Consider the following 56,428-nt stretch of genomic DNA (forward strand, 5'->3'; position numbering starts at 1 on the left):
CACGGCGGTCCCCCACCCGCCCGCGGCTGCAGCCGGACGGGGTCGGGCGGCCTCCCCGGGCCTGCTCGCCTGGGCGGTCACGGTGGCCTCTCACCCGCCCGCGGCTGCAGCCCGGCGGGGTCGGAGGACCTCCCCGGGCCCACTCCCCTGGGCGGTCACGGTGGCCTCCCACCCGCCCGCGGCTGCAGCCCGACGGGGTCGGGCGGCCTCCCCGGGCCCCCTCGCCCGGGCGGTCACGGTGGTCCCCCGCCCGCTTGCCCTGGCCGCTGCGGGGTTTCCCCACCCACCCGCCCCCCTTTGGGTCGCTGAGGTCCCCCCCACCCCCGCCCTGCCCCTGGCGTGAGGGGGGCAGCCCCGGCCCCTACCCCCGCTGGACGGCGCAGGGCAAACGGGTGGGTGGGTGGGGAACATCCGCCGCGGAGCGGCGGGACTGTTTGGGGCTGCGCGGGGCGGCGGGGAGAACCCACCCCCCCCGAAGCCCGGCGCACGCCGCAGCGTGCTGTGGGGCGGTGGGGGCCATACGCTCGACGCATGCCCCGCCGCCACTTCCGCGTGACCGCCGCAGCCGACGCTCCCCTGCGGGCCGCGCTGCGTGAGCTGCGTACGAGACTCGACGTACCGGAAGAGTTCGACGCCGACGTCCTCGCGGACGCGGACCGGGCCGCCGCGTCGCCCCGGCTTCCGGAGCGCGACGCCACGGACCTGCCCCTCTTCACCGTCGACCCGCCCACCTCCGTCGACCTGGACCAGGCCATGCACCTGGCGCGGCGCGACGGCGGCGGGTTCCGGGTGACGTATGCGATCGCCGATGTCGCCGCGTACGTCACGCCCGGCGGGAGGATCGACGGTGAGGCTCATCGCCGCGTCACCACCCTGTACTTCCCCGACGGGAAAGTTCCGCTGCATCCCACCTCGCTGAGCGAGGGCGCCGCCAGCCTGCTCCCCGGGCAGACCTGCCCGGCCGTGCTGTGGACCATCGACCTGGACGGGGAAGGCCGCACCGAGCGGACCGACGTGCGCCGCGCCCTCGTCCGGAGCCGCGCGAAGCTCGACTACGCGGGGGTGCAGGCGGCCATCGACGGGGGTACCGCGGAGGAGCCCGTCGCGCTGCTGCGGGACATCGGCCGGTTGCGCGAGCAACTGGAGGTCGAGCGCGGCGGCATCTCCCTCGACGTGCCCGAGCAGGAGATCGTCGAGCGCGATGGAGCGTACGAGCTCGGCTTCCGCGCCCCGCTTCCCGCCGATGGATGGAACGCGCAGATCTCGCTCCTTACCGGCATGGCCGCCGCCGATCTCATGATCGCCTCGGGGACGGGCGTCCTGCGGACGCTGCCCACCGCCCCCGACGGCGCCGTGAGCCGCCTGCGCCGCACCGCGGGGGCGCTGCACATCGACTGGCCGCACCACGTGTCGTACGCGCAGCTCGTACGCTCCCTCGACCCCCGTCGGCCGCACCACGCCGCCTTCCTCCAGGAGTGCACGACCCTGCTGCGCGGCGCGGGCTACACGACGTTCCGCGGCGGCGACGTCCCCGAGCTCACCACCCACGCCGCGGTCGCCGCCCCCTACACCCACTGCACCGCCCCCCTGCGCCGCCTCGTCGACCGCTACGCCGCCGAGCTCTGCCTCGCGGCCTGCGCCGACGAACCGCCCCCGGAGTGGGTGCTCGCCGCCCTGGACGAGCTGCCCAAGGAGATGGCGGACGGCACCCGGCGCGGCAACACGGTGGAGCGGGAGTGCGTGGACATCGTCGAGGCCGCACTGCTGGAGGGGCGGGTCGGCGAGATGTTCGACGCGGTGGTGGTGGACGTCAAGGAGAGCGAACCTGCCGTCGGGACCGTACAGCTGGCAGAGCCCGCCATCGTGGCCCGGATCGAGGGCGGCTCGGCGAAGCTGCCCCTGGGGGAGCAGCTGCGGGTCCGGCTCACCCAGGCCGACCCCGGCACGGCGAAGGTTCAGTTCGCCCCCGCGTGACGGTGGTCCTCGGGAGACGCCGGTCGGGCGGCGAGCTGCTCCTTGAGTGCGGTGAGGAGCTGTGTCGGCTCGTCCGCGTGCAGCCGGATCCTCTTCACCTCGCGCCGTTTCCCCAAGAAGCCGACGGCCGTCACGGGCTCGGTCAGCTCCAGGGTGAGTGACGTCGTCGAGGCGACCGGCAGGTCCAGCACGCCGTCGGCTGCCTCGTGCGTGAAGAGTCGCTCCGCGCGCACGGCGTCCACCAGCGCGAGCGGTATCCGCAGGTCCCGGTGTGCGCCCTGGCGCACCCGCAGCGCGTCCGGCGAGAGCACGTGCGGCCGGGTCACGGACGCGGCGTGGATGCCGATCATCAGGATCACGCTGTAGACGTCGATGATCAGCATCACGGCGTGGGCCGTGGGGTGGTTGCGCAGCAGTACGGCCATTCCGAATGCCTCTACGACACAGACGAACGTCAGGCCGTACATGATCGGCGCCTGGTCGCGGGCGTGCCCGAAGGCCCGCTCGCCCGCCGCCCCGCCCACCCCGTGCCGCCGCCTGGTCACCCACATCACGAGGCTGACCAGGATGCGCACTTCGTGGCCGATGAGCTTTCGGGCGGGGGTGGGCAGGGCCGTCTTGAGGCTTTCCAGGCAGGGGGTGTGTGCTTTGCGGTCCCTCACGGCGTGCGTCCCCTCTGCGGCGGGTTTTCCGGTGGAGCGGGCGTGCCTCGCTCCGCGAGCAGCCTCATCGCGCGGCGCACCGCCTCCGCCTGTGCGGGTGCGAAGTCGGCGAAGAAGGCGTCCAGGAAGCCGTCGTCACGGTGGCCGCGGCCGTCGGCCACCGCCAGCACGCCCTCCACCCCGAGCTCCGCGAGGAGCGAGTCCGGCAGCATGCCCGCGAGCGTCCGCGCGGCCTCGTCCACCGCGGCGTCCGTGTGCGGGTCCGCGGGGTCGGCGTCGGCGAGGGCGTCGAGCCGCGCGTACACCTCGTGGGCCCGCTCCGCCGCGCCCGGCGCGCCGAACGCCGGGCGGAGCGCGGTGAGGAAGGCGTCCCGGTCCTCCGGTGACGCCGTGGTGTCGAGCAGGACGAGGAACGCGCGGTCCTTCGCCGCCATCACGGACTCCGGGGCGGGGCGCCCCTGCGACGAGCGGGCCATCTCGCCGAAGAAGTCGGCCAGTTCGGGGGAGACGGGGCCCTCCGGCGTGAGGCGGCCGCGCTCCGCGTCGTCGAGCAGGGACCGCAGTCGTGCTCTGCGCTCGCGGATCGCGGCCTCCTGCCGGGCCAGGTCCGCGTCCAGTTCGCCGAGGACCTCGGCGAGCTCGCGGCCTGCGTCGTCCGCCAGTACGTCCCGCACCTCGGCGAGGCCCAGGCCGAGCTCCGTCAGCCGCCGGACGCGGGCCAGGACGACGGCGTGCCGCAGCCCGTACTCGCGGTAGCCGTTGGGGCGCCGCTCGGGCTCCGGCAGCAGGCCCTGGTGGTGGTAGTGCCTGATGGCGCGCGTGGTGACGCCGACCAGGGCGGCAAGTTCTCCGATCCGCATGAGCCCAGTAGAAACGTTGACGCTGCGGCAAGGTCAAGCGTGCGGCGGTCCGGTGGGCGTGTCAGCGGCGGTCCGGTGGGCGTGTCAGGGGATTCGAGGAATCTCGCGGCCCCCCTTGACGGCTAACTGCGTTAGCCGTAGGTTCTGGCTAACGACGTTAGCCCGCGAGGTTCCGTACTTCGGAGGAGGACTCCATGAGCACCCTGACCCCGACCGCCACCCCGGCCCCGGCCACCGCCGTCCCCACGACCACCGTGAAGCGCGCCCTCGCCGTGACCCGGCGTACCGCCTGGTTCGCCAACGCGCTCTTCTGGACCGCCTTCGCCGTGCTCGAAGGCGTCAACCACGGCTGGCTCGCGGGCCTGCTCGCCGGGTTCTTCTTCATCGCCCCGGACCTGACGTTCCTGGTGGGCCTGCGGGACGCGCCCCACATGGCGAAGGGGCAGCTGCCGCCCCGCGCCGTCCCGTACTACAACACCGCGCACCGCGCGCTGCTCCCCGTCGCGCTCATCGCGCTCTACACCTTCGCGCCCGTCGTCTGGGCCCCCGCCTTCGCCGCCCTGTGCGGCTGGCTCGCCCACATCTCGTACGATCGCGCCTTCGGCTATGGACTGCGGACGAAGGACGGCTTCCAGCGTGGCTGACCAGCACGAGAACGAGCAGCACGAGAACGAGCAGCACGAGAACGAGCAGCACGGGTACGAGCAGAAGGCAGGCGGTCTTCCTGCGTGGGGCGCGCACCTCACCCCCCGCGCCAGGGAGATCGTCGCTGCCGCCCGCGGGCTTCTTGAGGAGTCCGGTGCCGAGAAGCTCACGATGCGCTCGCTCGCCGACCGGCTCGGCATCAAGGCGCCCTCCCTCTACAAGCACTTCCCCGACAAGTCCGCGGTGGAGGTGGAGCTGATCGCGCAGATGCTCGACGAGTCCGCGGTGGCCTGCGAGGCGGCCGAGACCGCCGCCCCCGGCTCCCTCGACGCCCTGACCGAGGCCTACCGCGCCTACGCCCTGCGCCACCCGCACCTCTATCGGCTGGCCACCGAACGCCCCCTCCCGCGCCACGCCCTGCCGCAGGGCCTGGAGGAGCGGGCCGCCGCACCCCTGATGCGGGCCTGCGGCGGGGACACCGATCTGGCCCGCGCCGCCTGGGCGTTCGCGCACGGCATGGTCATCCTGGAGATCCACGGACGGTTTCCCGACGGTGCGGACCTCGGGGCGGCATGGAAGAGGGGCTCGCGGGCGTTGCACCGGTGAGACGGCAGGGCGGTGCATCACCGGGGGAGCGGGCAGCGCATGAACGGTGGGGGTAGGGGGGCCGGTCGGACCCGTGAGCAGGCGGTGTGGGCCCGTGCCCCGCTCGGGCCGTGCGGCCCGCCCCTCGACCTGCTCACCGCCCGCTTCGACCGGCACCGCTACGCGCCGCACTTCCACGAGGAGTTCACCGTCGGCGTCTGCGTCGGCGGCTCCGAGGTCATCGACTACCGCGGCGGGCGGCTCGACATCGGGCCCGGCTCCATCGTCGTCCTCGCCCCCGGAGAGGTGCACACGGGCGGCCCCGGCGCGACGGGCGGCTACGCCTACCGGGCCATGTATCCGGCGCTGCCCCTCCTCGCCGAGGGCACCGCGGCTCTGCCGCACTTCCGCGACCCGGTGGTGGACGACCCCGAACTGGCCACCGCCCTGCGCGCCGCCCACACCGAACTGAGCGCGCACGCCGACCCGCTGGAGGCCGAGTCCCGGATCCCGTGGCTGCTCACCGCACTCGCCCGCAGACACGGCACCGCCCGCCCTCTCGACGGCCGCGACGACCGCGTTCCCGGCGCCGACCACATCGCCCGCACCGTGCGCGGCCGCCTCGCCGAAGAGCTCCTGGCCCCGCCCACCCTCACCGAACTCGCCGCCCCGCTCGGCCTCTCCCGCTACCAACTCCTGCGCGCCTTCCGTACGTCGACGGGGCTGCCGCCCTACGCCTGGCTCGCCCAGCACCGTGTCACCCGGGCCCGCGCCCACCTGGAGGCGGGCCTGCGCCCCTCCGAGGTGGCCCCGCTGGTGGGCTTCGCCGACCAGGCGCACCTGACGCGCTGGTTCCGCCGGGTGCTCGGGGTGACCCCGGCCGCGTACCGCAACAGCGTTCAAGACACCGGGCGGTGAGGCGGCCGAAACTGCCCGCATGACGGCACGCGCCTGGTTCCTCTTCTCGCTCATGGGTGTCCTGTGGGGCATCCCCTATCTCATGATCAAAGTGGCGGTCGACAGCGATCTGTCGCCGTCGGTGGTGGTCTTCACGCGCTGTGCCCTCGGCGCGGCACTCCTGCTGCCGTTCGCCCTGCGGCAGGGCGGGCTCCCCGGCGTGCTCAAGAGGCACTGGCGCCCCATGCTGGCCTTCGCCTGCGTGGAGATCCTCGGCCCGTGGTGGACCCTGACCGACGCCGAACGCCGTATCTCCAGCTCCACCGCCGGGCTCCTCATCGCCGCAGTACCGATCATCGGCGCCCTCCTCGCCCGCTTCTTCGGCGACACGGAACGCCTCGGCGCGCGCCGCCTCACCGGCCTCGGCCTCGGTCTCGCGGGTGTCGCCGTCCTCACGGTGCCCCATCTGACCGGCGGCGACGCCTGGTCCCTCACGGAGGTGATGCTGACCGCCCTCGGGTACGCCATCGCCCCGCTGATCGTCGCCCGGCACCTGCGCGGCGTCCCCACCCTGCAGCTGATCGCGCCCTGCCTCGCCCTGGCCGCTCTCGTCTATGCCCCCGCCGCGGTGGCCTCCCGGCCCAGCGCCGTGCCCGACACCGCGACCCTGGCATCGCTCGCGGGCCTCGGCGTCATCTGCACGGCCCTGGCCTTCGTCGTCTTCCTCGAACTGATCAGGGAGGCGGGGCCGACGCGCGCGGTCGTCTTCACGTACGTCAACCCGGCCGTGGCGGTGGCGGCGGGCGTCACCTTCCTCTCCGAGCCGCTGACGGGGGACGTCGTGGCGGCCTTCGCGCTGATCCTCGCCGGATCGTTCCTGGCGACGGCGGCCGCGGCACCGGGCCGGGGGGACCGGCGGGTACCATGGTCGGCACGGCAGACGAGCCGGGCGGGCGGCCGCGTGAAGACCCCTTCGGGGGCCCTTCCCGAGGAACGTCCGGGCTCCACAGGGCAAGGTGGTGGCTAACGGCCACCCGGGGTGACCCGCGGGACAGTGCCACAGAGAACAGACCGCCGGGGACCGCAAGGCCCTCGGTAAGGGTGAAACGGTGGTGTAAGAGACCACCAGCGCCTGAGGTGACTCAGGCGGCTAGGTAAACCCCACCTGGAGCAAGGTCAAGAGGAAGCGCCTCTTCTCAGGAAAAGGCGCTTCTGCGCGGACGATCGAGGGCTGCCCGCCCGAGTCCGCGGGTAGACCGCACGAGGCCGGCAGCAATGCCGGTCCTAGATGGATGGCCGTCACCGCGACGTCCGCGAGGACCCGCGGTACAGAACCCGGCGTACAGCCCGGCTCGTCTGCCCCACCCGCTCCGGCCCGGCCGGAGCGGCGCTCCACTCCGGCCCGCGCCCGCTGGGCCGAAGCCTGCCGGGCCTTCCTCGGTACGCGTACGCTCCCGATGCGGAAGGCTGCTCGCCATGAACCCCCAGGACCGCCCCGGCACCCCGGCCGCCGGGGACTCTCCCGATTCCGGTACTCCTGATTCCGCTGGTTCCGCTTCCGTTTCCGCTTTCGCGGACCTGGGGCTGCCCGCCGCGCTGCTGCGGAAGCTCGACGAACTCGGCGTCACCGAGCCCTTCCCGATCCAGGCCGCCACCCTGCCCAGCGCCCTCGCGGGCCGGGACATCCTGGGGCGCGGGCGCACCGGCTCGGGCAAGACGCTCGCCTTCGGTCTGCCGCTGCTCGCACGGATCGCCGGGCGGCGCGCCGAGTCCAAGCAGCCCCTTGCCCTGGTCCTGGTGCCCACCCGTGAGCTCGCCCAGCAGGTCACCGAGGCGCTCACGCCGTACGCGGAGGCGCTGCGGCTGCGGCTGGCCACGGTCGTCGGCGGCATGTCGATCGGCCGGCAGGCCGCCGCGCTGCGGGACGGGGCCGAGGTCGTCGTGGCCACCCCCGGACGTCTGCACGACCTCATCGACCGCAAGGGCTGCCGACTGGGGCAGGTCCGGATCACCGTCCTCGACGAGGCCGACCAGATGTGCGACATGGGCTTCCTGCCGCAGGTCACGGAGGCCCTCGACCAGGTGCGCCCGGGCGGGCAGCGGATGCTGTTCTCGGCCACCCTGGACCGTGACGTCGACCAGCTGGTCAGCGGCTACCTCAACGACCCCGTCGTCCACTCCGTCGACCCGTCCGCGGGCGCGGTCACGACGATGGACCACCACGTCCTGGTCGTCCACGGCCCCGACCGGTACGCCGTCGTCACGGAGATCGCCGCCCGCGACGGCCGCGTCCTCCTCTTCCTGGACACCAAGCACGCCGTCGACCGGCTCACCCGGCACCTGCGGGACAGCGGCGTCCACGCGGCGGCCCTGCACAGCGGCAAGTCCCAGCCGCAGCGCTCCCGGACCCTCGCGCAGTTCAAGGGCGGCCAGGTCACCGTGCTGGTGGCGACCAACGTCGCGGCCCGCGGCCTGCACGTCGACGACCTCGACCTCGTCGTCAACGTCGACCCGCCCACCGACCCCAAGGACTATCTGCACCGCGCCGGCCGCACCGCCAGGGCCGGTGAGTCCGGCCGCGTCGTCACCCTCGTGCTGTCCGCCCAGCGGCGCGAGATGAGCCGCGTGGCCGCCGAGGCCGGCATCGAGCCGACGGTCACCAAGGTGCGCTCGGGAGAGGCGCAGCTGACCCGGATCACCGGGGCGAAGGCGCCCTCGGGCACCCCGCTCGACGGCGGCCCCGGCGCGGGCCGCAAGAACACCAACGCCCCCTTCCGCGGCCTCGGCACCACCAAGGACTCCTCCGGCGGCACGGGCGGCAAGCCGTCCCGCAAGTCCGGTGAGGCCCGCAAGCTCGCGGAGGCCCGCAGGGCGGCACGGGTGCGGCGCGGCGGCTGAATCGCACCGACCGGAGCCGCCGCCGCGGTACTTCCTGCTCTCCCCCGACGGGCAGGAAGCTCCCCCCGAGCGGCGGCAGCTCCGGTCGTGCCTCATTGATTCCATCGGTCGGCGCGTTGTCTCACAGCCCCTGTTCGTGCCCGTGGACAAAAAACAGGGCCGTCAGCAGTCCTCCGTGCGGCTGAGGTGGATCAGATGGGCCACCGTGGGCGCGGTGCGCTTGCTGCGGATGCGGCGCAGGTACGTGCTCACGGTGTGCACGCTGATGCCCAGGCGCCTGGCGATCTGCTTGTGGGAGAGGCCTGCCGCGATATGGGCCAGCACCTGACGCTCCCTGTGGGACAACGCCGGTGGGTTCGGGGGGCGGCTGCTTACTGGCATCTTCCCTCCGGGAGGGACTGTCAACAGGTACGACGGCTGTGGCCGCAACGTGATCTAACCATGGTCGTGAAGAAACAGAAAGGAAACCCCGCGTACTCAGGGGAGACGTGGCGCTACTGAGCGCGACGGATGGTGTCAAGTCCCCAATTCGAGGGACTGTGTGCGCGCTTCGGGGCGGGTGAGTGTGAAGACGGCCTCGGCTGAGCGCAGCCGTGCACGTTCTCAATGGCAGCCCGGCGCGTGGACCAGGGGGGAAGCTTGCGGCACTTTCGCCTGCTCGTCGTGGGCAACGGCATTTCGGCGTACGGCAGTTACCTGAACATGGTCGCCCTCAACGTCTTCATCTATGAGGTGACCGACAGCGCCCTGGCCGCGGGGATCTTCATGGCCGTACGCCTGTTGACCAGTGTCGTCTCCGGCTTTGTGAGCGGACGGCTGGTCTCGGCGTACGACCGGAAGAGGTTGATGGTCGGCGCCGATCTCACGCAGTGCGCCGCCATGATAGCGCTGCTGCTCGCTCCCGACGGGGGACGTGCGGGGCTGCTGTACGTGCTGGCCGTCGTGACCGGCTTCTGCTCGACGCTCTCCGGCGTCGCGCTGCGCAGCAGCATCCCCGAGATCGTCGGCGGCGAGCTGCGGCTCCGGGCCAACTCGCTCCTCGCGACCGGGCGTTCGCTCGCCATGATCGCCGGTTTCGCCTCCGCGGGTGTCGTGGTCGCGCAACTGGGCTACGTCGCCGCCATCTCCCTGGACGCCGCCACCTTCGCGGTCTCCGCTTGCGTGCTGCTCTCCCTTCCGATCCGTACGAGGGCGGAGCGGGAGAAGGAGGCCGGGGGAGGTGCCGGGGGAGGTGGGGAGGTCGCCCAGGAGAAGGCAGTGACGGGCGCCCTCGGAGGGGGCGGCGGCGCGCTGCTCCTGCTGCGTGCCGCTCCCGTTCTCGCCCTCATGATCGCGCTCAGGGCCGCCGACGGCCTCGGCTCCTCGTCCCACAACGTGGCCCTGCCGGTCTACTCCAGCGACCTCGACCCGTCCCATCCGGCCACGTTCGTCAGCCAGTTCTGGGCCACGTGGGCCATCGGCAACATCGTCATGCAGCAGCTGTGCGGGCGGTGGGCGGGGCGCGGCGGGCGGCAGGGGCCGGGGGAGCGGGCGTTCGCGGTCGGGGCCTGTGTGATGTCGGCGGCGTTCATCGTGGTCTTCGCCGGGCTGCCCACGTACGTGGCGGTCGCGGCCGCCCTGGTCGCGGGCATGGCCGACGGGCTCACCGAGATCGCGTACGTCACCCGTCTCCAGGCGGCCCCCGACGAGCAGCGCGGTCGGCTGTTCGGGCTCTCCGCGTCGGTCGAGAACACCGGATTCGGCCTCGGCATGCTGGTCAGCGGGGCGCTCCTGGACCGCTTCTCGCCGTTCCAAGTGGTGGGCCTGCTGCATGGGTTGGCGATCGTGCTGTGCGTCGGGATGTTCGTCGCCCTGGTGCGCCAAGGGCGAAGGACGGAGCCCCCACCCGTGGTGCAGGATCCGCCGGATCGGACGAGCAACGACCCCGTGGAGCGCGAGAGCGAGAGCGAGAGTGTGCGCGAGAGTGAGAGCGAGGCCAGATGACCACCGCCACCAGCGCCGCCCGTGATGCCGTGGCCGTCGTCGGCATGTCCTTCCGGCTGCCCGGCGCCGACACCCCGGAGGAGTTCTGGCGCACGATCCGCGACGGCGCCGACCGCATCCGCCGCTTCACCGACGCCGAACTCGCGGCCGCCGGGGTGCCCGAGGAGGAGTACCGGGCCGAGGAGTTCGTCGGGGCGAGCGGAGTGCTCGACGGCATCGCGGGGTTCGACGCGGGGTTCTTCGGGATGAGCGCGCACGAGGCGCGGATCACCGACCCGCAGCAACGGCTGTTCCTGGAGTGCGTCCACCATGCGCTGGAGAACGCGGGGTATGCGGGGGACCCGGGGGACTCGGGGGGCACGAAGGGCTCGGGCGGCGGTCGCCATGACGTCGGGGTGTACGCCAGTACCGGCTACCACCTCTACTCCCTCCAGACCTACCTCCAGAACAACGTCCTCCAGGACGGCATCGCGGACTGGGTCGCCGGACTGCAGGTCACCATCGGCAACTTCACCGACTTCACCGCCAACCGCGCCGCCTACCGCCTCGGTTTGACGGGCCCCGCCGTCAACATCCAGACGGCGTGCTCCAGTTCGCTCACCGCCGCCTATCTCGCCGCGCAGTCCGTGGTCGCGGGGGAGTGCGACATCGCTGTCGCCGGTGCCACCGCCCTCCATGTGCCGCAGGTGCTCGGCTACCAGTACGTCAAGGGTTCCATCCTCTCCAAGAGCGGCTTCCTGCGGCCCTTCGACGCCGACGCGGACGGGACCGTCGGCGGCACGGGCGTCGTGGCGGTGGTGCTCAAGCGCCTCGACCGGGCCGTCGCGGACGGCGACCACATCCACGGCGTCATCCGGGGCTGGGGGGTCAACAACGACGGCGCGGACAAGAGGGCGTTCAGCGCACCCAGTGCGGACGGCCAGCGGGGAGCGATCCGCCGCGCCCTGCGGCGGGCGGGCGTCGATGCGGCCACCGTCGGCTATCTGGAGACGCACGGCACCGGCACGTTCAAGGGCGACCCCATCGAGTTCGAGGGCGCCACGGCCGCGTTCCGCGCCGACACCGACCGCACGGGGTACTGCGCGCTCGGCTCGGTCAAGGCCAACATCGGGCACCTCGACGTGTGTTCGGGCCTGGCGAGCCTGGTCAAGGCGCTCCTTGTGCTGCGGCACCGCGTCATCCCGCCGATGGCCAACTTCCGCCGCCCCAACCCCGCCCTGGACCTCGCGGCGAGCCCGTTCTACATCCCGGACTCCGCCCGCCCGTGGCCCGCGGGCGACGGGCCGCGCAGGGCCTGCGTCAGCTCGTTCGGGGTCGGCGGCACCAACGTCCACGTAGTCCTGGAAGAGGCCCCCGAGCCCGCGCCCCGCCCGGCCGCCAACGAGCCGGAATTACGGCCTCCGGGCGTCCTGGTGGTCGCGGGACACACGGAGAAGGCGCTCACCGACAACGCCGAGGCCCTGCGCGACCACCTGCGCGCGCACCCCGCGACGCACCACGCCGACCTCGTGACCACGCTGGCCATCGGCCGCTCCCACCGCAGACACCGGCTCGCGCTGCGGGGCGACACGGTGGCCGCGCTGACCGGTGCGCTGGACGACTGGCTCGCGCAGCGGCAGTCGAAGCAGCCCTCAGTGCCGGTCGTGGGTGGTGCCGAGGCCGGGTTCCTCTTCACGGGGCAGGGCAGCCTCCACCGGGGCACGGCCCGCGACCTCTACGAGCGCTTTCCCGTCGTACGCGAGGTCCTGGACGCCTGCGAGCGGCAGTTCGCCGGGCTCACCGGCGGGGACAGCCTCCTCGTCCCGCTGCTGGGCGCCGCGGGCGAGGGCCCGGGGGAGCCGGTCCTGGCGACCGAAGTGGCGCAGCCCGCCCTCTTCGCGCTGCAGTGCGCCCTGGTCCGGCTGTGGCGGGAGGCCGGGATCGAGCCGGGGGTGGTGGCCGGGCACAGCGTGGGGGAGTACGGCGCGCTGTACGCGGCGGGCGTGCTCAGCATGGCGGACGGGCTGCGGCTGACCGCCGGGCGGGGCAGGCTCATGCGGGAGCAGTGCGCGCCGGGTGCGATGGTCGCGGTCCCGACGGACCTGCGGACGGCGGAGAAGCTGGCCGCCGAGGTGCCCGGTGTGGAGCTCGCCGTCACGAACGGCGAGCACAGCCAGGTGCTCGCGGGCCCGGCGGCCGCCATGGCACGCCTGACGGAACTCCTCGCCGGGCGCGGCATCCACGCACGCGAACTCCCCGTGCGGCACGCCTTCCACACCGCCCTCATGGACCCGGTCCTCGACGGGCTGCGGGAGCTGGCGGGCGGGGTGCGGCCGAGGCCGGGACGCGTGCCGTTCGTGAGCGGCCTCGACGGGCGCACCCGGCCTGCCGGGTGGGTTCCGGACGCCGACTATTTCGTACGTCAGGCGCGTGAACCGGTCCGGTTCCTCGACGTACTGAGGGAGCTGGACGCCTCGTACGACGGCGTGGGGGCGCTGGTGGAGATCGGCCCGCACACGACACTCAGCGGCCTGGCCCGTCGGGAGCTCCGGGAGCTGCCCGGCCGGACGGCACATCCGTCGCTGCGGCGCGGCGCGGGGCTCGAACCGCTGTGGGACGCGGCCGCCGGGCTGTACAGGGCCGGGGCGCCGGTCGACTGGCGGACCTTCATGGGCGGGGCGGGGCGCAGGATTCCGCTGCCGGGATACCGGTTCCAGCACAAGGACTACTGGACGGGGCCGGAGAACCACCTTCCCCGGCCTGTACAACCCGTACGACCCGAACGAGAACGTGTACGAGCGACAAGGGATGGGGCGGAAGTGGCACAGGACGAGGCAGCCGTCGAGCGGGTGCTCCAGCACATCATCAAGGTCACCGCGAAGCACCTCAGCTACGACACCAGCGAGATAGCCGAGGACGCGTCCTTCTTCGACCTCGGCGCGGACTCGCTGCAGATGATCGGGGTGCTCCGGGAACTGGAGGAGGAGCACCGGGTCAAGGTGTCGATGCGGGAGCTCTTCGAGGAGGCGGGGACGGCGAAGGGGCTCGCGGTGATCATCGCGGGGAAGTCCGCGGGGGCGGACGGTCCGTCGCTTGCGGCGGCTCCCTCGGTTTTGCTGGCCCCTTCGGCCCCTTCGGCCCCTTCGGCCCCTTCGGCCCCTTCGGCCCCTTCGGCCCCTTCGGCCCCTTCGGCTCCCTCGATTCCCTCGATTCCCTCGATTCCTTCGCCCGTGACGCCTGCTTCGGCTCCGCCGGCTCCGGCGGCTGAAACCGTTGTGTCGCCGCCGCCCTCCGCCGAGTACGCCACCCGGCGCGAAGTGGACGACCTCGTCCGGCAGGTCCACCAGCTGTCGCAGATGCAGCTCCAACTGATGGGGCAGCTCTCGCAGTTGCTGGCCGCGCAGACGTCGGGCGTCGCCGCCGACGGGAAGGCGGGACGGTGACCGGGACCGAGTACGCCGACCGTTCGGCCGCCGCTGCCGCGGTCGACCAGGATCTCGCCGCGATGGCCGAGCTCTCGCAGCGCATCGCCCGGCAGATGGGCGCCCAAGAGGAGCCCGAGCCGGATGCAGGGCCGGATGCAGGGTCGGATGATGCGGGGCCGGAGGCGGCGGAGTCCCCGGCGTCCAGACCGGCCCAGCACGGGCCGCGTCCGGAGGTCGCCCGCGGCTCGGGGATGATCCGCGGCAACGCCTCCGACAGCCAGCGGGCCCACCTCGACGACCTGGTGCGCCGCTACACCGCGAAGACGCCCACGTCGAAGAGCGTCGCCCAGCGCTACCGCCGCGTGCTCGCCGACAGCAGGGCGGCGGTCGGCTTCCGCAGCAGTACGAAGGAGATGCTGTACCCCATCGCGGGGCGGCGGGCGCGGGGGTCGTGGCTGGAGGACATCGACGGCAACCGGTACGTCGACATCACCATGGGGTTCGGCGTCCTGCTCTTCGGCCACGAGCCCGCCTTCGTCACCGACGCGGTCCGCGAGCACCTCTCGCGCGGCATCCAGCTCGGCCCGCGCAACGTGGAGACCGGCGAGGCCGCCGAGCTGCTCGCCGAGCTGACCGGCATGGAGCGCGTCGCCTTCGCCAACTCCGGTACGGAGGCGAACTCCGCGGCCATCAGGCTCGCCCGCGCCGCCACCGGACGCTCCCGCATCATCACCTTCGAGGGCGCGTACCACGGCCACAACGACAATGTGCTCGGCCGCTCCCCGCGCACCGGCGGCGAAGGCCTCACGACCGTCCCGATGTCCGCGGGCGTCCCGCACAACGCCGTCGCCGACCTGCTCGTCCTGCCGTACGGCAGCGAGGAGAGCCTCGCCGTCATCGAGCAGCAGGCCGCCGACATCGCCGCGGTCGTCGTGGAGCCCGTGCAGAGCCGCCACCCGTCGCTGCGGCCCGCCGACTTCGTGCGGCGGCTGCGCGAGTTGACCCGGCTCCACGGCATCGTGCTGCTCTTCGACGAGATGCTGACCGGCTTCCGCCCCGCGCCGCGCGGCGCCCAGGAGCTCTACGGGGTCACGCCCGACCTGGCCACGTACGGAAAACTGCTCGGCGGCGGCTTCCCCATCGGGGCCATCGCGGGCCGTGCCGACATCATGGACGGCATCGACGGCGGCCACTGGAGCTACGGGGACGCCAGCTACCCGGCCGCCGACACCACCTTCTTCGGCGGCACCTACATCCAGCACCCGGTGTCGATGGTCGCCACCCGTGCCGTGCTCGCCCACCTCAAGGAGCACAGCCCGCGGCTCCAGGAGCGGCTGAACGCCCGCACGGACGAACTGGCCGCCACCCTCAACGCCTTCTTCGAGGCCGAGGGGTTCGCCCTGAGCATGAGCCACTTCGGCTCGATGTTCCGCTTCGAGCACCGCGCGGACATGGAACTGCTCTACCACCACCTCATGCTGCGCGGCGTGCACGTGTGGGAGTGGCGCAACTTCTTCCTGTCCACCGAACACTCGGACGGCGACGTCGAGTTCATCGTGGATGCGGTGCAGGACTCGCTGCGGGAGCTGCGCGGTGCGGGGTTCTCCCTCGGCAGCCCGGGTGGCGCCCGTGCGGGGGCCGCGCGGCGGTCTGCCGTGCCTGTCCCCGAACCTGTCCCTGTCCCTGTCCCCGTACCTGCTCCGGCTCCCGCATCCGCATCCGCTCCTGTGGCCAAGCCGCAGGCCATGGCCTGGAACAGTGCGGCGGCGACCGTGCAGCCGAAGCGGCAGCAGCAGCCCGCCCGCCCGCTCGACTTCGGCGTCTACTTCTTCGGGGACTACCCGCAGGACGATGCGGGCCCCCGGCACGGCAAGTACGACCACCTCCTGGAGACCGCCCGGTTCGCCGACCGGCACGGCTTCCACTCCCTGTGGATCCCCGAGCGGCACTTCCACTCCTTCGGCGGGCTCTTCCCGAACCCCGTCGTGCTCGCCGCCGCGCTCGCCCGCGAGACCGGGCGCATCCGCATCAACGCGGGATCCGTCGTGCTGCCGCTGCACGACCCGATCCGCGTCGCCGAGGAGTGGTCGATGGTCGACAACCTCTCCGGCGGCCGGATCGGCATCGGCTGCGCCAGCGGCTGGCACGCCAACGACTTCGTCTTCTTCCCGGAGCGCTTCGGCTCCCACAAGGAGAAGATGTACGAACAGGTCGCGGAGGTACGGCAGTTGTGGCGCGGCGAGCCCGTGCGCCGCACCACAGGGAACGGCGAGAGCGATCTGCGCCTGTTCCCCCGTCCGGTCCAGGACGCCCCGCCGATGTACACGGCGGTCGTCGGCAACCCGGCCTCGTACGAGCTGGCGGCGCGCAACGACGTCGGCATCGTCACCAACCTCATGACGCAGAGCGTCGAGCAGCTCCGCGACAACGTCGCGCTCTACCGCCGCACGCGCGCCGAGTGCGGCCTGGACCCGGACGCCGGGCACGTGGCCGTACTGCTGCACACCTACCTCGCCGAGGACCACGCGACGGCCCGCGCCGTGGCGCGCGATCCGCTGTCGCGGTACATGCGCTCGTCCCTGTCCCTGTTCGGCAGCATCGCCAACAGCCTGGACCAGCGGATCGACATGTCGGCGATGACCGAGGACGACCTGGACGTGGTCTTCCGCCGCGCCTACGACCGCTACTGCGACCAGCGCGCCCTCATCGGCAGCCCCGAGAGCGTGCGGCCCGTCGTGGACGCGGTGCGCGCTGCGGGCGCCGACGAGGTCGTCGGCCTCGTGGACTTCGGCGTCGAGCCGGGCGCGCTGCGGGACGGCCTGACGCACTTCGATGGACTGCGTCGCGCGTACGTGACACCTGCGGAGGCCGCACCGAAGCCGGAGCCGGTGGCGGAGCCGGTGCCGACTTCGGTGCCGGTTCAGGTGGGTGATCAAGGGGCCGCCCTTTCCCCCGGTCAGCAGCGCGTCTGGTTCCTGGAGCGGATGCTCCCCGGCCGCACCGCGTACAACGAGACCAAGGCCATCGAGCTCGAAGGCCCGCTGGACGTCCCCGCGCTGCGGGCCGCGCTGGGCGAGCTGGCCGCGCGACACGGCCAGCTCCGCACGGTCTTCCGTGAAGTGGCGGGCGAGCCGCGCCAGTTCACGCGTCCGCCGGGCGAGGTGGACTTCGAGGTCGTCGACGGTACGGGAGGCGGTGACCCCGTCGCCGACGTGCTGAAGGCGGAGAGCGGGCGCCGCTTCGATCTGGCGGAAGGGCCGCTGTTCGTCACGCGCCTCGTCCGGCTCGGCGAGCGGCGGCACGTCCTCGTCCTGTCCCTGCACCACATCGTGATGGACGCGGCCTCGGCCGCCGTCCTCGCCCGCGACGTGTCCGCCCTCTACCGCGCACAGCTGCCGGGTGCCCCGGCCGCGGACCTCCCCGCCCTCACCCGCACCTACGCGGATCACGCCCGCGGCCAGCTCGACGCGCTCGGCGGCCCGAAGGCGGCCGAGGACCTGGCGTACTGGAAGAAGGCACTCGACGGCGACCTGCCCGTCCTCGCCCTGCCGACCGACCGGCCGAGGCCCGGCGTGATGACGTCCAACGGCCGCGCCCTGTTCCGCACACTGGACCCGGAACTGTCGGACAAGGTAAGGGAGTTCGGACGTACGCGCCGCAGCACCCTCTTCATGACCCTGCTCGCGGGCTACGCGGCCGCGCTGCACCGCGTCACCGGCCAGGACGACCTCGTCATCGGCACCCCGATGTCCGACCGCACGCCCGAGTACGCGGACGTGGTCGGCTTCTTCGTCAACACCCTGGCGCTCCGCCTCGACCTCTCCGGAGCCCCGGACTTCGGCACGCTCCTCGACCGGGTGCGCGGGGTGGCCCTGGACGCGTACGACCACGCCGACGTGCCCTTCGAGGCGGTCGTACGGGAGCTGGCGCCGCCGCGCGCCCTCGACCGGACGCCCGTGTTCCAGACGCTCGCCGAGTTCGAGACCGGCGACCCCTTCCGCTTCGACCTGCCGGGGGTGCGGGCGACGCCGCTCGACTCGGGCCCTGACAAGGCGCTGACCGACCTCAGCGTCTACTTCACCGACCTGCCCGACGGTATCCGCTGCCACCTGGAGTACCACACCGACCTCTTCGACGAGGCGACGGTCGACGCGCTCTTCACGACGTTCCGGGACGTCCTCGCCGAAGCGGTGGGGGCGGGGGGCGTCACGGATGTGGTGCCGAGGGAGTGGCGGCACGGGCCCGTCCGGCAGCGGACGAGCAGCACGGTCGACTCGCTGACGTCGCGGTGGGCCCAGGTGGCCCCCGGCCGCACCGCGGTGATCAGTGGCGAAGACACCCTGACGTACGGGGAGTTGGAGGAGCGTGCCGAGCGGCTCGCGGCGGTGCTGCGGACCGTGGCGGGAGGCGACGCGCCGGTCGCCCTGTGGCTGCCGCGCGGCGCCGATCTGATCGTCGCGATGCTCGCGGCCCTCAAGTCGGGGCGCGGCTATGTGCCGCTCGACCCCGGTCAGGGCCGCGCGCGGGCCGAGGCGATCCTCGCGGAGAGCGGTGCGCGGATCCTGGTGACGCACGGGAGCACGGACGCGGACACGGGCGCGGAGGCGCGGCGGCCGGAGGTGCCGGACGGGACGGCGGTGCTCGACGTCGCCGCGACCGGCACCCTCTCCGCTGCCCCTGCGGCGACGGCACCGCCCACCTCCGAGTCCCTCTGCTTCGCCATCTACACCTCCGGCAGCACCGGCACCCCCAAGGGTGTCGCCATCCCGCACCGGGCCGTCGTCGACCTCTGCCAGTGGCACCACGAGCGCTTCGGGTTCACCGCGGACGACCGCAGCGCCGCGGTCTGCAGCCAGGGCTTCGACGCCGCGGCGCTGGAGATCTGGCCCGCGCTGACCGCGGGCGCCACGGTCGTCGTGGCCGACGAGGCGGTCCGCAAGGACCCGGCCGCGCTGGCCCGCTGGTATGCGGACCGGCGCGTCACCTTCTCGATCCTGCCGACGGCCCTCGGTGAGGCGGTCCTCGCACTCCCCGAGTCCCAACAGCCGCCGCTGCGGCACCTGTTGCTCGGCGGCGACGTGATGCGCACCCGCCCGCGCCCCGGCGCTCCTTACGAGACGGTGAACGTGTACGGACCCACCGAGGTGACGGTGCTGTGCACGGCCGCGACGGTCGAGCCGCGCCAGGCGGAGCCGCGCACCCCGGAGGGCCCCGGCCGGCCGATCCCGATCGGTCGGCCCGTGCACAACGTCACGCTCCGGGTGCTCGACGCGGACGGCCGGGAGGTGCCCGCCGGAGAGGTGGGGGAGCTGTACGTCGGCGGTCCCGGCGTGGCCGCCGGATACCTGGGCCGTCCCGGCCTGACGGCGGAGCGCTTCGTCCTTGATCCGCGGGGCGCCGAGGGGCGGCTGTACCGCACCGGGGACCTGGTGTGCTGGAGCGGCGGGGGCGCGCTGGAGTTCCGTGGCCGGACAGACGATCAGGTGAAGATACGCGGCTACCGCGTCGAGCCCGAAGAGGTCTCCCGCGCGCTCAACGCCCTGGCCGGAGTCCGCGAGGCGGTCGTCCTGGCCCGACGCGACCGGCACGGCGATGCGCACCTCGGGGCATACGTCGTACCCGAAGGTCACCATGTACCCGAAGGCCACCATGAGCGGGCATCGGCGCAGGGGCTCAGCGACCGGCTGACGACGGAACTCGCCGAGCTGCTGCCCGACCACCTGGTACCCCGCGCCTGGGCCGTCCTGCCCGAGCTGCCCCTTTCCGGCAACGGCAAGCTGGACCGGGCCGCGCTGCCCGAGCCCGGCATCGTGACGAATCCGACCCCGACCCCGAGTGCGCCCCCGACCCCGACCCCGAGCGCAACCCCGGTGCCCGTCGAGGCACGGCTGAAGCGGCTCTGGGCCCGGGAGTTCGACCTCGACGCGTCGGCGATCGCGCCGGACGCCTCCTTCTTCGAGCTGGGCGGCCACTCCATCACGGCGATCCGGCTGGCCAACGGCGTGCGGGAGGAGTTCGGCATCGAGTACCCCGTCGCGCGCTTCTACGAGGAGCCCACGCTCCGGGCGATGGCGGCGTACCTGGTGGGATCCGTCGATGAAACTGATGAAACCGGAGACGGCGCCGCGGCGCGAGACGGCGACGCGGCGGGAGAAAGCGACATCCCGGCCCGCGCCCCCGTCACCGCCCAGCAGGCCGCCTTCATCACCCGCCACAGCACGCACCCCCGCCCGCAGATCTACAACGTGGCGATGCGACTCACCCTGACGGGAGCGCTGGACGTACCGGCCCTGCGCACCGCCCTCACCGAACTCGTGGCCCGGCACGAGGCGTTGCGGACACGCTTCGTGGAAGACGGCGGCGAGTGGTGGCAGGAAGCCGTGCGGCCGCGGCCGGTGGAGTTGCCGGAGGAGGACCTGTTCGCGCGGCACGGCTCGGCGGCCGCCGCGGCCGAGGAGGCGGAGCGCCTGGCGGGAGACACGGCAGCCGTCCCCTTCGACATCCGGGCCGAACTCGCTCCCGTCCTGCGCCTGTTGCGCGTGGACCGCGACCGGTGGGTGCTGCTCTTCGTCCTGCACCACGCGGCCTGCGACGGCTGGTCGGTCAGTCTGCTGCTGCGCGAGCTGGCGGCTCTCTACCGCACGGAGGTCACCGGGACGCCGCACGGCCTCGCGGATTCCGGCAGCATCCCGCAGCCGGGTGCGTACGCGCGCTGGCAGCGTGAGCAGAGCCGTACGCAGGACAAGGGCCGCCTGGTCGACTACTGGGCGCGGCAGTTGGACGGCGCCCCCTTCGGGATGCCGCTGCCGCTGGACCGGCCCCGCCCCGCGGAGCTGAGCGGGGCCGGTGACGTGGTCCTGTTCACGGTGGACCGGGCCGCGCGGGCCGATGTGGAGGCGCTGGCCCGACGGCACCGGACGACCCCCTTCGTGGTGACGGCGGCCGCGATGGCCCGCCTGGTCGAGGAGGTGGGGGAGGGGCCGGACGTCGTGCTCGGCATCTCCTACGCCAACCGTGAGCGGCGGGAGTTCGAGGCGCTCGCGGCCTGCACGGTGTCGTCCTTCACGCTGCGGGTCCGAGGCGGCGCGGCCGCGTCGTTCGGGGCGCTGGTGGACCAGGTGGCGCGCAGCGCGGTCGGCGCCATCGACCATGCCGCGCCGATCCGTGCGGTGGCGGCGGACGTGAGCGCCGTGCTTGGCACCGAGGTGCCGGACCGGCTGCCGGTCGGCTTCCAGTACCAGAGCTCTCTGGAGACGGAGGTCGAGCTGCCCGGCCTGACGACGGCGGTCGAGGACCTCGCGGTCCCGGGCGCGCGCTCGGAGTTCAACTTCGGACTGATCCCGACGGGCGACGTGCTCTCCGGATACCTGGAGTACTCGACCGACCTGTGGGACCGGGCCACGGTCGAGGCCTGGACCGGGCGGTACGTCGGGCTCCTGGCGAGGGAGGCGGGGGAGGCGCTGCGGGGAGAGGGGTGAGCCGGAGGGGGGTGCTGGACCGGCGTGTGCCGGAGCAGGCTGTGCCGTGCGGCTGAAATTGGTCGTGACATGTCAAGAATCATGAGACTCGGCCTTGTTACTCCTGGCCCCCTGTGCCTCAATGGGCAGCGATCCGGGCTGCTGACTACCCGTCAGAAGCGTTTCGGAGTAAGCAGTCCCGGCGCTGCGCAGGCGCATCCCCCCACGCTCCCCCCACCCCATGAAGGCAGGCCCCCATGCGGAACGGCAGACTCGGCAGACTCGGCGGAGGAATCGGAACGGCACTCGGCGTCGGCGCTCTCGCCGTCGGTGCGCTGGCGATGGCGCCCGCGGCAGGCGCCGTGGAACCGCAGAGCGCCACGCTCTCGTTCGACTGCGGAACGTACGGTTCCGGGACGGCGACGCTCACCGCCGCCCAGGACGGCACCAGCGCGACCATAGAGGTGTCGACCTCGGCGATCACGGCCCCGATCGACATCGGCGCGGGCGCCGTCAACTCGACGCTCACCCTCACGAAGAACGGCTCGGGGACGACCGACTTCACCGGCAACTCCAACCCGGCCATCCCGGCGGGCGGCGCGGTCTCCACCGGACCGCTCACCGGGACCGTCGCCGCGGGCGACAGCCTGGAGGGCAAGTCCCTGAAGATCGTGGTCCTCGGCCTCACCGTGACCTGCAACGCGACGTCGGCGCAGTCGCCAGGGCCGTTCGTGTTCTGATCCGGCCCCCACGCGTCGTCCCTGACGCGGGAAGGGAGGCGGTGCCCCGCTCCTGCGGTGGCGCCGCCTTTCTCAGCTCCCGGCCAACGGCCGCCAGTACTGCTCCGTCCCTTCGTCGCGTACGACGTAACCGAGCCCCCGCACCGTCTCGACCAGGTCACCGGCGTCCCGCGGGGCCTTCCGTCCCAGCGCGGCCCTGCGTGCCGCGAGGAGCGCGTGGACCTCGGCGGGCAGGTCCGGGGTGCCGGGGATCCAGCGGTGGAACAGCGAGGCGTGCGGGTCGGCGTCCCGGAACGGGTAACCGTGTGCGCGGAACGCCTCGGCCAGCGCCGCGGCGCGCGGTGCGGGCACGCCGCGCACGAGCTCGCCGGAGTCCGTGCCGAGCAGCACGAGCTGCCTGCCGTCGAGGAACACCGCCGAGACGTCGGCGCGTTCGAAGGTCCGCGACCGGCCGTCCTGACCGACGTGCACCTGCTCGTCGGTCAGCTTCAGCCGCATGTCCTCCGAGACCGCCATCAGGACGAGGAGCACACCGGCCACGAACCCGGCCGCCACGAAGAGCCCGACCTGCCAGGGCGCGTCGAGCCTGCCGAGGAACTGGATGCCGTCCCGCCACGGCAGCACCGGCGACCCGGACGCCCAGCGGGCGAGCCGCGGCACCGCCAGCCCGAGCAGCAGCCCGACGAGCGGCGTGCCGACGAGCAGCAGAAGCAGATCGCTCCGCGGGTGACCGAGCTCAGTGGTCCGGCCCGTCATCTCGCCGTGCTGGCCGTGCTGGCCGTGGTGCTCGTCCCGTACCTCGCTGTGCTCTTTGCCCGGCATCTCGTGGACTCCGTTCCGCCCCGTGACGGGTGGCCGGTCCGGCTGCCCGTCGATCGTCTTCCCGTCAGACGCTAGGAGGGGAGAGGGGCGCCGCACAGCCGCCGAAAGTCGATCGGCGCCCTACTTCAGTAGCCATCGGTGGGCATCGGTAGGCATCGGTAGGCATCGGCAGTCGTCGGCACCCATTCGTGCGGGACGCCGCCCCCGAAAGCCGGTGGCGGCGGCGTCCCGCCCGCTCTACCGTGCCGATCATGCTGCCCGAAGTGAACACGGACGAAGAGTGGGACCGCGTCGTCCCCGACGACGCGATCGTGCGGCCCGGTGCCGAGGATCTGTGCGCACGCCTCGGGTTCGCAGGAGCGCGCCTCACTCGCTACCCGGCAGGCTCCCAGCCGGTCTACGCGGTCGGTGACGCACACGTGCTGAAGCTGTTCCCCGGGATGGACGCGCGGGACGCCGTCACGGAGGCCCGCGTCCTGAGCCATGTGGCGGGCCGCCTCCCCGTCCCCACGCCCCGCGTGCACGACTCGGGAACGTACGAGAACGGCTGGCGCTACGTCCTGATGTCCCGCCTGCCCGGCGAGGACCTCGCCGTCGCCTGGCCGCGCATCCCGCGCGCCGACCGCGAGCGCATCGTCACCGACGCCGCGGAAGCGCTCGCCGCGCTCCACGCGCTCGACCACGCACCGCTCGCCGATGTCCTCGGACCCGGCGACTGGGGCGCTTTCCTCGCCGGGCAGCGGGCCGGGGCGGTCGAGCGGCAGCGCAGGTGCGGGCTGCCGGAGAGCTGGCTGCGGCAGCTCCCCGGGTTCCTGGACTCGGTGCCGATGCCGGACGCGCGGAGCGTGCAACCGGCGCTGCTGCACACCGAGTTCATGCGCCAGCACCTGACCGTCGACCCGGACGACGGCTGGCGGCTCACCGGGCTCCTCGACTTCGAGCCCGCCATGATCGGCGATCCCGCGTACGACTTCGTGGGCGTCGGCCTCTTCGTCACACGCGCCGAGCCGGGGCTGCTCACCCGCTTCACGAAGGCGTACGGCCGGACGTTCGATCCGCGCCAACTCCTCGCGTACACACTGCTCCACGTGTACAGCAACCTGCCCTGGTACCTGCGGGAACTGCCCGCACCGGCCGAGCCGACGCCGGACGCGCTGGCGGAGGCGTGGTTCGGGCAGTAGCCATGGGCAGCCATGGGTGCGGCGCCGTGCCGTCGCCGTCAGCCGACCGGCACCAAGGTCAGATAGGCGATGCCGAGCACCCCGCGGTAGCCGCGCAGCCAGGACGAACGCTGGGCGTCGACGCGGGCGCGGGTCTCCGCCGCCTCGGGGTGGTCCGGGTGCGTGGCCAGCCACTCCTCGACGTCGGAGCGGTAGCCCGACTCGAACTCCTCCCATTCCTCCGCGCTCGCCGTCTCCACCCACAGCGGGCGGAACCCCGCATCGACCGCCGCGTCCACCAGGTCGCCCAGATACAGGTGCTCCCCGGCATCGGCGTCCGGCCACATACCGGCCAGTTCCGCCGCGGTGGGCTCGCGCTGCCAGAAGCCTTCGCCGAGCACGACGCGGCCGCCCGGATTGACCAGGCGGCGCAGCGCGTGCAGCGCCTCGACCGTCGCCTGTGCGGGCGCGGCGGAGCTGAGGGCCTGGCTCGCGCCGAGGCACAGCACGACGTCGGCGGGGCCGCGGGCGGTGTCCTTCGCCGTCTCCTCGGCGAACAGAACCCGTCCGCCGAGCCCGCGCTCCTTCGCGGCGGCGCGGCCGCGGTCCAGGTCCTCGCCCTTGATGTCGACGCCGATGCCGGTGGCCTCGGGGGCGGCTTCGAGGACGCGGAGCAGCAACTCGCCCCATCCGCAGCCCAGATCGAGCACGGTGCGCGGGCCGGACGCCGCGAGGCGTTCGACGAGCCGCCCGGCGCGGGCCTCGGAGAGCGGGCCGTGGAAGGTGAGGCGGGTGAGGCGCGGGGGGTGGGTGATGTCAGGAGTCTCGGTGGTCATGGGCGGGGACGCTAGCCTGCCGACGGGCCGACGGGACATTGGTTTTGGTGGCGCCGACCTTCGCGGAACGCTCGCCCACGCGGCGGAGATGGGCGGCCAGGACCGTCCCCGCGTCCGGGGTCAGCGTGCGCAGGGCGACCATCGCGGTGACGATGACGTCGCAGAGTTCGCCCTGAACGTCGTCCCAGCTGTGGGTGGTGCCCTTGCGCGGGTTCTGCCCGGTGGCGCCGATGACCGCCTGCGCGACCTCGCCGACCTCCTCCGACAGCTTCAGCATCCGTAGCAGCAGGGCCTCCTGGGGCGGCTGCCGGTTGTGGGAATCGAGCCATTCGTAGAGGCGGTCGACGGTCTCCCACGGGTCGTCGTGGTCCTCGGGTGCGCCCTGCTGATCGTCGTCCATGGCCCGCAGCCTGCCATGGTGATTACGCGTCGGGGGAGGCGCTCGCGTCATCGTCCGAGCCCTCCGCCGCCGCCCGGACGTTCTTGTTCCGTGCGCCGAGCGTCGCGAGCACCCCGACCGCCGTGCCCGCGAGCGCGGCGGGCACCATCCAGCCGCGGTTGAGGGAGTGGCCGAGCGCGTGGTCGGCGGAGTAGCGGCCGGGGCCGGTGACGGCGAGGGCCGCGGAGACCATGCCGAGGAACGCCGGGTACTCGTAGCCGCCGCCCTGGCTGAAGAAGCCGTTCGGCGCGTGCAGGGCGACGGCGCCCGCCATCGCGCCCGCCGCGGCCGAGCCCGCCGCGGGGGTTCCGAGGCCGAGGGCGAGGAGCGCGCCGCCGCCCGCCTCGCAGAGGCCCGCGACGACGGCGTTCAGCTTGCCCGGCGCGTAGCCCACGGACTCCATGAAGGCGCCGGTGCCCTCGACGCCGCCCCCGCCGAACCAGCCGAACAGCTTCTGGGCGCCGTGTGCGGCGAGCACCCCTCCGGTGCCCGCGCGGAGCAGCAGCAGCCCGAGGTCACGGCGGTCCAGGCAGGTGCAGGTGGTCATGGGAACTCCCGGTTCGGCCCCTCGGCGGGGTGGCGGATGCGTCCGCCTCCACCGTCCACCGGACCCGGCCGGGCCACCCGGCCCACGGGGCCGTACGGGTGACGCCCGTCCGGCGGGGCAGGGGTGGCGCCCGGCTCGGACCGGTGTGACCGTGGGCCCATGAGCATCCAGGTAAACCGGCTCACCGACCCCACGGTGAGCGCCTTCGTCGCCGCGGTGAACGCCCACGACAAGGCCGCCTTCGACAGCCTGCTGACGCCCGGCGCGACCATGGCGGACGACGGCAGCGACCGGGACATCGCCGACTGGACGGACCGCGAGATCTTCTCGTCCAACGGCCACATGGACGTCGAGTCGGAGTCGGACGGCGGCCGCGGGCTGACGGTCTCGTACCGCAACGACACCTGGGGCGAGATGCGCACGAAGTGGCATTTCACCGTCGAGGGCGACAAGATCTCCCGCTTCGAGACGGGCCAGGCCTGACCGCTCGGCAGGTCCTCACCGGGCGTGCTTCGCAGGGCGACCGTTCCGCGGCGCGGCTCGTTCCCGCGGCCCCAACCGCGGGCCCCCGCCGCGGAGCGGTCGCCCTCCCCCTACCCCCTGATGTTGGTCAGTGGCAGCTGGTGGAGCCGGAACCGGTCCGCGCCCACGAGCAGGAGTCGAGCTGCGAGCCGCTCGGCTTGATCAGGCGGGCCTTGTCGCCGGTGTTGTTCCAGACGTAGTTGGTGCGGCCCCAGTAGCGCACGCCCGAGGCGTTGGAGCCCTTGCCGGTGCGGACCTTGACGGTCTTGCCGGCGCCGATCTTGTAGCTGCCGAAGGTGTACGTGTAGCCGGTGTTGTCCTTCAGCTTGTAGCCCTTGAGCTGGACCGCCGAGCGGCTGTTGTTGTGGATGTTCACCCACTCCGCGTTCAGCGAGGAGTTCGAGCGGGTGTCCCGGCCCGGGCTGTCGTACTGGATGGTGCCGAGGTGCAGCCCGCCCTGGTGGCGCGCCGTCGCCGCCGACGCGGGGGACGCGGCAAGCACAGACACCGACAGGGCGGTGGCGGCGAGGACGGCGGGGGCCGCGGTACGTATGCGCAAGGAGTGCTCCAAGTGTGAAGTTCTCGTGGAGAGAGACTGAGCATAAGGGGAGCACTGACCCGGATTGATGCGGTACTTCCTATTCCACTTGTGGAGATCTCAAAGCCGCTTCCGTGTCATCCCCGCCCGACGTAGGGCATGTTCGTCGCGAGGACCGTCGCGAACTGGACATTCGCCTCAAGCGGCAGCTCCGCCATGTGTCGCACCGTGCGGGCCACGTCCGTCACGTCCATCACCGGCTCGGCCGCCAACTGGCCGTTCGCCTGAAGGATTCCGGACTGCATGCGCTCGGTCATGTCGGTCGCCGCGTTGCCGATGTCGATCTGGCCGACCGCGATCCGGTACGGCCTGCCATCCAGTGAGAGCGACTTCGTCAGGCCCGTCAGGGCGTGCTTCGTCGCCGTGTACGCCACCGAGTTGGGGCGCGGGGCGTGTGCCGAGATGGACCCGTTGTTGATGATCCGGCCGCCCTGCGGGTCCTGCTCCTTCATCTGGCGGAAGGCCGCCTGCGCGCACAGGAACGCGCCGTTCAGGTTGGTGTCGACGACGTGGCGCCACGCGTCGTAGGGGAGCTCCTCGACCGGGACGCCGCCGGGGCCGAACGTACCCGCGTTGTTGAAGAGGAGGTCCAGGCGGCCGAAGTGTTCGCCGACGCGGGAGAAGAGGCCCGCCACGTCCTCGGGGCGCGAGACGTCCGTACGGACGCAGAGGGTGGTGTTGTCCGGTGAGGCGGACGCCAGTGCCGCCGTCTCCTCCAGGGTCTCCGTGCGGCGGCCCGCGAGCGCCACCGACCAGCCCGCGGCGAGCAGTTCGAGGGCGACGGAGCGGCCGATTCCGGAGCCCGCTCCGGTCACCACGGCGATCTTGGGCGAGGCGCCGGAACGGGGGGTCTCCGGGGCGTTCGATGCGGCAGTTCGCTCAGCGTTCATGGCCCCGCAGCGTACGGGAGGGCAGTCCACGCGGACATCATCCGCCCGCCATGCGGCTGTTGTGTACGCGACAGGCGTGCGTCGTCCCCCGCTACTTCCATGCCCCTGACACCAATCGTCAGGGGAGGGCCACATGACACCCGCAGGCCAGCAGCACGCACCCGAGATCCGGGCCGCAGCCCGTCACTTGGGCCGCCGTCGTTTCCTCACCGTCACGGGCGCCGCCGCCGCGCTCGCCTTCGCGACCAACCTGCCCACCGCAGGCGTCGCGGGCGCCGCCGAGCTCGATGCCCGCCGCATCGCCGAAGACCCCTTCACCCTCGGCGTCGCGTCGGGAGACCCGCAGCCCACCTCGGTCCTGCTCTGGACCCGCCTCGCCCCCGCCCCCTACGAGCCCGGCGGCGGCCTCCCCCAGGAGCGCGTCACCGTCCAGTGGGAGATCGCCCACGACTCCCGCTTCCGGCGCGTCGCCAGACGGGGCACGGTCACCGCGCACCCCGAGTTCAGCCACACCGTGCACGTCGAGGTCGACGGCCTGCTCGCGGGCCGCACCTACTACTTCCGCTTCAGGACGGGACGCTGGGTGAGCGAGACGGGCCGCACCCGCACCGCGCCCCCCGCAGGCACCCGCCCCGGCGCCCTCACCCTCGCCGCCGTCTCCTGCCAGGCGTACCACGACGGCTACTTCACCGCGTACAAGCACCTGGCGCAGGACGACGTCGACGTCGTCTTCCACCTCGGCGACTACCTCTACGAGTACGCGGTCAACTCGGTCGGCGGCGCCCGCAACTACACCGACCGCACGCTGCCCGCCCACTTCAACAAGGAGACCCAGACCCTGGAGGACTACCGCCTGCGGTACGCCCTCTACAAGCACGACCCCGACCTGCGCGCCGCACACGCCGCGCACCCCTTCGTCGTCACCTGGGACGACCACGAGGCCGAGAACAACTACGCCGACGACATCTCCGAGAACGACGACCCGCCCGCCGAGTTCCTGCTCCGCCGCGCCGCCGCCTACCGCGCGTACTGGGAGAACCAGCCGCTGCGCCGCCCGCAGCTGCCGAGCGGCCCCGACGCGCAGCTCTACCGGCGGCTGACCTGGGGGCGGCTCGCCCAGTTCGACATCCTCGACACCCGCCAGTACCGCTCCGACCAGGCCTACGGCGACACCGCCCACGTCCCGGGGGCCGAGTCGGACGACCCGGCGCGCACCATCACAGGGGCCAGCCAGGAGCGCTGGCTCATCGACGGCTGGCGCCGCTCGCGCGCCCTGTGGAACGTCGTTCCGCAGCAGGTCACCTTCTCCGAGCGCAGGCTCGACCTCAACGCGCAGGCGAAGCTTTCCATGGACGCCTGGGACGGCTACCGCGCCTCCCGCAAGCGGGTCCTGGCGGGCGCCAAGGCCACGGGCCTGGACAACCTCATGGTCCTCACCGGTGACGTGCACGTCGGCTACGCCTTCGACATCAAGGCCGACTTCGACGACCCGTCCTCGAAGATCGTCGGCACGGAGATCGTCGCCACGTCCATCGCGAGCGGCAAGGACGGCGCGGACAAGCCTGCCAACTGGGACACGTACATGAAGGCCAACCCGCACCTGAAGTTCTACAACGGCCGCCGCGGCTACGTGACGGTCGCCCTCGGCCAGGAGTCCGCGCGGGCCGACTTCAAGACGGTCCCGATGATCTCGAAGCCGGGCGCCCCCATCAGCACGGCGGCGTCGTTCGTGACGGAGGCGGGAAACCCGGGCCTGCGCCCGGCGTAACGGAAACCGGTCCGTACCACCCGCCCGCAGCTGCGACGATAGACGACGGTAAAGGGGATACGCAGCGACTGGGAGGGGCACGATGCCTGAGCTCGGGCAGGCCACCGAAGACCATCCGATAACGAAGGCGGCGGAGCCGACGACCGGCCCCGCCGCCCTCCGTCGTACCGGAGCCCTGGTCACCCTCGTGCTCGGCGGCCTCACCGCCGTCCCCGCGCTCTCCATGGACATGTACCTCCCGGCCCTGCCGGAGGTCACCGACGCCCTGAGCTCCCCGGCGGCGACCGTCCAGCTGACCCTGACCGCCTGCCTCATGGGCATGGCACTCGGCCAGCTCGTCGTCGGCCCGATGAGCGACAAGTGGGGCCGCCGCCGCCCGCTCCTCATCGGCCTGCTCGTCTATGTGGTCGCCACCGCGACCTGCGCCTTCGCCCCCACCGCCGAGCTCCTCATCGGCTTCCGCCTCCTCCAGGGCCTGGCGGGCGCCGCGGGCATCGTCATCGCCCGCGCGATCGTCCGCGACCTGTACGACGGCGTGGCGATGGCCCGCTTCTTCTCCACCCTGATGCTGATCTCCGGCGTCGCCCCCGTCGCCGCGCCCCTCATCGGCGGCCAGGTGCTGCGCTTCACCGACTGGCGCGGCATCTTCGTCGTCCTCACGGTCGTCGGCACCGCCCTGACCCTGCTGGTCTGGCGCCGCCTCCCCGAGACCCTCGCCCCCGAGAAGCGGCACAGCGGCGGCACCGTCGAGGCGCTGCGCACCATGAAGTCGCTCCTCGCCGACCGCGTCTTCGCCGGGTACATGATCGCGGGCGGCTTCGCGTTCGCCGCGCTCTTCGCGTACATCTCCGCCTCGCCCTTCGTCATCCAGGAGATCTACGGCGCGTCCCCGCAGACCTTCAGCCTCCTCTTCGGCGTCAACTCCGTCGGGCTGATCGCCGCGGGCCAGATCAACGGCAAGATCCTCGTCGGCAGGACCAGCCTGAACAAGGTCCTCGGCGTCGGTTTCGCCATGATCACCACCGCCGCGGCGGCGCTGCTGCTCATGACGACCGGTGTCTTCGGCGACGTCGGCCTGTTCCCCGTCGCGGCCGGGCTCTTCGTCCTCATGTCGTCGATGGGCCTCACCCTGCCCAACACCCAGTCCCTGGCCCTGATCCGCACCCCGCACGCGGCGGGCTCCGCCTCCGCCCTGCTCGGCACCACCTCCTTCCTCGTCGGAGCCGTCGCCTCGCCGCTCGTCGGCATCGCGGGTGAGGACACGGCCGTCCCGATGGCCGTCGTCCAACTGGCCTGCGCCCTGGCAGCCATCGCATGCTTCGTAGGACTGTGCCGCCCCTGGCAGCACGGCACCACGACGCCCGCGACGGAGGCGGACCACTGAGCACACCCAGACTCCTGCGCCCCGGCACCCCGGACCGCGCGGGCCTCGACCCCGACGAGATCGGCCACCTCGTCGCCGAGGTGGCCGACCTGACGCGCGGGCCGCGGCCGTGGTGTGCGGGCGCCGTCGTCCTCGTGGGCCGCGGCCCCGTGATCGCGGCCGAGGCGGCGGCGGGCTGGGCGGTGCGCTACGCCTCGTACGACCCGGTCACCGACTCGGGCGTCGAGCTGCCCCGCGGATGGCGGGTGCCGATGCGCACCACCACCCCCTTCGACCTGGCCTCGCTCACCAAGCTCTTCACCACGGTGGCCGCCGTGCAGCAGCTGGAGCGCGGCACGCTCGGCATCGACGCGCTCGTCGGGGCGTACGTCCCCGAGTTCACGGCCGCCGCCCGGCACCGCATCACCGTCCGCCAGCTGCTCACCCACACCTCGGGACTGCGGCCCGAGCTGCCGCTGTACGACTGCCCGGACGCCGACGCACGCCTCGCGGCCCTGCGCGCGGAGGCCCCGGTCACCGAGCCGGGCGACTACGTCTACTCGGACCTGAACATGCTGCTGCTCCAGCAGGTCCTGGAGCGCCTCACCGGCCGCCCCCTCGACGTCCTCGTCTGCGAGGGCATCACCCGGCCGCTCGGCATGACCGCCACCGGCTTCGGGCCGCACCCCGACGCCGCCGCGACGGAGGACCAGCGCAGGCCCTGGGCGAAGGCCGACCGCGGGATGCTGCGCGGCACCGTCCACGACGAGAACGCCTGGGCGCTCGGCGGCGTCGCCGGGCACGCCGGGCTCTTCTCCACCGCCCGGGACCTCGCGGTGCTCTGCCGCACGCTGCTGTGCGGCGGCTCGTACGGCAGGGCCCGCATCCTCGGCCCCGACTTCGTCGAGCTGATGCTGGCGGGGTCCGGGCTCGGCTTCGGCATCGACCAGCCGTGGTTCATGGGGGAGCTCGCGGGGCGCGGGGCTGCGGGGCACACGGGGTTCACCGGGACGTCGCTGGTCCTCGATCCGGCGACGGACACGTTTCTGGTGCTGCTGGCCAACACCGTGCATCCGCGGCGGCGGGACGCGGGCAGCGGTCCGCGTGCGGCTGCGGCGACGCGTCTCGCCCGTGCCGCGCGGGGGCGTTAGCCGTCAGCCGTCAGCCGTTAGCGCGGCTGCGTCTGCCTTCGGCGGTGCTTGGGCGGCTGCGGGCCCGTTCTGGCTGGTCGCGCAGTTCCCCGCGCCCCCAAGCGGCGCGCCCCCAAGCGGCGCGGCCCTTCGGGCGCGCCCCTTGGGGTGCGGCTCCTAGAGGTCGCGGTGGAAGCAGACCCTGTGCTGGCCCGGGCCGTCGTAGTCGGTGTGCACGGGCAGTCCGTCGACCTCGTGGTCGCCCGGTTCGAGGCCGAAGCCCATGGCCCGGTGGAAGGCGATGGAGCGGGTGTTGCGGGGCGAGGTGATCGAGCGGACGTCCTTGCAACCGGCCGCCGCGGCCCGCCGGAAGAACTCCTCGTAGAGCGTGCGGCCCACGCCCTGCCCGCGCAGTGCCGGGGCGACCCCGACGAAGTGGATGTACGCGCCGCGGCCTTCGGCGGCGGTCTCGGGGGAGTGCAGCCCGATGAGGAACGCGTCGATGTCCCCGTCCCGCTCCAGGACCAGGCTGGTCCCCGAGAAGAACTGCAGGAACAGCTTCGGCAGCAGCATCGACAGCTCGCGGGACTGCTCGGGGGAGTGCGTGTCGCCCCACCAGGTCTGCACCCGGTCGATGATCGCGGGGTGGTCGGACACCCGGGCCTGTCGTGTCGCTGTGGTCATTGCGTTCCCTCCGTCGGCTCTTGCGTCCCTCCTACCCCCGTAGAATCACGGGGTGAACGTCCCGATCCCCCCGGCCACGGCAGGTTCCCCGGCCGAGACCCTCCGCACCGCCCTCGCGGGCCTCCTGGACGGCCTCCCGCCCAAGCAGGCGACCCAGGCCGTCGACCGGCTGATCGCGAACTACCGGGGCCGCACCCCGACGGACGCCCCGATCCTGCGCGACCGCGCGGACGTCGTGGCGTACGCCGCGTACCGCATGCCCGCGACCTTCGAGGCGGTCCGCGGCGCGCTGGCGGCCCTCGCGGACGCGGCGCCCGAGGGCTGGGCGCCCGGCAGCCATGTGGACGTGGGCGGCGGGACCGGCGCGGCGACCTGGGCGGTCGCGGCGACCTGGGCGGGGAAGCGGCCCGTGACGGTCCTCGACTGGGCCGAGCCCGCGCTGGCGCTGGGCCGGGAACTGGCGGGCGCGGCGCCGCAGTTGAGCGCCGTCCAGTGGCAGCGCTCTCGTATCGGAGCATCGCTCGCCATCGAGAGCACTGATCTCGTCACGGTGTCGTACGTCCTGGGGGAGCTGACGGAGGCCGACCGTAGCTCGGTCGTCGACGCCGCGGCCGACGCGGCGGAGCAGGCCGTCGTCATCATCGAGCCGGGCACCCCCGACGGCTACGCGCGCATCATGGCGGCCCGCGACCGGCTCATCGCGGCGGGCTACCGGATCGCCGCGCCCTGCCCGCACAGCTCGGCGTGCCCCATCGAGCCCGGCACGGACTGGTGCCACTTCTCCGCGCGGGTCAGCAGGTCGTCCCTGCACCGCCAGGTCAAGGGCGGCTCCCTGGCGTACGAGGACGAGAAGTTCAGCTACGTCGCGGCGGTCCGCTTCGACCCCGGGCCCGCGCCCTCACGCGTGGTGCGCCGCCCGCAGATCCGCAAGGGGCAGGTACTCCTCGACCTGTGCGGGGCCGAGGAGTCCCTGCGCAGGGAGACCGTGACCAAGCGCCACGGCCCCCTCTACCGCGCGGCGCGCGACGCGGACTGGGGCGACGCATGGCCGCCCCCGTCCGCGGACTGAACTACCTGGGGCCCCAGGTCCCCTGGTTGACCGCGCAGTTCCAGCCGGAACCGCGCAGGGTGAACTTCACACCGAACGAGCGGGTGTTGAGCAGGCGCGTCTGCACCTTGAAGCCGAGCTTCGCCTTGCCCTTGAAGGTCGTGTCGTAGACCGAGACGGTCTTCGTCGTGCGGCGGGTGATCTTGCCGCCCGTCGGCGTCGCCTTCTTGAAGCGGACGTTCTTGGTGTTGGTCACCGTGAAGGTGACCTTCTTGATGCTCTTCGTGGTCTTGCTCTTGATGCCGAAGTACAGGCCGCCGTTGGTCACGTTGCCGTTCGCGTCGTAAGAGAAACGCTTCGGGTAGACGATGTCGATCGGGCAGCCGCTGACGGCCCGCGGCGCGGACTTCGTCGCGGTCGGGCCGGACGCCGCGGAGGCGGACCCGGCAAGGCCGAGCTGAGCGGCGGTGAGTGCCCCGGCGGTGGCCAGGACGGCGGCGGACGTGCGCATGCGGTTCACTGCGCTGATACCTCTTCTTCCCCCTGGGCCCCTGTGGACCCAACTGTTTGGTTGTGGTGTTGCGTTCACACAGGACGGTCTGTGCACCTGTGTACCTGTGCGCACGTATTGTTAGCACGTTGTCGGCCAGATGGCTGAACCGCCCCTCTTCTTAAAAGGTTCTTAGAGGCGGCGACTATTCAGATCCCCATGCCGAACAAGAGCAGTTCTCCCGGCCACGCCCGCAGGCGGTCGGAGACCCGATTCCTTGCCCTGTCCCTCGCGCTGGCGGTCACCGCCGTCGGAGCGACCACCTACGCCTTCACCGCCGGGGCCGAGCAGCCGCACGGCCGTGACGTCGAACTCGCCGTCGACGGCGGCACCGCGGTCGTCGACACCGCCACGCTCGCCGTCCGCGCCCGCACCGGCGCGGGCCACGACCTCACCCTCTCCGACGCCGCGGCCACCGACCTCGGCAAGCCGGGCCCGGTGACCCGCACCGGGACGTCCCGGGCCCGCTGGAGCTACCCCGAGCGCGGCATCGACGTCACCGCGCGCACCGACCACGGCCGCCTCTCCCTCAGCATGAAGGCGCACCGCGACACCTCCCTCAGCTGGCCCGTCACCGGCACCGACGCCACCGCGAGCGCCCTCCAGCTCCCGCGGGGCGAAGGCCTGGACATCCCCGTCAAGGACGCCTTCTGGACCAAGGGCAAGGGACAGCTCGCGGGCAGCACCGTCGACATGAGCGAGGGCCTGACGCTGCCGCTGTGGGGCTACTCCCTCGGCAAGCGGACCGGCGTCAGCTACCTCACCCCCACCGACATCGGCACGAGCCTCGGCTTCACCGCGGCAAAGGGGCGGCTGCGCACCACCGCCGAGCACGCCTTCGACCGCGGCGAGGGCACCCGGGACTACACCGTCACCTTCGCGCTGACCGACGGCAACGCGGTCGCGCCCGCCGCCGACTACCGCTCCTACCTCGCCGAGCGCGGCCGCCTCGGCAGCCTGAAGCGGAAGATCGCGAAGAACCCCGCCACGGAGAAGCTCCTCGGCGCCTTCCACGCCTACACCTGGGGCACGGCCCGCAAGGCGGCGGGCGTCGAACAGCTCCGCAAGCTCGGCGTCGACCGGATGTGGCTCGGCTACGACGCGGGCCCCGGCCCCATGGACAAGGCCGCGGTGAGCGCCGCCAAGAAGGCGGGCTACCTCGTCGGCCCCTACGACTCCTTCGCCAACGGCCAGGACCCGAAGAGCGCCGACAGCCCCACCTCCGCCTGGCCGGGCACCGTCTACCCCGACTTCTGCGTGCGCGACGCGAAGGGCAAGCCCGAGACCGGCTTCGGCGGCCGCGGCTGCTACCTCAGCTCCCGGGCCTTCGAGCAGGCGGAGCCGCGCAAGCACTACCTCGCGAAGCGCACCCGCTCCATGGTCGCGAACGGCGCCGACAGCTACTTCCTCGACGTGGACGCCACCGGCGAACTCTTCCGCGACCACGGCAAGGGCCACCGCATGACCAAGGCGGGGGACCGCGCGAACCGCCTGGCGCGGATGAAGCGCATCGAGGAGCACGGGAAGAACGGCCTCGTCCTGGGCTCGGAGTCCGCCGGGGCCTGGGCGAACAAGGCGCTCTCCTTCGACCACGGCGCGGGCACCCCGGTCGCGGACGGCCTGTGGGCGCTCCAGAAGGACCGCGAGAAGTGGGGCGGCTACTACCCGGAGAACGCGCCCGCCATCTTCTTCAAGCCGGTAGACCTGCCCGCCGACCTCGCCAAGGCGATGTACGACCCCCGCTACCGCGTGCCGCTCTACGAGACCGCGCTGCACGGCTCGCTCGTCAACGCCGAGCGCTGGGAGCTCAGTTACGAGAAGCTGCCGCGCCAGAAGAAGGACCGCGCGCTGCTCGCGATGCTCTACAACACGCCCCTCAACTACGTCCTCGACGGCGCGTCGCTGAAGCAGCACGGCAAGGAACTGGCCGCGCTCCAGAAGTACTTCGCGCCGCTGCACAAGGCCGCGGGCACCGAGCCCCTCACCTCCTACCGGCGGCTGACCGCCGATACCGCCGGCAACACGGTCCAGCGCACGGTGTTCGGCAGGGGCACGCTGACCGTCACGGCCAACTTCGGCACCAAGGCGTACGACGGGCTGCCCGGCGGTTGCGTCGACGCCCGCCTCAAGGGCGACGACGCACCGCGCAGGCTCTGCCCCGCGGAACTCGGCTAGCTCCGCAGCTCCTGCGTGCAGCACTTCACGCTGCCGCCGCCCTTGAGCAGTTCGCTCAGGTCCATCCCGACGGGTTCGAAGCCGCGTTCGCGCAGCGGCTCGAAGAGCCCCAGTGCGGCCTGTGGCAGCAGCACGTGGAGTCCGTCGGACACGGCGTTGAGCCCGAGCGCCACGGCGTCGGGCTCCTCGGCGATCACCGCGTCGGGGAAGAGCCGCCGCAGGACCGCGCGGCTGCCGGGCGAGAAGGCGGGCGGGTAGTACATGACCTCGTCCGCCGCGTCGTCCAGGACGGCGAGCGCGGTGTCCAGGTGGTAGTAGCGGGGGTCGATCAGGTCGAGCCCGATCACCGGGCGGCCGAAGCACTCCTGTGCCTCGCCGTGGGAGAGCGGGCTGGCGCGGAAGCCGCGTCCCGCCAGGACGTAGGAGGCGGTGACGGCGAAGTCGCCCTCGCCCTCGTTGATGTGGGTGGGTTCGTGGATCTCGGTGAAGCCGTGGGTGCGGAACCACTCCAGGTGGGCCTCGGCCTCCGGTTCGCGCTCCCGGTAGGCGAAGCGGGCGCCGAGCACCCGGCCCCCGACGACGGTCGCGCCGTTCGCCGCGAAGACCATGTCCGGCAGTCCGGGCCGGGGGGCGAGCTCCTCGACGGTGTGGCCGAGCGAGCGGTAGCGGTCGCGCAGGTCCTCCCACTGGGCGATGGCGAGGGGGACGTCGACCGGTTTGGCGGGGTCCATCCATGGGTTGATGGAGTAGGTGACCTTGAAGTGTGCCGGTGAGCACATCAGGTAGCGCCGGGGTGTGGCGCACCGAGGAGAGCGAGGATTACGGGACAAAGAAGGCTCCTCACGTACCGCAGGGTCATGTTCTGCCCATGGTGGGGCAGTTGATGCCCATAGTGCGGTGTGAGGAGCCTTCGCGCTGTGATCCGAACGGGTGGTTACCGAGATGATCCCTGTGCCGCCCGCTCCCGCGGGTCACGGCCTGCCGTGCGTTTCGCGGCCTTCCTGCAGCTTGCGCAGCAGTTCGCGCTTCTGCTGCTGGGGGCTGAGCGCGCCGCCGACGCGGCCGCTGCGGCCCGCGCCGCGCAGGGCGCCGCGGGAGAGATTGCTGCGGGTGCCGCCGACGCCCAGCATGTTTCCGGATCCGCCTCGGGTCATGTCGTGCCTCCAGCTCGATAGCTCGATCGATGAAGCGAGACGGCGCGTCTCGCGACATCGACCACTATCAACGAGACGATGCGTCTTGTCAAGACGGAACGTCTCGGTTCGGTCGCTGCTACATTCGACGGCATGGCCCAGAAGACCGTCCCTGACTCCACGCGCCGCAGCGAACGCTCGCGCCGCGCGATCTACGACGCAGCCCTCGCCCTCGTCAGCGAGCTCGGCTACGGAAAGCTCACGATCGAGGCCATCGCCGCCCGCGCAGGCGTCGGCAAGCAGACGATCTACCGCTGGTGGTCGTCGAAGGGTGCCGTGCTGCTCGACGCCTTCCTCGACCTCGGCGAGCAGGCGTCCCGGGCTGCCAGCGAGAGCGCGGGCCAGCAGGAGATCCAGACCGAGATCCCGAACTCGGGCGACCTGGAGGCCGACCTCAAGTACGTGATGCGGGCCACCGTCGACGAGTTCAACGACCCCAAGTACGACGCCCCCTACCGCGCGCTCGCCGCCGAGGGGCTGCTCAACCCCGAGCTGGGCGCCGAATTCGTCGAGAAGCTCCTGGAGCCGCAGCTCCAGCTCTTCGTGAAGCGGGTGGAGCAGGCCCGCGACGCGGGCCAGGTTGTGCCCGGCGTCGACCCCCGCATCGCCCTCGAACTCTGGTCGAGCCCGCTCGCCCAGCGCTGGATGATGCGCTCGGGCCCGCTGACCCACGCCTACGCCGACACGCTCGTCGAGTACGCCCTGTACGGCATCGCCTCGCGCCCCCGGACGTCCTGACCGGCTTCACCGCCGGAGGGGCCCGCCCGCCTTCACCGGCCGGTACTTCTTGATCGGCGTGCGCGAGAGCAGGCCCGGGGCGTCCGTGATCACGCCGTTGCAGCCCAGCCACAGCACCCGGTCGCGCTGCTTCGGGGTGGTCACCGTGTGTGCCCACACCCGGGGGACGCCCGAGTTCACCGCGCGCAGCAGATCGCCGTCGCGCGCCTTGTAGTCCACGTCCAGGACGTCCACGAACGGCGCCCAGCCCGCCGGGCGGTCCGTGAGCATCTGCGCCCTGGAGCGCCACAGCTGGGCCAGCAGCCCCATGTGGTGGGCGCGCCTGGCGACCGCCGGGTCGTTGGTGTTCACGAACACCGAGCGGGTCAGGCCGCGCGAGCGGATCAGCCCGCCGAGAGACTTGAGGCTTTTGGGGTCCTTGGCCTCCAGCATCAGCATGATCTTGCCGCCGAACCGGTCGAGGACCTCCGCGACCGTCGGCGGCCGCTCCGGGCGCCAGTGGTCGGGCAGCCTGGTCCCGGGGCGCAGCCGCACGCCGAGCCAGTCCCACCGGTCCATGTTGCGGACCGGGCCCGACGCGTACGTGGTGCGGTCCAGGGTGTCGTCGTGCATGACGACCAGCGTGCCGTCGCGCAGTATCCGCGTATCGAAGTCGATGACCTGGGCGGTGCCGCGCTCGAAGGCCGCCAGCAGGCCCGACATGCTGTTCTCCGGTACCTCCAGGGCTCCGCCGCGGTGCGCCGTGTAGACGACGCGGGGGAGCGCCTCCACGGTCAGGGGCCCGCCGCCCCACTCGATCGGGGCGAGGAAGCCGTTCGGTGCCGTGAGGGTCAGCGCCGTGAGGCCCGTCAGCACAGTCCTAGTGACCATGGCGCCCACGGTAGGCAGGTAAATCCCCACATGGCGCGGAATGACGCGCTATGTCACCCACCGACTGGCATCACCCCCGACCACCCCGGATGTGGGCTCCGGCCCCCCGAGGCGCAGGATGGTGGGACCATGGGTCATGCTTTCGGCACAACGGCGAGGTGAGGGGCTAGATGGGCGCGGAGTTCGGCAGCCGGTCCGGCGGGCAGGGCAGGATTTCCCAGTGGCTGCGTCGGCGCCCCAAGGACACGTCGGCGGATGACCGGGCCCGCGAGGAGCTGCTCCTCGCCGCGGCAGCGGCCGGGCTGCCGCTCGCGCCCGCCGCGTATCCGTCGGGGTATCGATGTTCGTGCGACCGCATCGGCTGTCCCACCCCGGCCCGGCACCCCGTCTCCTTCGCCTGGCAGACGCAGTCCACGACCGACCGCGGCCAGATCGAGCGCTGGGCCCGCAACCAGCCCCAGGCCAACTTCATCACCGCGACCGGCATGGTCCACGACGTCCTCGACGTGCCGCTCGACGCGGGCCTGGAGGCCCTTGAGCGGCTCCTCGCGGCCGGGATCGACGTAGGCCCCGTCGCCGAGTCGGGCGGCAGCAACGGAAGCGGCAGGCTGCTCTTCTTCACCGCGACCCGCGGCACCCCCGAGGACGAGGACGAGTGGTGGCCCTGCGAGCTCGACTGCCACCCCGAGACGATGGACGAGCACCCGGGCCTGCGCTGGCACTGCCGCGGTTCCTACGCCCTGGTGCCGCCCGCCCGGCTCCCCGGTGACCTGGAGGTGCGCTGGCTGCGCGGCCCCGAGCATCCGCTGCCTGACCCGCTGACGCTCCTGGAAACGCTCACCGACGAGTGCGCCCGGGTCGCGGGCGAGCCCCAGCAGGACATCGCCGCCTGGCCGATGCGCGGCTGAGCGGCCCCCGGCGGCTACTCGCCCTTCGCGCCCGTCAGGCCCTGGATGCGGCCCAGGAACGCCACCTTGCCGCCGTCCGCCTTCTTCGGGTCGACGACCACCTGGTTGGAGACCCTGTCCAGCATGAGGGACTGCCGCACCTCGCCCTTGAGCAGGGCTTTCGCGTCCGCGTCGACCTTGGGGCTGAGGCCCTTGAACGCGGTCTGCTTCTCGTAGTGGTGCGTGGAGAAGAACACCAGCGCGCCGCCGTCCGCGGTGCGCAGGCCCAGCGGCGCGAAGGCGCCGCCGTTCTGCGGCTCGTCGATGTACTGCACGGCGAGGCCCGCCCGCTGGCCGTTCCGGTCGCGGTAGGCCTTCCAGCGCGTCGTGTGATCGCCCGGCTCGAATCCGTCGCCGCCCGACTTCAGGTACGACGTGTACTCCTCGCCGAGGTCGGAGGGGCGCATCGCGAGGCTCTTCGTGCCCTGCGCCACCGGCACGGCCGAGCCGTCCGCGTCCTTCTTCAGCTCCGGCATCTTCTGCGGCGACACCAGGTTCAGATAGGTGGCCCGCCACAGCTGGTCGGGGCCGCTCTTCGTGAACACCCACAGCCAGCGCAGGTCCGAGCGGCGGTTGGCCTTCGTGTCGGCCATGAACCAGCGGGGCCAGCCGGCCTTCTTCGGGATCGAGTACGTCACGTCCGTGAGCTCTAGCGGCACGTGGCCCGTGTTGCCGTCGGGGTGCTGCACGCGCCGCGACTTCAGGCCGCCCTGGTTGATGGCGCCCAGCGGGCCCGTGATGCGGGCGGCGTCCAGGGCGGGGTCGTAGGCCTTGTCCGCCGCGTTGTACGCCTTGAGGAAGTCCTCGAGCGCGCGCTTCGCCTCGGGCTTGGTGGCCGAGGGAACGATTTCCCGCTCGCCGTGCACGGTCACGCATCCGCTTGCCGTGAGCGCGAGTGCCGTCACCGCCGCCGACGCCATGACGGGCCTGCCGAGACGGCGGAACCTGCGAACGTTGCTCATCGGATTTCCTTCACCTACCCCTTCCCGGGCCCGAACCTTATCGGGCCCGGGAGGAGGCGTGTGGTGCGGGTCAGATCTCCTGGAGGAGCTGCGCGTTGACCCAGCCGCGCTTGCTGGTGCCCGGCAGGTCGCCGTAGTACCACTGGGTGCCGCGCTTCACCGTGTAGCAGCGGACGTAGACCTGGTCGAACCACTCCAGGCGCTTGCGCTTGCTGTAGCTGTTGCCGGGGCCGGAGCGGGCGGTGGCGCCGACGTTGATGACCATCATCTTGTGGTTCTTGACGTTCTTGGTGCAGGCACTGCCGCCGACCGCGGAAGCCGTGGGGGCGGTCATGAGCGAGGCGCCGAGTGCCACGGCGGTGGCCGCCGTCAGCGTGGCGATGCTCTTCCCGAAGCGGGAGTTGCGCATGGGGGGATCCTCATATGTCGAACAACTGGTGAACGGCGATCATAGGCACGGGAGTTCGGGCCGTGACCTGTGGGGTCAGCCCTGTTCCGGAACTGTTGCTTTCGCCGGTGCCGGGGCCTTGTCGCGGGCCGTACGCCGCGTCGGTGCGAAGAAGAACACCAGCGTCGGCACCAGATACAGCAGCCACACCACGACCTGCAGCACCGTCGGGTCGGGCTGGAAGTTGAAGACGCCCTTCAGGAGCGTGCCGTACCAGCTGTCCGGCGGGATCGTCGCACTGATGTCGAACGCCTTGTCCCGCAGGCCGCCGACGAACTGCGCCTCCTGAAGGTCGTGCACGCCGTACGCGAGGACGCCCGCGGCCACCACGACCAGCATCGCGCCGGTCCAGGTGAAGAACTTCGCGAGGTTGATGCGGACCGTGCCCTTGTAGAACAGCCAGCCCAGCGCGACTGCGGTGAGCAGCCCGAGGATCACGCCGATCAGCGGCGCGTGCGAGCCGTCGCTGGACGCCCGTACCGACGCCCACACGAACAGCGCCGTCTCCAGGCCCTCCCGGCCCACCGCGAGGAACGCGGTCGCCACCAGCGCGGCCGTGCCCATCTGCAGGGCCGCGTCCAGCTTGCCGTGCAGCTCGGCCTTCAAGTGCCGTGCCGTGCGCCGCATCCAGAAGACCATCCACGTCACCAGGCCCACCGCGACGATCGACAGGGAGCCGCCGAGCGCCTCCTGCGCCTCGAACGTCAGCTCCGAGGAGCCGAAGGTGAGCGCGCAGCCGAAGCCGAGCGCCAGCGCCACCGCGACGCCGATGCCGATCCAGATGGGGGCCAGCGCGTCGCGCCGCCCGGTCTTCACCAGGTACGCGATGAGGATGCAGACGACCAGGCTGGCCTCGAGCCCCTCGCGCAGCCCGATCAGATAGTTGCCGAACATCGGCTCACGCCTCCCCGGTGAACAGGCCCTTGCCCCACCAGTCGTCCTTGCCGCGGACGCCCGGCGGGACCGCGAAGACCGCGGAGCCCACGTGCTGGATGTACTCGTTGAGCGCGTCGGAACGCGACAGACTGCGCTGCACCGGGATGAAGCCCTTGCGGACGTCCCGCTGGTACGCGAGGAAGAACAGGCCCGCGTCCAGGCGGCCGAGGCCGTCGGTGCCGTCCGTGAAGGAGTAGCCGCGGCGCAGGATCGTGGCCCCGTCATTGGTGTCGGGGTGGGCGAGCCGGACGTGCGCGTCCGGCTTCATCGCCTTCAGGAACGGCTCGTCGCGCTCCTTGGCCTTGCCGACCGGGGCGCCCCGGCCCTTGTCGCGGCCGAAGACGTCCTCCTGCTCCTGCAGCGAGGTCCGGTCCCACGTCTCGATGTTCATCCGGATCCGGCGGGCCACCAGATAGGAGCCGCCCGCCAGCCAGCCGGGCCCGTCCTTCTCGCCGACCCACACGTGCTTGGCGAGCGCGTCGGCGTCGGTGCCGGAGACGTTCCTCGTGCCGTCCTTGAAGCCCATCATGTTGCGCGGCGTCTGGGCCTCGGGCGTCGTCGACGACGTCTTGCCGAAGCCCAGCTGGGACCAGCGCACGGCGACCTTGCCGAAGCCGATGCGGGCGAGGTTGCGGATGGCGTGCACCGCGACCTGCGGGTCGTCCGCGCAGGCCTGCACGCACAGGTCGCCGCCGCTGCGGGCCCTGTCCAGGTTGTCGCCGGGGAACTTGGGCAGGTCGACCAGGGCCTCGGGCCGCTTGCCGTCGAGCCCGAACTTCCCGAACAGGGAGGGCCCGAAGCCGATCGTGAGCGTCAGCCGGGACGGCCTGAGGCCGAGCGCCTCGCCTGTGTCGTCCGGCGGTGCTTCGGCGAGTCCGCCGTACGCGCCCTCGCCGACCGCGTGCCCCGCGGTCATCCGCCCCGCGGCCTCGGTCCAGTCCTTGAGGAGCTGCACGAACTCCTCCCGGTCGGCCGTCTTCACGTCGAACGCCGCGAAGTGCAGCCGGTCCTGGACGGCGGTCGCGATACCGGCCTGGTGCGCGCCGTGGAAGGCGACGGCCGCCCCCGACTCGGCGGCGGGCGCCACCTCGTCGCCGGAGCGGGTCATCGCCACCGCGCCACCGGCCGCGACCGCGCCGAGCGCGAGCCCGGCACCGCCCCAGCCGAGCACGGAACGCCGCGACGCCGTACGGGAGGCGCCCTCGTCGAGGGTCGCCTCGGGCGCGGTGTCCGCGTCGCCCGTGGTGGTGGTCTCAGCCATCGTTCCCCCTTGCCGCTGCTTGCCGCTGCATGCCGCTACTTCTTGGACCCGGCGACGGCCGCGGCGAGCTTCGACAGCGGCTCGGCCAGTGCGTTGACGCCGTCGTGCAGCTCCTTGCGGTCCGCCTTGCCGACCTTTTCGTACGACGTGAACGCGTACGAGTCGGCGCCGCCCTCGCGGTGCTTCTCCAGGAGCTTGTTCAGGGCCGCGAACTGCTTGTCGAGCTCCTTGGCGAGCTTCGGGTCCTTCTCGGCGGCGACCGGCTTGAGCAGCTCGTACGACTTCTCGGCGCCCTCGACGTTGGCCTTGAAGTCGACCAGGTCGGTGTGCGAGTAGCGCTCCTCCTCGCCGGTGACCTTGCCGGTGGCGACCTCGTCCAGGAGCTCCTTGGCGCCGTTGGCCATCGAGGTCGGCGTGATCACGGCCTTGCCGACGCGCTTCTGCCAGTCCAGGAGGTCCTTGTCGAGCTGCGTGGCGAGCGTCTTCTCCCGCGCGCCGATCTTCTTGTCCTTCCACAGCGCGCGCTCCAGACGGTGCCAGCCCGTCCAGTCCTTCGCCAGGTCCTGGCCCTCTTCGAGGCCGTCCTCGCGGACGTCGACCTTCGGGTCGATGTCGCCGAAGGACTCCGCGACCGGCTCGGTGCGCTCCCAGCCGATGCGGGAGGTGGCGTACGCCTTCTTCGCCGCATCGAGGTCGCCCTTGCGCACGGCGTCGGTGAAGGTCTTCGTCTTCGGCAGCGTCTCGTCGGCCTGCGCCTGCGCGTAGGCGCGGTAGTCGGCGACGGCCTTGTCCAGGCGCGGGTCGCGCTTCGCGGTCTTACCGCCGCCCGTGACGGTGACCTTCTGCCGGATGCCGTCGCCCTTCATGCCGGGCTTGCAGGCGATTTCGTACGAACCGGCCTTCACCTCGGCGGTGAGCTTCTGCTTGGTGCCGGGGCCGATGTTCTCGCGCTCACTGACGATGCGGTCGTCGGGGAAGAGGAGGTAGACCTCGGTGACCTTGGAGCCCTTGTTCTCGATGGCCAGCTCGACGTGTCCGGCGGTGAGCTCCTTCTTGGAGACCTCGCACTTCTTGTCGGTGGCGGTCACGCTGACGTTGTTCGCCCCGCCGTTCTTGGCGTCGCTCTTCTCCGTGCAGCCGGTGACGGCGGTCAGGGCGGCCACGGCGGCGACGGCGGTGACGACGGGGACACGGGCGGGTCGCACGGGTCGCATAGAGGGCTCCAAGGCGGTTCACGGGCAGGTGCCGTCCCCACCGCAGGCCGGTGAGGCGGACCTAACTTAACTGAGCCTTACCTCGGTGATACCCGCTCGTTCCGTGATTCACCTCTCACGCTTCACCCACCCTCACAAACCGATCACAGCGGCCTGATGGATGGCCCATGACCAGGCAAAGCAGCGGTCAAGAGGGGGTGTCCGCGCCCCGCAGCGGAGCGACCACGGGGGCGCCGGTGCGCGGGTGCGGGAAGACCTCGACCGGCTGCCGGTACACCTCCGAGAGCAGCTTCTCCTCGAACACGTCGGCGGGCGCACCCTCCGCGGCGACGCTCCCGCCGCGCAGCACCGCGACCCGGTCCGCGTACGCCGCCGCGAGCCCCAGGTCGTGCAGCACCACCACGACCGCGTCGCCCGCGGCCGCCCGGTCCCGGCAGATCCGCAGGACCAGTTCCTGGTGGCGCAGGTCGAGCGCGGCGGTCGGCTCGTCGAGCAGCAGCAGCGGGGCGCGCTGGGCGAGGACGCGGGCGAGCGCGACCCGGGCCCGCTCGCCGCCGCTGAGCGCGGCGAAGGGCCGCGCGGCGAACCCGGCCACCTCGGTGGCCGCCATGGACGCGCGCACGATCCGGTCGTCGTCGTCCGCCGGGCGGGTCCCGGCCCAGGGCGCACGGCCCATGCGCACGACGTCCTCGACGGGGAAGGGGAAGGAGAGCGCGGCGGACTGCGGCAGCACGGCGCGGCGCAGGGCCAGTTCGGGCGCGGGCCAGTCGGCCGCGGGGCGGCCGCAGACGCGTACGACACCCTCGTCGGCCGGGAGGTCGGCTGCCAGCGCCGCCAACAGGGTCGACTTTCCCGCCCCGTTGGGGCCGACCAGGGCCAGCACCCCGCCCGCGCGGGCGGCCAGCGAGACCCCGCCGAGCACCTCGCGCCCGCCGAGCCGCACCCGCAGCCCCACGGCCTCGGCGAGCACGTCGCCCGGGGCGGTCGGCGCGGGCAGCGCCCGGTCACGGCCCGCGAAGAGCCTCCTGCTCAGCCGCCCGATCATGCCCAACCACCTTGCTTGCGACGGGTCCTGCGCAGCAGCCAGAAGAAGAACGGGCTGCCGAAGAGCGCGGTCAGCACACCGAGCGGCAGCTCGGCGGGCGCGGCCACCGTGCGCGCGGCCAGATCGGCCGCGACGAGGACCAGCGCTCCGCCGAGCGCGCTCCCGGGCACGAGGAAGCGGTGCCCGGGGCCTGCGGCCATCCTCAGCAGATGGGGGACGAGGAGGCCTACGAAGGTGATGATCCCGGCGACGGCCACGGCGGCCGCGGTCAGCAGGGCCACCACGAGGACGAGCACGAGCCGCAGCCGCTCCACGTCCACGCCCAGGTGCCTGGCGGGCCGTTCGCCGAGCGCGAGCAGGTCCAGCTTCCGTGCGGAGAAAGGTGCGACGGCGAGTCCGACGAGCGCGCACGGCAGCACCGCGAGCACCTTGGGCCAGGTCGCCTGGGCGAGCGAGCCGAGCTGCCAGAACGTGATCTGGCTGATCTGTGCGTTGTCCGCGAAGAAGATGCACAGGCCGATGAGCGCGCCCGCGAAGGCGTTCACGGCGATGCCGGTGAGGATCAGCGTGACGACTTCGGTGCGGCCGCCTTCGCGCGACATGGCGTACACGAGCAGCACGGTCGCGAGCCCGGCGACGAACGCGCAGACGGTGACGGTCCAGTTGCCGAAGAAGCCGAGGCCGAGCGCGATGGAGGCGACCGCGCCGACCGCCGCGCCCGAGGAGATCCCGATGACGCCGGGCTCGGCCAGCGGATTGCCGAACACGCCTTGCATCAGCGCGCCCGCGCAGCCGAGCGAGGCGCCGACGAGCAGGGCGAGCACGACGCGCGGCAGCCGCACGTTCCACAGCACGCTCTCGCCGACCCGGTCGAGCGCGGCTCCGCCGAGCCCCATGCGGTGCTGCACGGAGGAGACGACGTCGCCGAGCGGGATGTCGTACGCGCCGACACCGGCGGAGAGCAGACAGAGCAGGACGAGGGCGACGGTGAGGCCCACGGTCAGGGGGAGGGCGGCGCCGCGGCGGCGGGGGGACAGGCCGGGCGGCGCGGGGGCCTCGGCGTCCGCACCGTCCGCGGCCTTGGTCAGGACGCTCACTCGGCGTCCCCGTAGAGCTGCTTCACCAGGGACTTCAGGACCTGGTCGGTGCGCGGCCCGTAGTTGAGGAGCACCCCGTCGTCGATGGAGACGATGCGCCGGTCCAGGCCCGCGGGGGTCTCGGCGACGCCGGGGACCTTGAGGAGTCCGTCCACGCCGTCCACCGATTCGAGCCCCTTCGTCATTACCAGGATCGCGTCCGGCGCGGCCTTGGCGAGCGCCTCGCTCGTGATCGCCGTGAAGTCCTTCTGCAGCCCGGACTCCTTGCCCGCGTCGACCGCGCCCGCCGCCTCCAGGAGCGAACTCGCCCCGGACTCGCGGCCGCCGAGCAGATACACGGACGCCGAGCCGCGCAGATAGAGGAAGGCGACCCGCGGCTTCTTCTTCCGGGTCTCCGCGGGGATGTCGTCGCGGACCGCCGTGATCCGCCGCTCCGTGCGCTTCGTCAGCTCGGCGCCCGACGTCTCGACGCCGAGGGTCTTCGCCACGGCCTCGATGCGCGGGCTCACGTCGTCGAGGCCCTTGGCGGGGTCGAACACGACGAGGGGGATGCCCGCGTCGCGGATCTGGTCGATGGCCTCGGCGGGTCCGGTGGTGGTGTCCGCGAGGACGACGGTCGGTTCGAGCGAGAGGACGCTCTCCGCCGAGACGTCGTGCGCACGCGTCACCACCGGCAGCTTCCCGGCCTGCTCGAAGGTGGCGGTGATGTCGCGGGCGACGACGTTCTTGCCGAGCCCCAGGGTGAAGACGATCTCGCTCAGGCTGCCGGTGAGCGGCACGATGCGGCTGGTGTCCCGCACCGTCACCCGGTGCCCGTCGGCGGAGGTGACGGTGGCGGGGAGTTCGGGCTTCGGGCGGGTCCCGAGCGGTTCGACCCGGTCGGGCGCCGCGGCCGCTGCTTCCGCACCCGCCTTGGGCGGCTGCCCGCCGCCGTCGTCCGCCGTCCCGCACCCGGTGAGGCCGAGGGCGAGCACGGCGGCCCATGCACCGGCGATGCGGAGTGAGCGCGGCATACGCACCGAAGTCCACCGTCCTGTCGCGTAGTTGGTACCCGGTCCGGTCCGGGTTCCGGTTGAGGGCTTCCGGACCGGAGTGATCGTAGTTTAGGTTAGCCTTACCTAATTCGCTAGCCCAGTCAGACCTGGAGGAGTCCCCCCATGCCCTCGTCCGGACAGGCGCGCGCCATCGGCCGCGTCTCAGTCGTGGCCGCGCTCACCGCACTGGCCGGAGCCCTGCTCCCGGCGGCCGCCGCGCACGCCGAGGACCGCACGGTCCAGGGCGGCCGCCTCGACTGGGGCATCAAGTCCTCCTTCCAGAGCTACGTCACAGGGCCGATCGCCCAGGGCAGTTCGACGCTGCAAGGGGGCGCCGCCACGGTCGGCGGCAGCCAGTTCCGCTTCCACTCGGCGAAGGGCTCGTACGACCCGGACAGCGGGGCGTTCAGCGCCGGGTTCTCGGGCGGGGTGCGCTTCACCGGGCACAAGAAGGGCGGCTCGTACGCGCTCGACCTGACGATCAGCCGCCCCACCGTGAAGGTCTCCGGCGGCTCCGGCACGCTCTACGCCGACATGGTCAGCAAGGAGAAGGGCACCGGCAAGGTCACCTCGACCCCGCAGGTGCCGCTCGCCTCCCTCGACGTCTCCGGCATCGACATGAAGGGCGGCACAGGGCCGATCGCCCTCAACAACCTCCCCGCGACGCTCACTTCGCAGGGCGCCAAGGCCTTCGCCGGGTACTACACGGCGGGCACCGCGCTCGATCCGGTGAGCCTGTCGACGGACCTCGTGGCGGAGTCCGGGGGCACGAAGCCCTCGCACAAGCCCGCGGAGAAGGACCCCTCCGACGACAAGGAGAAGGCGAAGAAGAAGGCCGAGGCGGGCCGCATCGAGGACGCCGCCGTCGACTGGGGCGTGCGCCGCACCTTCCGCGAGTACGTCACCGGATCCATCGCCAAGGGCGAGTGGAAGCTGTCCGCGGGCGCCCAGGACGGAGGCGCGCTCTTCCGCTTCCCCCGGGGCAAGGGCACGTACGACGAGAAGAAGCAGACCCTCGCGGCGGACTTCGCCGGATCGGTCCGCTTCACCGGCGAACACGGCCTCGACCTCACGCTCTCCGAGGTCGCCGTCACCGTACGGGACGGCAAGGGCACGCTCTCGGCGGACGTCGACAGCAAGGGAGACCGCGGCGCCACCCTGAAGCACGCCCCGCTGATCACCTTCCCCGCGGCGGAGAAGGAGTTGACGCCGAAGGACGGCCTCGTCTCCCTCTCCGAGGTGCCGTCGAAGCTCACCGCCGAAGGCGCCAAGGCGTTCGGCGGCATGTACAAGCCGGGCTCCGCGATGGATCCGCTGTCGCTCGCCGTCGCCCTCGACGCCGGGGCGGAGCTGCCCGCGCTGCCCGACCTCGGCTCGTCCGCGCGGCCGGACACCGTGCCGGAGAAGCCCGCGCGGCCGAAGACCGAGAACGCCGCGCAGTCCTCCGACTCCTCGTCGAACGCCGTGCCCATCGGCATCGGCGCGGGCGTCGCGGTGCTGCTGGCCGCGGCGGTGGCTTTCGGAGTCGTACGCAAGAAGCGTGCGGAGGCCGCCACTTCCGAATCGGCCCCAGCCTCCACCGACGCCCCCACCTCTGCCTCTACCTCTACCTCCACCTCCGACGAATCCTGACCGGCCGCCCTCACCGGTCACCGTCGCCCCCCTCACCCCCTCTCTCCCAAGGAGAAGCCTGATCATGGCCGCCACCCGTCGCCCCCTGACCCTCGCGGCAGCCGTCGCGACCGCCGTCGCGCTCGGCGCGAGCGTCCTCACCCTGCCCGCGCTCGCCGCCGAGGGCGCGGGCAACAGCAAGGCCGCCCCGCCGAAACTGGAGCTCAAGGACGGCACGCTGCAGTGGGGCCTGAAGGAGTCCTTCCGCAAGTACGTCACGGGCATGGCGCGCGGCAAGATCGAGGCCAAGGCGGGCGCTTCGCAGGCCGCGGACAACGGGGTGTTCACGTTCTCGGACGGCAAGGGGACGTACGACACCGGCACCCACGCCACCGACACCGCCTTCAAGGGCAGCGTCCGCTTCACGTCCACGATCCACAAATTCGACATCAGCATCGCCGACGTCAAGGTCCGCACCAAGGGCAAGACCGGCGCCATCCGGGCGGACGTGACGCTCAACGGCGCCGTCCAGCAGGACATCGACTTCGCCCAGCTCGACCTGAGTGCCGTCGGCCCGGGCCAGGGCGAGGGCGGCGCGATGGTCTTCAAGGACATCCCGGCGACGCTGACCGAGAAGGGCGCCAAGGCGTTCAACGGCATGTACGAGAAGGGCGAGAAGCTGGACCCGGCCACGCTCACGGTGACGCCGGGCGGCCCCGTGACCGACAAGCCCACGGACAAGCCCACCGACAAGCCGACCGACCCGTCCGAGCCGGGCAAGCCCGCCGAACCCAGCAGGCCCTCCAAGCCCTCCAAGCCTGCCAAGCCCGCCGAGCCCGCGGTGAATCCAAAGCCCAGCGCGTCGCAGAAGGCCACGGGCGGCGTCGTCGACGGCAGCCTGTCCTGGGGGCTGAAGGAGTCCTTCCGCAAGTACATCTCCACCGGCGGCAAGGCGACCGTGGCGGGTGGCGCGAAGAAGATCTCCAGCGGCTACCGGTTCCCGTACACCAAGGCGGAGCTGGACTCCGGCGCCAAGAAGGCCGACGCCTCCTTCGGCGGCAGCGTCCGCTTCACCTACCAGGCGCACGGCATCGACATGAAGTTCAGTGACCTCAAGGTGCGGGCGAAGGGCGCCAAGGGCACCCTGCTCGTCGACGTCACCACGCCCAAGGGCACCAACAACGACGTCAAGTTCGCCACGCTCGACCTCTCCAAGGCCTCGTACAAGCCCAAGGGGGACGTCGTGCTGTTCGACAAGGTGCCCGCGACCCTCACGGCGGCGGGCGCGAAGCAGTTCGCCAACGACACGACGGGCTCCCCGTACCCGGCGGGCCAGAAGCTGGACCCGGTGACGGTCGCGCTGTCCGCCAAGGCGGGCGCCGGGGTTCCGGCCGACGGCGGGACCGGTGGCGGCACCGGCGGCGGGGAGGCGGGCGGCACCGGCACGGCGGGCTCGGGCTCGGTGGGCGGCGGCGGATCGGTCGGCGGCACCAGCGAGCTCGCGGCCACCGGCTCCTCCGTCCCCTCGGCCGCGCTGCTCGGCGCGGCGGGCGTGGCGCTGGTGGCGGGCGCGGGCGCGGTCGTCGTGGCGCGACGGCGACGGGGTGCCGAAGCGGTGTGATGCTTCAATGCCCGGGTGACGGAACCACTCGGCATGAGCGACGCACTTGAAACGCTCGACGTAGTACGCGTCTTCTGCGGGCCCGACGGTCGGCACGGCAACCAACTCGGTGTCGTGCGCGACGGGGCATGCATCCCCGTGCGCGAGGACCGCCAGGTGCTGGCCGCGAAGCTCGGCTTCAGCGAGACGGTCTTCGTCGACGACGCCGAGCGCGGCGTCATCGACATCTACACGCCCACCCTGCGGCTGCCGTTCGCGGGCCACCCCTGCGTCGGCACGTCCTGGCTCCTCGACGTGCCCGAACTGGTCACGCCCGCAGGGGTGGTGGCGTCCCGCCAGGACGGCGAGTTCACCTGGATCACGGCGCGGGCCGAGTGGGCGCCGCCGAGGACGCTGCGGCGGTACGGGACGGTGGCGGAGGTCGACGCGCTCGACGTGCCGCCGCCCGGTGCGTGGATCTATGCCTGGGCGTGGGAGGACGAGGCGGCGGGGCGCGTGCGCGCCAGGGGCTTTCCCGGGCGGGACGACGGCATCGACGAGGACGAGGCGACGGGCGCGGCGGCGCTCCTGCTCACGCACGCACTGGGCCGCGCCCTCAACATCAGGCAGGGCCGCGGCTCACAGATCCTTACGGCACCGGGGCCGGGCGGATGGATCGAGGTGGGCGGTCGAGCGAGCCTCGTGGAATCCAGCCCCTCCGGCGTTTGAGGAGCGGGGGCCCGGGGGCAGCGCCCCCGAGTCGTCCACCGGTCAGGCGGTCAGCGGAAACTCTTCCCCGAGCTCAAGGAACATCGCCGTATTCAAAGCGAAAGCGCGCTTGCACTCGTCGACGATCCGCTTCTTCTCCAGGTCGTCGGTGACCACCGCGTCGATCCCGTCGAGCAGCTCGCGGTAACTCCGCTTGAACGCGGCCGGGTTGGGGATGCCCTCGAAGACGTAGAACCGCACGCCGTCGCCCTTGCGGGCGAAGCCCCAGGTCTGTTCGGCCTTGCCGCGGATGATCTGGCCGCCGGAGAGGTCGCCGAGATAGCGCGTGTAGTGGTGGGCGACGTACCCACCGGGCCAGGTGCGGGCGCACTCCTCGACCCGGGCCGCGTACGCCGCCGTGGCGGGCAGCGGGGTGGCGTCCTCGCGCCAGTCCGCGCCGCGCAGGTGCGTGAGGTCGCGCTCCAGCTCGCCCACGCGGGCCAGCTCGGGCTGTATGAACGGCCCGGCGACGGGGTCGTCGCGCAGCGTCTGGGCGCCGTCCTCCAGGGCGCGGTACACGAACCAGAGCTGTTCCGTGTACCGCGTATACGCGTCGACGCCGAGCCTGCCGCCGAGGAGGTCGCTCATGAACGTCGAGGTCTCCGCCTCCGTGTGCTGCTCGTGCGACGCGGTGCGAATGGCCATCGAGAAAGGCGTGAAAGGAGTGAGTGGCGTGAGCGGCGTGACCATGCGGTGCCTCCAGGGGAGCCGAGGGCTGACGGAATGGCGGGAACCAGTGCGACCCCTGCAGATCATGCAAGTTAGGCTTACCTAAGTCAACTGGTTCCCGACATCCTGTCGGTAAAAGAGTTACCCGCCCACGCCCCTCGGAACCTCCTGGTCCTGATCTTCCTCGGGGCAGCTTTCCTCAGGGCAGTGTGAGGATTTCCGTCCCCGTGTCCGTCACCACCAGCGTGTGCTCGAACTGGGCGGTCCGCTTCCTGTCCTTGGTGACGACGGTCCAGCCGTCCTCCCACATGTCGTACTCGTGCGTGCCGAGCGTCAGCATCGGCTCGATCGTGAACGTCATGCCGGGCTGGATGACGGTCGTGGCGTGCGGGCTGTCGTAGTGCGGGACGATCAGGCCGGAGTGGAAGGACGTGTTGATGCCGTGGCCGGTGAAGTCGCGCACCACGCCGTAGCCGAAGCGCTTGGCGTACGACTCGATGACCCGGCCGATGATGTTGATCTGGCGGCCGGGCTTGACGGCCTTGATGGCGCGGTCGAGGGACTCGCGGGTCCGCTCGACGAGCAGCTTCGACTCCTCGTCGACGTCGCCGACGAGGTAGGTGGCGTTGTTGTCGCCGTGCACGCCGCCGATGTAGGCCGTCACGTCGAGGTTCACGATGTCGCCGTCGTTCAGGACGGTCGAGTCCGGGATCCCGTGACAGATGACCTCGTTGACCGAGCTGCACAGCGACTTCGGGAAGCCCCGGTAGCCCAGCGTCGAGGGGTAGGCGCCGTGGTCGCACATGTACTCGTGCGCGACGCGGTCCAGCTCATCGGTGGTCACGCCCGGCGCGATGTGCTTCGCGGCCTCTTCCATGGCGCGGGCGGCGATGCGGCCCGCGGTACGCATCAGCTCGATGGTCTCGGGGGTCTGCACCTCGGGTCCCGAGTACGGGGTCGGCGCGGGTTTCCCCACGTACTCCGGGCGCCGGATGGTGCCGGGGACGGAACGGTGGGGAGAGAGCTCCCCCGGAACGAGCAGTGACTGGCCAGACATGCCAGCGAGTCTAGCCAGCCGTCGTGGGGCAGCATGGCCTCAAGAGCGGTACCCGATCGGGGACGGAAGGAGCGGGGCATGGCGCTGTTCAAGAAGCGGACGGTCGGCAGGCCGGGCGAGTGGTTCTACTGCCTGGAGCACCAGAAGGTCGAGGAGGGCCCGGACTGCCCCGGCAAGGACCGCATGGGTCCCTACGGCTCGCGCGAGGAGGCGGAACGGGCGATGCAGACCGCCGCGGACCGCAACCTGGAGTGGGAGACCGACCCGAAGTGGCACGACAAGGGCGCCCGGGGCGAGGACGAGTAGGCGAGCGGGCGAAGAGCGGCCGGGGCCAGGCTCCTAGAGCGCGGCCGCCCGCTCCCCGGTCCGCTCCCGGCGCAGCTTCGCGTCCGGGTCGGTCGTCGCGTCGTACGAGATGAGCCGCGGCAGCACCGCCGCCAGGATGCCGACCGAGGCCACGCAGGCCAGGCCGCCCGACCAGATGGCGGGCCGGGTGCCGGTCCAGCCCGCCGCCGTGCCCGCGCGGACCTGGCCGAGCTGCGGGCCCACGCTGTACGAGAGCACCTCGATCCCGGCGAGCCGCCCCCGCAGCTCGTCCGGGATGGTCTGGTTCCAGATCGTGGAGCGGCCGAGCCCGCTCGCCATGTCCCCGGCGCCCGCGACCGCGAGGCAGCCGAGCACCACCCAGATGTTCGAGAGCCAGCCCGCCGCGGTGATCGCGAGACCCCAGCCCGCCGCCCCGAACACCACGAGCAGCCCGTGCCGCCGCACCCGCGAGGTCCACCCGCTGGTGAGGCTGAAGAGGAGCGAGCCGACCGCGCCCGCCGCGTACATCAGGCCGAGCGCCCACTTCGCGTCCAGGTCGTCCGCGAGGAACGGGAAGATCGTGTTCGGGAAGGCGAAGAACATCGCCGCCATGTCGATCGCGTACGTACCGAGCAGCACCGGCCGTGACCACGCGTACCGCGCGCCCTCCGCGAGCCCCTTCAGCGACGGCTTCTCCGCGTCGTGCGCGGCGGGCGCGGGGGAGAGGCGGGTGCACAGGAGCACGGACACCGCGAAGCAGGCGATCGTGACCCCGTACGCGGACGCGTGCCCGGCGTACGCGACGACCAGGCCCGCGAGTGAGGGGCCCGCGATGGCCCCCACGTTCCACCGCAGCGAGTTCAGCGCGGCGGCCGCCGTCAGCTGGTCGTGCGGCACGATCCGCGCCATCAGCGAGTCCAGGGCGGGGCGTTGCAGCCCGGCCAGTGCGGAGACGCCCGCCGCGACGACGTACAGCGGCCACAGCAGCGGCTCGGGCAGCAGCGCGTTCACGAGCAGGATGACGGCGAGCAGGCCCAGTGCCGCCTCGGTCAGGAGGATCACCTTGCGACGGTCCACGGCATCGGCGAGCGCGCCGCCGTACAGCCCGAAGACGATCAGCGGCACCAGCTCGACCGCGCCCATCGCGCCGACCGCGACCGGTGAGTCCGTCAACTCCTTGATCTGCAGCGGCAGCGCGACCATCGCCATGAAACTGCCGAAGTACGTGACGAGGCCCTGGACCCACAGCAACCGGAAGTCACGGGTGGATCGCCAGGGGGAGAGATCGGGCAGTATCGCGGAGAGAGGCACGAAAAGTCATGCTCAGCTCGGACCGGTGCGGCGGGCAACTTATTTTCCTCGCCCTCATCCGCTCACCATCGCGTCGGCGGCGGTGACGTCAGCTGGTCGGCGAGCCGGGACAGCCGGTCGCGCAGCCGTCTGCGGCCCCGCGCCTCGGGCAGTGCGTTCTCCCCGGCCGCCGCGCTCACCAGGTGCTGGACCGTGTCCAGGTCCAGGTCGGGGGTCTCGGGCACGGCGAGCACCTCGTGCGAGAGGGAGGCCAGGTCCCGGTCGCCCGAGTCCAGCGCGAGCACCGTCGCACCGGCCCGCCGCGCGTCGTGCACCCGCGTGAGCAGCTCCGCGTCCGGCGCGTCCGGCGCCACGACGAGCAGCGTCTCGCCGCGCCGCGCCGCCTCGATCCGGCCGAGGCCCGTCGACAGGTGCGCCGGGTCCGTGGCGAGGACCCGGTGCCGCACGAGCGTCGGGGTCAGCTCCGGCGTGCCCGACCAGGCCGCCTCGTCGACGAGGTGCGCGGCCAGGTGCCACGGCTCGTAGGCCGCCGTGCCCACGAGCAGCAGCCCGCCGCCGTGCGGCACGACGGAGGTCCTCAGCGTCCCCGCGAAACGACGGGTGGCTCCCAGCCACTCCGTCCCGGCGAGCACTTCGCGCAGCAGCGCGACCCGTACGGCATCCATGGGGTCGCATCCTCCAGCAACAGGACACTCGTCACCGGTAGTTCACGGGGATTTCCCCC

At 72.3% G+C, this 56,428-nt stretch carries 47 protein-coding genes, 1 other RNA gene and 2 pseudogenes; 24 read left to right on the top strand and 26 right to left on the bottom strand.

Features of this window, described 5'->3' with window-relative positions; genetic code table 11:
• Window positions 1-531 precede the first annotated feature (531 nt).
• The gene (locus ABZV77_RS35775) at window positions 532-1,974 is read left to right on the top strand and encodes an RNB domain-containing ribonuclease (protein WP_356266370.1); all 1,443 of its coding nucleotides are present in this window, start codon (window positions 532-534) and stop codon (window positions 1,972-1,974) included.
• Here ABZV77_RS35775 and ABZV77_RS35780 read toward each other — a convergent pair.
• Both ABZV77_RS35780 and ABZV77_RS35785 read right to left on the bottom strand, forming a co-directional pair.
• Window positions 1,956-2,636: a hypothetical protein gene (locus ABZV77_RS35780; RefSeq protein WP_356266371.1), complete on the bottom strand. Its 681-nt coding sequence runs from the start codon at window positions 2,634-2,636 to the stop codon at window positions 1,956-1,958. The genes ABZV77_RS35775 and ABZV77_RS35780 overlap by 19 nt on opposite strands.
• Complete coding sequence (locus ABZV77_RS35785; RefSeq protein WP_356266372.1) at window positions 2,633-3,496, bottom strand: MerR family transcriptional regulator; 864 nt, start codon at window positions 3,494-3,496, stop codon at window positions 2,633-2,635. The genes ABZV77_RS35780 and ABZV77_RS35785 overlap by 4 nt, the downstream gene beginning before the upstream one ends.
• Window positions 3,497-3,690: 194 nt before the next feature.
• On the opposite strand from ABZV77_RS35785, the gene ABZV77_RS35790 reads away from it, so the two are divergent.
• The 6 genes and pseudogenes from ABZV77_RS35790 (at window position 3,691) to ABZV77_RS35815 (ending at window position 8,521) form a co-directional block, all read left to right on the top strand.
• Window positions 3,691-4,140, top strand: coding sequence for a DUF4260 family protein (locus ABZV77_RS35790; protein ID WP_356266374.1), 450 nt, complete (start codon window positions 3,691-3,693; stop codon window positions 4,138-4,140).
• A gap of 118 nt (window positions 4,141-4,258) precedes the next feature.
• A complete protein-coding gene (locus ABZV77_RS35795) occupies window positions 4,259-4,747 on the top strand; it encodes a TetR/AcrR family transcriptional regulator (protein WP_356266616.1) in 489 nt (162 codons plus the stop codon).
• A gap of 39 nt (window positions 4,748-4,786) precedes the next feature.
• Complete coding sequence (locus tag ABZV77_RS35800) at window positions 4,787-5,644, top strand: AraC family transcriptional regulator (protein WP_356266376.1); 858 nt, start codon at window positions 4,787-4,789, stop codon at window positions 5,642-5,644.
• A 19-nt stretch (window positions 5,645-5,663) separates the two neighbouring features.
• A pseudogene (locus ABZV77_RS35805) lies at window positions 5,664-6,446 on the top strand (DMT family transporter); the annotation flags it as partial.
• A gap of 118 nt (window positions 6,447-6,564) precedes the next feature.
• Window positions 6,565-6,982, top strand: an RNA gene (rnpB, locus tag ABZV77_RS35810) — RNase P RNA component class A.
• 117 nt (window positions 6,983-7,099) lie between these two features.
• A complete protein-coding gene (locus ABZV77_RS35815; RefSeq protein ID WP_356266378.1) occupies window positions 7,100-8,521 on the top strand; it encodes a DEAD/DEAH box helicase in 1,422 nt (473 codons plus the stop codon).
• A 162-nt stretch (window positions 8,522-8,683) separates the two neighbouring features.
• On the opposite strand, the gene ABZV77_RS35820 is transcribed toward ABZV77_RS35815, so the two are convergent.
• A complete protein-coding gene (locus tag ABZV77_RS35820) occupies window positions 8,684-8,902 on the bottom strand; it encodes a helix-turn-helix transcriptional regulator (RefSeq protein WP_055566863.1) in 219 nt (72 codons plus the stop codon).
• Window positions 8,903-9,160: 258 nt separating this feature from the next.
• Between ABZV77_RS35820 and ABZV77_RS35825 the strand changes: the two genes are divergently transcribed.
• The 4 genes from ABZV77_RS35825 to ABZV77_RS35840 all read left to right on the top strand — a co-directional run bounded on the left by ABZV77_RS35825 (window position 9,161) and on the right by ABZV77_RS35840 (window position 22,105).
• Window positions 9,161-10,504 (top strand): MFS transporter, encoded by a 1,344-nt coding sequence (locus ABZV77_RS35825; protein WP_356266380.1) that lies wholly within the window; start codon window positions 9,161-9,163, stop codon window positions 10,502-10,504.
• Window positions 10,501-13,926: a beta-ketoacyl synthase N-terminal-like domain-containing protein gene (locus tag ABZV77_RS35830; protein ID WP_356266382.1), complete on the top strand. Its 3,426-nt coding sequence runs from the start codon at window positions 10,501-10,503 to the stop codon at window positions 13,924-13,926. Before ABZV77_RS35825 ends, ABZV77_RS35830 begins: the two co-directional genes overlap by 4 nt.
• The gene (locus ABZV77_RS35835) at window positions 13,923-21,386 is read left to right on the top strand and encodes a MupA/Atu3671 family FMN-dependent luciferase-like monooxygenase (RefSeq protein ID WP_356266384.1); all 7,464 of its coding nucleotides are present in this window, start codon (window positions 13,923-13,925) and stop codon (window positions 21,384-21,386) included. Before ABZV77_RS35830 ends, ABZV77_RS35835 begins: the two co-directional genes overlap by 4 nt.
• 236 nt (window positions 21,387-21,622) lie before the next feature.
• Entirely contained in the window at window positions 21,623-22,105 is a 483-nt protein-coding gene (locus tag ABZV77_RS35840; protein WP_356266386.1) for a hypothetical protein, read from the top strand.
• A gap of 72 nt (window positions 22,106-22,177) precedes the next feature.
• Here ABZV77_RS35840 and ABZV77_RS35845 read toward each other — a convergent pair whose 3' ends face one another.
• Window positions 22,178-22,927 (bottom strand): hypothetical protein, encoded by a 750-nt coding sequence (locus ABZV77_RS35845; RefSeq protein ID WP_356266388.1) that lies wholly within the window; start codon window positions 22,925-22,927, stop codon window positions 22,178-22,180.
• 251 nt (window positions 22,928-23,178) lie between these two features.
• Here ABZV77_RS35845 and ABZV77_RS35850 point away from each other — a divergent pair, with 251 nt between their 5' ends.
• Window positions 23,179-24,108, top strand: coding sequence for an aminoglycoside 3'-phosphotransferase/choline kinase family protein (locus ABZV77_RS35850; protein ID WP_356266390.1), 930 nt, complete (start codon window positions 23,179-23,181; stop codon window positions 24,106-24,108).
• A 38-nt stretch (window positions 24,109-24,146) separates the two neighbouring features.
• Here ABZV77_RS35850 and ABZV77_RS35855 read toward each other — a convergent pair whose 3' ends face one another.
• Genes ABZV77_RS35855 through ABZV77_RS35865 form a run of 3 tightly spaced genes read right to left on the bottom strand, consistent with a single transcriptional unit; the run spans window position 24,147 to window position 25,909 of the window.
• Window positions 24,147-24,923 carry a class I SAM-dependent methyltransferase gene (locus ABZV77_RS35855; RefSeq protein ID WP_356266392.1) on the bottom strand — a complete coding sequence of 259 codons (777 nt, stop codon included), beginning with the start codon at window positions 24,921-24,923 and terminating at the stop codon, window positions 24,147-24,149.
• On the bottom strand, window positions 24,904-25,323 hold the full coding sequence (locus ABZV77_RS35860) for a MazG-like family protein (protein WP_356266394.1): 420 nt from the start codon (window positions 25,321-25,323) through the stop codon (window positions 24,904-24,906). Before ABZV77_RS35860 ends, ABZV77_RS35855 begins: the two co-directional genes overlap by 20 nt.
• A gap of 22 nt (window positions 25,324-25,345) precedes the next feature.
• Window positions 25,346-25,909: a DoxX family protein gene (locus ABZV77_RS35865; protein ID WP_356266396.1), complete on the bottom strand. Its 564-nt coding sequence runs from the start codon at window positions 25,907-25,909 to the stop codon at window positions 25,346-25,348.
• 159 nt (window positions 25,910-26,068) lie between these two features.
• Between ABZV77_RS35865 and ABZV77_RS35870 the strand changes: the two genes are divergently transcribed.
• Window positions 26,069-26,392 (top strand): nuclear transport factor 2 family protein, encoded by a 324-nt coding sequence (locus ABZV77_RS35870; protein WP_356266398.1) that lies wholly within the window; start codon window positions 26,069-26,071, stop codon window positions 26,390-26,392.
• 127 nt (window positions 26,393-26,519) lie between these two features.
• On the opposite strand, the gene ABZV77_RS35875 is transcribed toward ABZV77_RS35870, so the two are convergent.
• Both ABZV77_RS35875 and ABZV77_RS35880 read right to left on the bottom strand, forming a co-directional pair.
• Window positions 26,520-26,990, bottom strand: coding sequence for a lamin tail domain-containing protein (locus tag ABZV77_RS35875; RefSeq protein ID WP_356266400.1), 471 nt, complete (start codon window positions 26,988-26,990; stop codon window positions 26,520-26,522).
• A gap of 116 nt (window positions 26,991-27,106) precedes the next feature.
• Complete coding sequence (locus ABZV77_RS35880; protein WP_356266402.1) at window positions 27,107-27,919, bottom strand: SDR family oxidoreductase; 813 nt, start codon at window positions 27,917-27,919, stop codon at window positions 27,107-27,109.
• Window positions 27,920-28,052: 133 nt separating this feature from the next.
• On the opposite strand from ABZV77_RS35880, the gene ABZV77_RS35885 reads away from it, so the two are divergent.
• The 3 genes from ABZV77_RS35885 (at window position 28,053) to ABZV77_RS35895 (ending at window position 32,201) form a co-directional block, all read left to right on the top strand.
• Window positions 28,053-29,687, top strand: a complete 1,635-nt coding sequence (locus ABZV77_RS35885; protein ID WP_356266404.1) for an alkaline phosphatase D family protein — start codon at window positions 28,053-28,055, stop codon at window positions 29,685-29,687.
• A gap of 82 nt (window positions 29,688-29,769) precedes the next feature.
• Window positions 29,770-31,071 (top strand): multidrug effflux MFS transporter, encoded by a 1,302-nt coding sequence (locus ABZV77_RS35890; protein WP_356266406.1) that lies wholly within the window; start codon window positions 29,770-29,772, stop codon window positions 31,069-31,071.
• Window positions 31,026-32,201, top strand: coding sequence for a serine hydrolase domain-containing protein (locus ABZV77_RS35895; protein WP_356266618.1), 1,176 nt, complete (start codon window positions 31,026-31,028; stop codon window positions 32,199-32,201). Before ABZV77_RS35890 ends, ABZV77_RS35895 begins: the two co-directional genes overlap by 46 nt.
• Window positions 32,202-32,357: 156 nt before the next feature.
• Here the strand turns inward: ABZV77_RS35895 and ABZV77_RS35900 are convergent.
• Window positions 32,358-32,888: pseudogene (locus tag ABZV77_RS35900) on the bottom strand (GNAT family N-acetyltransferase); the annotation flags it as partial.
• A gap of 28 nt (window positions 32,889-32,916) precedes the next feature.
• On the opposite strand from ABZV77_RS35900, the gene ABZV77_RS35905 reads away from it, so the two are divergent.
• Window positions 32,917-33,933 carry a small ribosomal subunit Rsm22 family protein gene (locus tag ABZV77_RS35905; RefSeq protein ID WP_356266408.1) on the top strand — a complete coding sequence of 339 codons (1,017 nt, stop codon included), beginning with the start codon at window positions 32,917-32,919 and terminating at the stop codon, window positions 33,931-33,933.
• A 1-nt stretch (window position 33,934) separates the two neighbouring features.
• On the opposite strand, the gene ABZV77_RS35910 is transcribed toward ABZV77_RS35905, so the two are convergent.
• Window positions 33,935-34,423, bottom strand: a complete 489-nt coding sequence (locus tag ABZV77_RS35910; protein ID WP_356266410.1) for a hypothetical protein — start codon at window positions 34,421-34,423, stop codon at window positions 33,935-33,937.
• A gap of 198 nt (window positions 34,424-34,621) precedes the next feature.
• On the opposite strand from ABZV77_RS35910, the gene ABZV77_RS35915 reads away from it, so the two are divergent.
• Entirely contained in the window at window positions 34,622-36,637 is a 2,016-nt protein-coding gene (locus ABZV77_RS35915; protein ID WP_356266412.1) for a glycoside hydrolase, read from the top strand.
• On the opposite strand, the gene ddaH is transcribed toward ABZV77_RS35915, so the two are convergent.
• Entirely contained in the window at window positions 36,634-37,467 is an 834-nt protein-coding gene (gene ddaH / locus ABZV77_RS35920; RefSeq protein ID WP_356266414.1) for a dimethylargininase, read from the bottom strand. The genes ABZV77_RS35915 and ddaH overlap by 4 nt on opposite strands.
• 141 nt (window positions 37,468-37,608) lie before the next feature.
• Window positions 37,609-37,791: a DUF6243 family protein gene (locus ABZV77_RS35925; protein WP_356266416.1), complete on the bottom strand. Its 183-nt coding sequence runs from the start codon at window positions 37,789-37,791 to the stop codon at window positions 37,609-37,611.
• A 132-nt stretch (window positions 37,792-37,923) separates the two neighbouring features.
• Between ABZV77_RS35925 and ABZV77_RS35930 the strand changes: the two genes are divergently transcribed.
• Window positions 37,924-38,568 (top strand): TetR/AcrR family transcriptional regulator, encoded by a 645-nt coding sequence (locus tag ABZV77_RS35930; RefSeq protein WP_356266418.1) that lies wholly within the window; start codon window positions 37,924-37,926, stop codon window positions 38,566-38,568.
• 6 nt (window positions 38,569-38,574) lie between these two features.
• Here ABZV77_RS35930 and ABZV77_RS35935 read toward each other — a convergent pair whose 3' ends face one another.
• On the bottom strand, window positions 38,575-39,438 hold the full coding sequence (locus ABZV77_RS35935; RefSeq protein ID WP_356266420.1) for a glycerophosphodiester phosphodiesterase: 864 nt from the start codon (window positions 39,436-39,438) through the stop codon (window positions 38,575-38,577).
• Window positions 39,439-39,608: 170 nt separating this feature from the next.
• On the opposite strand from ABZV77_RS35935, the gene ABZV77_RS35940 reads away from it, so the two are divergent.
• The gene (locus ABZV77_RS35940; protein ID WP_356266422.1) at window positions 39,609-40,346 is read left to right on the top strand and encodes a bifunctional DNA primase/polymerase; all 738 of its coding nucleotides are present in this window, start codon (window positions 39,609-39,611) and stop codon (window positions 40,344-40,346) included.
• Between the two features lie 14 nt (window positions 40,347-40,360).
• Here the strand turns inward: ABZV77_RS35940 and ABZV77_RS35945 are convergent, their stop codons facing one another.
• The 8 genes from ABZV77_RS35945 to ABZV77_RS35980 all read right to left on the bottom strand — a co-directional run bounded on the left by ABZV77_RS35945 (window position 40,361) and on the right by ABZV77_RS35980 (window position 48,361).
• A complete protein-coding gene (locus tag ABZV77_RS35945; protein ID WP_356266424.1) occupies window positions 40,361-41,347 on the bottom strand; it encodes a hypothetical protein in 987 nt (328 codons plus the stop codon).
• A gap of 70 nt (window positions 41,348-41,417) precedes the next feature.
• A complete protein-coding gene (locus ABZV77_RS35950; protein ID WP_356266426.1) occupies window positions 41,418-41,756 on the bottom strand; it encodes a hypothetical protein in 339 nt (112 codons plus the stop codon).
• A 75-nt stretch (window positions 41,757-41,831) separates the two neighbouring features.
• Entirely contained in the window at window positions 41,832-42,689 is an 858-nt protein-coding gene (gene efeU, locus ABZV77_RS35955; RefSeq protein WP_356266428.1) for an iron uptake transporter permease EfeU, read from the bottom strand.
• 4 nt (window positions 42,690-42,693) lie between these two features.
• Window positions 42,694-43,992: an iron uptake transporter deferrochelatase/peroxidase subunit gene (efeB, locus tag ABZV77_RS35960; RefSeq protein WP_356266430.1), complete on the bottom strand. Its 1,299-nt coding sequence runs from the start codon at window positions 43,990-43,992 to the stop codon at window positions 42,694-42,696.
• A gap of 35 nt (window positions 43,993-44,027) precedes the next feature.
• The gene (gene efeO, locus ABZV77_RS35965) at window positions 44,028-45,197 is read right to left on the bottom strand and encodes an iron uptake system protein EfeO (protein WP_356266620.1); all 1,170 of its coding nucleotides are present in this window, start codon (window positions 45,195-45,197) and stop codon (window positions 44,028-44,030) included.
• A gap of 196 nt (window positions 45,198-45,393) precedes the next feature.
• Complete coding sequence (locus tag ABZV77_RS35970; protein WP_356266432.1) at window positions 45,394-46,251, bottom strand: heme ABC transporter ATP-binding protein; 858 nt, start codon at window positions 46,249-46,251, stop codon at window positions 45,394-45,396.
• A complete protein-coding gene (locus ABZV77_RS35975; RefSeq protein WP_356266622.1) occupies window positions 46,248-47,288 on the bottom strand; it encodes an iron ABC transporter permease in 1,041 nt (346 codons plus the stop codon). Before ABZV77_RS35975 ends, ABZV77_RS35970 begins: the two co-directional genes overlap by 4 nt.
• Window positions 47,289-47,344: 56 nt before the next feature.
• Window positions 47,345-48,361, bottom strand: a complete 1,017-nt coding sequence (locus ABZV77_RS35980) for an ABC transporter substrate-binding protein (protein WP_356266434.1) — start codon at window positions 48,359-48,361, stop codon at window positions 47,345-47,347.
• Window positions 48,362-48,505: 144 nt separating this feature from the next.
• Here ABZV77_RS35980 and ABZV77_RS35985 point away from each other — a divergent pair, with 144 nt between their 5' ends.
• From ABZV77_RS35985 to ABZV77_RS35995, 3 genes are all read left to right on the top strand, one after another.
• Entirely contained in the window at window positions 48,506-50,014 is a 1,509-nt protein-coding gene (locus ABZV77_RS35985; protein WP_356266436.1) for an HtaA domain-containing protein, read from the top strand.
• A 64-nt stretch (window positions 50,015-50,078) separates the two neighbouring features.
• On the top strand, window positions 50,079-51,614 hold the full coding sequence (locus tag ABZV77_RS35990) for an HtaA domain-containing protein (RefSeq protein ID WP_356266438.1): 1,536 nt from the start codon (window positions 50,079-50,081) through the stop codon (window positions 51,612-51,614).
• A gap of 33 nt (window positions 51,615-51,647) precedes the next feature.
• Window positions 51,648-52,322 carry a PhzF family phenazine biosynthesis protein gene (locus ABZV77_RS35995; protein ID WP_356266440.1) on the top strand — a complete coding sequence of 225 codons (675 nt, stop codon included), beginning with the start codon at window positions 51,648-51,650 and terminating at the stop codon, window positions 52,320-52,322.
• A gap of 42 nt (window positions 52,323-52,364) precedes the next feature.
• Here ABZV77_RS35995 and ABZV77_RS36000 read toward each other — a convergent pair whose 3' ends face one another.
• Window positions 52,365-53,051, bottom strand: coding sequence for a biliverdin-producing heme oxygenase (locus ABZV77_RS36000; protein ID WP_356266442.1), 687 nt, complete (start codon window positions 53,049-53,051; stop codon window positions 52,365-52,367).
• Between the two features lie 178 nt (window positions 53,052-53,229).
• Window positions 53,230-54,087, bottom strand: coding sequence for a type I methionyl aminopeptidase (gene map / locus ABZV77_RS36005; protein WP_356266444.1), 858 nt, complete (start codon window positions 54,085-54,087; stop codon window positions 53,230-53,232).
• A 78-nt stretch (window positions 54,088-54,165) separates the two neighbouring features.
• Between map and ABZV77_RS36010 the strand changes: the two genes are divergently transcribed.
• On the top strand, window positions 54,166-54,393 hold the full coding sequence (locus ABZV77_RS36010) for a hypothetical protein (RefSeq protein WP_356266446.1): 228 nt from the start codon (window positions 54,166-54,168) through the stop codon (window positions 54,391-54,393).
• Window positions 54,394-54,426: 33 nt separating this feature from the next.
• Here the strand turns inward: ABZV77_RS36010 and ABZV77_RS36015 are convergent, their stop codons facing one another.
• On the bottom strand, window positions 54,427-55,704 hold the full coding sequence (locus tag ABZV77_RS36015; RefSeq protein WP_356266448.1) for an MFS transporter: 1,278 nt from the start codon (window positions 55,702-55,704) through the stop codon (window positions 54,427-54,429).
• 62 nt (window positions 55,705-55,766) lie between these two features.
• The gene (locus tag ABZV77_RS36020) at window positions 55,767-56,369 is read right to left on the bottom strand and encodes a hypothetical protein (RefSeq protein WP_356266450.1); all 603 of its coding nucleotides are present in this window, start codon (window positions 56,367-56,369) and stop codon (window positions 55,767-55,769) included.
• Window positions 56,370-56,428: the final 59 nt, after the last annotated feature.

It is taken from the genome of Streptomyces sp. NPDC004732, from assembly GCF_040609235.1.
Classification (GTDB): domain Bacteria; phylum Actinomycetota; class Actinomycetes; order Streptomycetales; family Streptomycetaceae; genus Streptomyces.

Coding starts and splice junctions, on each gene's coding strand:
- ABZV77_RS36010 (WP_356266446.1), top strand. CDS start 54,166: ATGGCGCTGTTCAAGAAGCGGACGGTCGGCAGGCCGGGCGAGTGGTTC.
- ABZV77_RS35820 (WP_055566863.1), bottom strand. CDS start 8,902: ATGCCAGTAAGCAGCCGCCCCCCGAACCCACCGGCGTTGTCCCACAGG.
- ABZV77_RS35865 (WP_356266396.1), bottom strand. CDS start 25,909: ATGACCACCTGCACCTGCCTGGACCGCCGTGACCTCGGGCTGCTGCTG.
- ABZV77_RS35995 (WP_356266440.1), top strand. CDS start 51,648: ATGAGCGACGCACTTGAAACGCTCGACGTAGTACGCGTCTTCTGCGGG.
- ABZV77_RS36000 (WP_356266442.1), bottom strand. CDS start 53,051: ATGGTCACGCCGCTCACGCCACTCACTCCTTTCACGCCTTTCTCGATG.
- ABZV77_RS35870 (WP_356266398.1), top strand. CDS start 26,069: ATGAGCATCCAGGTAAACCGGCTCACCGACCCCACGGTGAGCGCCTTC.
- efeB (WP_356266430.1), bottom strand. CDS start 43,992: ATGGCTGAGACCACCACCACGGGCGACGCGGACACCGCGCCCGAGGCG.
- map (WP_356266444.1), bottom strand. CDS start 54,087: ATGTCTGGCCAGTCACTGCTCGTTCCGGGGGAGCTCTCTCCCCACCGT.
- ABZV77_RS35790 (WP_356266374.1), top strand. CDS start 3,691: ATGAGCACCCTGACCCCGACCGCCACCCCGGCCCCGGCCACCGCCGTC.
- ABZV77_RS35840 (WP_356266386.1), top strand. CDS start 21,623: ATGCGGAACGGCAGACTCGGCAGACTCGGCGGAGGAATCGGAACGGCA.
- ABZV77_RS35860 (WP_356266394.1), bottom strand. CDS start 25,323: ATGGACGACGATCAGCAGGGCGCACCCGAGGACCACGACGACCCGTGG.
- ABZV77_RS35985 (WP_356266436.1), top strand. CDS start 48,506: ATGCCCTCGTCCGGACAGGCGCGCGCCATCGGCCGCGTCTCAGTCGTG.
- ABZV77_RS35800 (WP_356266376.1), top strand. CDS start 4,787: ATGAACGGTGGGGGTAGGGGGGCCGGTCGGACCCGTGAGCAGGCGGTG.
- ABZV77_RS35925 (WP_356266416.1), bottom strand. CDS start 37,791: ATGACCCGAGGCGGATCCGGAAACATGCTGGGCGTCGGCGGCACCCGC.
- ABZV77_RS35890 (WP_356266406.1), top strand. CDS start 29,770: ATGCCTGAGCTCGGGCAGGCCACCGAAGACCATCCGATAACGAAGGCG.
- ABZV77_RS35980 (WP_356266434.1), bottom strand. CDS start 48,361: ATGCCGCGCTCACTCCGCATCGCCGGTGCATGGGCCGCCGTGCTCGCC.
- ABZV77_RS35845 (WP_356266388.1), bottom strand. CDS start 22,927: ATGCCGGGCAAAGAGCACAGCGAGGTACGGGACGAGCACCACGGCCAG.
- ABZV77_RS35935 (WP_356266420.1), bottom strand. CDS start 39,438: ATGGTCACTAGGACTGTGCTGACGGGCCTCACGGCGCTGACCCTCACG.
- ABZV77_RS35855 (WP_356266392.1), bottom strand. CDS start 24,923: ATGACCACCGAGACTCCTGACATCACCCACCCCCCGCGCCTCACCCGC.
- ABZV77_RS35945 (WP_356266424.1), bottom strand. CDS start 41,347: ATGAGCAACGTTCGCAGGTTCCGCCGTCTCGGCAGGCCCGTCATGGCG.
- ABZV77_RS35940 (WP_356266422.1), top strand. CDS start 39,609: ATGGGCGCGGAGTTCGGCAGCCGGTCCGGCGGGCAGGGCAGGATTTCC.
- efeU (WP_356266428.1), bottom strand. CDS start 42,689: ATGTTCGGCAACTATCTGATCGGGCTGCGCGAGGGGCTCGAGGCCAGC.
- ABZV77_RS35850 (WP_356266390.1), top strand. CDS start 23,179: ATGCTGCCCGAAGTGAACACGGACGAAGAGTGGGACCGCGTCGTCCCC.
- ABZV77_RS35815 (WP_356266378.1), top strand. CDS start 7,100: ATGAACCCCCAGGACCGCCCCGGCACCCCGGCCGCCGGGGACTCTCCC.
- ABZV77_RS35880 (WP_356266402.1), bottom strand. CDS start 27,919: ATGAACGCTGAGCGAACTGCCGCATCGAACGCCCCGGAGACCCCCCGT.
- ABZV77_RS35885 (WP_356266404.1), top strand. CDS start 28,053: ATGACACCCGCAGGCCAGCAGCACGCACCCGAGATCCGGGCCGCAGCC.
- ABZV77_RS35970 (WP_356266432.1), bottom strand. CDS start 46,251: ATGATCGGGCGGCTGAGCAGGAGGCTCTTCGCGGGCCGTGACCGGGCG.
- ABZV77_RS35930 (WP_356266418.1), top strand. CDS start 37,924: ATGGCCCAGAAGACCGTCCCTGACTCCACGCGCCGCAGCGAACGCTCG.
- ABZV77_RS35990 (WP_356266438.1), top strand. CDS start 50,079: ATGGCCGCCACCCGTCGCCCCCTGACCCTCGCGGCAGCCGTCGCGACC.
- ABZV77_RS36020 (WP_356266450.1), bottom strand. CDS start 56,369: ATGGATGCCGTACGGGTCGCGCTGCTGCGCGAAGTGCTCGCCGGGACG.
- ABZV77_RS35950 (WP_356266426.1), bottom strand. CDS start 41,756: ATGCGCAACTCCCGCTTCGGGAAGAGCATCGCCACGCTGACGGCGGCC.
- ABZV77_RS35785 (WP_356266372.1), bottom strand. CDS start 3,496: ATGCGGATCGGAGAACTTGCCGCCCTGGTCGGCGTCACCACGCGCGCC.
- ABZV77_RS35775 (WP_356266370.1), top strand. CDS start 532: ATGCCCCGCCGCCACTTCCGCGTGACCGCCGCAGCCGACGCTCCCCTG.
- ABZV77_RS35910 (WP_356266410.1), bottom strand. CDS start 34,423: ATGCGCACGTCCGCCGCCGTCCTGGCCACCGCCGGGGCACTCACCGCC.
- ABZV77_RS35830 (WP_356266382.1), top strand. CDS start 10,501: ATGACCACCGCCACCAGCGCCGCCCGTGATGCCGTGGCCGTCGTCGGC.
- ABZV77_RS35915 (WP_356266412.1), top strand. CDS start 34,622: ATGCCGAACAAGAGCAGTTCTCCCGGCCACGCCCGCAGGCGGTCGGAG.